The sequence below is a fragment of the Pantoea sp. RCC30.1 genome (assembly GCF_058148845.1).
Genome location: NZ_JBXUHX010000030.1, coordinates 1 through 48058, shown reverse-complemented (window position 1 = coordinate 48058; position 48058 = coordinate 1). Strand labels below are relative to the sequence as shown.

The following is a 48058-nucleotide window of genomic DNA, read 5'->3' as shown; positions in this document are numbered from 1 at the left end:
CAACGCCCTCGCCCCAACGATTCAGCACCTTCTGATAGTCGCCATTGCCGATTGTGCCGTTCAGCGCGGTGCTGATCGGTTCAGCCAGCCCGCTGCCTTTCTTCACCGTCACAGCAATGTGCGCCGCTTTTGGCCAGCCACCATCGACGCTGCCCACCAGTCGGGTTTTACCGGTCAGCGCCGCTTTCCAGGCACCGATCACGTTGGGACCGAAATAGGCATCGGCACGGCCTGCCTGCAGCGCCAGGGTCTGGGCTGCGTCATCTTTGGCGTAGATCGGCGTGAAGGCTTTGAGGCCCTTTGCCTGATTCTCTTTATCCCACGCCAGCAGAATGGCTTCCTGGTTGGTACCGGATCCCACAATGATCCGCAGCCCGGCGATATCTTCTGCTTTGGTCAGTGACTTTATCGGGCTGCTGGTTTTGACATAAAAGCCCAGGGAATCTTTGCGGTAGGTGGCAAAGTCGAACTTCTGTTTACGATCTTTGGTCACGGTGATGTTGGAGATTGCCGCATCATACTTGCCCGACGCCACGCCCAGCGGCCAGTCTTCCCACGACGTCGGCACCACGTTGAGTTTCAGTCCCAGGCTGTCGGCGACCAGCCGGGCGATATCCACTTCACTGCCGAGCAAAGTTTTATTGTCATCGGAAAAGACCGTTAACGGAGGCGAATTCAGTGCTGCGACCGCCACGGTAAACGAACCCGGCACCACAAAGTGATGACCGGCAGGCAGCTGCGCGATGGCGTCCGGATTTCTCACGGTATTAATCGGGGCTTTATTCGCTTCCAGGCTGACGCGCTGGCCGTTATAGGAGACGCTGGTCTCTTCAGCCAGCGCATGGCTGCTGGCCGCCAGAACAAGCAGGGCGAGAAGACGCGATGTTGTTTTCATGGCTTGTGCCCTTATTGTGAAGTGAACTGATTAACGGGTTGTTTCAGGGCGAAGCTATCGCGCAGGGTGCTGCCCGGATAGTCACGACGCGTCAGGCCGCGAGCCTGCAGAATCGGCACCACGCGGTCGACAAAACGTTCAAAGGTATCAGGCGTGCCGCCATTGATGATGAAGCCGTCAGCGGCCTGGGTCTCGAACCATTGCTGCAGGCCATCCGCCACCTCTTCCGGCGTGCCGTGGAACAGTGGACGTGGGGTTGCTGCTTCCAGCGCCGCCTGACGCAGGGTGTGTCCGTGCTGCTGCGCTTTGCGTTTGATCTCATCGGTGGTGCTGCGGAAGCTGTTCTGACCAATGTCGCCAATGTCCGGGAAAGGCTGATCCAGCGGGTACTGAGAGAAGTCATGATGGTCGAAGAAACGCCCAAGGTAGTTAAGCGCATCGGTAATTGATACCAGCGCCGCCGTGGTCTGATACTGGCGCTCCACGTCCTCCGCATCATCGCCAACAATCACACTGACACCCTGGAAGATGTGCAGATCCTCTGGCTGACGGCCGTTCGCCACCAGCTGCTGCTTCACATCCTGATAAAACGCCTGCGCTTCTTCGCGGGTTGGCTGATGGGTAAAGATGGCGTCAGCATGCCGCGCTGCCAGTTTTTTACCGTCATCCGACGCGCCTGCCTGGAAGATAATCGGACGTCCCTGTGGCGTGCGGGCGATATTCAAGGGTCCCTGTACCTGGAAGAAGTCACCATGATGATCGAGCGTGTGCAGCTTCGCCGGATCGAAGAACTGTCCGCTCTCTTTGTCGCGCACAAAGGCATCCTGCTCCCACGAGTCCCACAAGCCTTTCACCACCTGCAGATACTCATCGGCTATGCGATACCGCAACGCGTGCTCAGGGTGTTTCTGGCGGGAGAAGTTTTTCGCAGACCCTTCCAGTGGTGATGTAACCACGTTCCAGCCCGCGCGACCGCCGCTGAGGTGATCGAGGCTGGCAAACTGCCGCGCCACGGTGAACGGCTCGCTGTAAGACGTGGAAACGGTGCCGACCAGACCTAGGTGCTCCGTAACGCCCGCCAGTGCAGACAGCAGCGTCAGCGGCTCAAAGCGATTAAGAAAGTGCGGGATCGACTTTTCATTAATAAACAACCCATCGGCGACAAACAGAAAGTCGAGCTTGCCCTGCTCCGCCTTTCGGGCGATTTTTTTGGCGTAATCCAGGTTGATGCTGGCATCGGCCTGCGCTGCCGGATGACGCCAGGCGGACATATTTCCCGATGCGCCATGCAGAATAGTGCCCAGCCGAAGTTGTCTTGTGGTCATGATGCTCTCTCTTTTTTTAGTCGTAGCGATGCCCGACGGCGGTTATCAGAACCGTCGTGATTGAGCGGGCTGCAGATGAAATCAGTTCAGAATGGATTCCCGACATCGCGCATTAAGATGTTGCAGCGCCTGGCGGGCCAGTCGGGCGAAGTAGTCAGCGGCGGGGGCGATCAGCGCCTCATCCGGGGTAAAGCTGGCGTGGTGGAGACCAAAATCACTGGCGCTGCCAATGCTGACAAACGCACCCGGCACCTGTTGCAGATAGAAGGCAAAATCCTCACCCAGCAGATGCAAATCGGCGGCCTGCACCCGATAACCCGCCTGCTGCGCCACTTCAATGCTGAAGTTCGCCCAGTGCGCGTCGTTAATCAGCACCGGCGGGCCGGGATGCCAGCTCAGTGTCGCCTGCGCGCCATTGGCTGCGGCGAAGTGTTCAACCAGCGTGCGCACCCGCTGCTCGAGTTCCGCACGCAGCTGTAAATCGTGGGTACGTGCCGTGCCGCCAAACTCAACGCCGCCCGGCAACACGTTCCAGCTTTTGCCGCCATCGATGCGGGTAATGCTCAGCACCAGGCTGTCCAGCGCACTGAAGCTGCGGCTGGTGAGGCCCTGCAGTGCCTGAATGATCTGGCTGGCGGTGACAATGCTGTCGACGCCCTGTTCCGGATACGCGGCATGTGCGCCTTTGCCGCTAACGCGAATAATAAATTTGTCCGTATTGGCATAGAACGCTCCGCTGCGGGTAGCGAATGTGCCAACGGGCAGCGAAGGTTCATTGTGCATGCCGAAAATGGCCTGCACCTCATCCAGTACCCCGGCGTCGATAAACTGACGCGCCCCACGAGCAATCTCTTCGGCGGGCTGGAACAGGATACGCACCCGACCGGGCAACCGATCGGCCTGTGAATTAAGCTGCAACGCCGCACCCAGCATCACCGCGCTGTGCAGGTCGTGACCGCAGGCGTGCATCACGCCAGGATGACGGGAGTGAAAACGCACCCCGCTGGCTTCATGGATCGGCAACGCGTCGATGTCCGCGCGCAGTGCGATCACCGTATCCCCGCTGCCAATCTCCGCCACCAGGCCTGTCTCAAGCGGATAGTCCAGCAGCTGAATACCCGCAGCCTCTAACCAGCCCCGCAGTCGCGCGGTGGTCGCGAACTCCTGACCCGACAGTTCAGGCCAGGTGTGCAGTTCACGTCGCCATTCAATCAGTTGTGACTCATGGTTCATGATGACTCTCCACTGAGGTTCAGGCTGCGACCAGATGATGCGTGGCCAGCAGTTCGAGTGACTGCAGGCGGGCAACCGGCTCGGTAATTGGCGTGTCGATAACGAACTCGTCGATATCAAAATTATGATGCAGCGCGTCCAGCTGGGCATGAACCTGCGCTGCCGTGCCTTTCAGGAGTGATGGGGTGCGCGGCTCTATTTTGTAATCCCGATAACCGCCCTGACGCACATAGCGTTCGGCTTGCTCCAGACTGGCGACGTTGACGCCTGGGCCATCCTTCACTGCCACGTGATAATGACGCAGACCGGAAACCAGCAGGTCTGCTCCGGCGGGTGAATCGGCCACCACTACCTGCACAGCCACCAGTGCACGCTGTCCGTGGCTCAGACGGGAGAAAGTATTTAGCGCGTGCTCAAGCAACTGACGATCGCCATTAAGATGCGCCGCAAAGACAAACTGCCAGCCCAGCGAGGCGGCCAGCCGGGCGCTCTCTTCACTGGCACCCAGCAGAAAACGGTTAGCCGGGCGTGACGGCAGTGGCGTCGCGGCTAAGCCCTCATCGTCAGGATGCGCCTGCGCGGGCTTCAGCCAGCTGTCCAGCAGCTGAAGCTGTTCGGCAAAGGTGCCTTTTCTGGCGGCATCGACGCCCTGTTGCAGTGCATGGGTGGAGAGCGGTAAACCACCCGGCGCTTTACCCACACCGAGGTCGATGCGGCCCGGAGCCAGGGAGGCGAGCAGATTAAAGTTCTCTGCCACTTTATAGGGGCTGTAGTGCTGCAACATCACCCCGCCCGATCCGACACGAATATGTCGGGTCTGGGCAATGATCCAGGCAATCAACACTTCCGGTGAAGGGCTGGCGAGCTGCGCGGTGTTGTGATGTTCCGCCAGCCAGAAGCGGTGATAACCCCACTCTTCTGCCAGCTGGGCCAGTTGCAGCGTACGCTGTAGCGCCGCGGTGGGCGACTCGCCCTGCAGCACGGGCGCCTTATCTAAAAGACTTAATCGATATGCCATTCACCTGGTCCTTATTCAATCCGGTTGCTAACCAGTGTGCTGCGCAGTCGATTATTGGTAAAACATCATATTGTTTTATGATTTCCTGGATTCGTCATAATGGCGAGGCCTGAAAGAAAAAAGGAGGGTAACGGCGCTGAAATAGGGTGTGATAGCAAGATCTCGCGGATAACGCTGTTCATTGCCTGATGAAAATGCGATTAAAACCAGCGAACTGGAAAAGTTATGCAGAAAATCGTCTTAAGTATGGGGAGCTAACGGTTCCTGGTCGCGGCTGGTGGAGTTTCAGGCATCAGATGTTCGGCATTATTAATTTGATTCTTCAAAGGAAGGATAAGTGGACGAAAGCCAGTCAGGCAAAGCAGCATTTTGAAAATATTGATGGCGTCTGTGGCGACAATAACAACTGCCGGGTGAGCGCGGGGATATGTACCTTATCCTGCGATTAGAATCATCTGTTGTAATGAGAAGTTTAAATTCCTGTTTCTCATCGATTAAAACCTGCGCACAGGAATAACGATCCCCTGGGGGGATAAATAATTAAATCCCTAAGGCCGCCGCGAATTTTGTTTCAGAGGAAAATACCGCGTATTGATAATCGCCACATTGACTTCACAGGGCACACCGTCGTCGAGAAAAACGGTTTCATTAAGCTGAATGACCGCATCACCTTCCGCTAAATTAAGCAGAGTCAGTGATGGTGCATCCGTAAGATTGACGGCCGTTAAGTGCTGATCTCTCAGCTGGACCTTCTTACCTGTAACTTCTTCAATGTAGGCATATTTGGAGACTTCCAGCTTGCTGAATTCCATGCTGTTAAACATATTTACCGGCAGGTGAATATGTTCCAGCGCAACCGGAATATCATCGAAACACATCAGGCGTAAAATTTTATATATCTGATCGCTGTTCTTTATACGCAGTGCCTGGGCCATGTCCGCTGAAGGCACCCTGATGATGCTGACCGAAATGATTTTTCTGACACCTTTATGGCCATTTCTCTGAGCCTGGTAATCAAACGGTGAAAGTACATGATATCTGTGAGCCTGGCTACTCACCTCTGTAGAACCCACAAAAATACCCGATCCTTTAACCCGGTATATTCTCTGCTGCTCCACCAGAATGCGAGTGGCTTCACGCACCGTAGCCCGTGTGATGCCGATATTTTTGGCAATTGAAATTTCAGTATCCAGCTTTTCCCCAGGTCGAAGGCCATCATCCTTAATTTTATTGAGGATGTAATCAACAACCTCTTTTTGCTTTTCAGTAATGCCATCAACCATTGGCTTTCTTCCCATTTGAGTGAAGGACAGACTCCCTCTAATCCGTGTCAGTACAGTTCTGCCTGACATTGCCGGATGAGTACCACTTCCGCTAGCTGAATATGTGATCAACTTATCAAATTGGCACTGATGTTAAGTCTGATAAGCAATATTTTAACTTTACAGGTTGTGTCCGTACACGTCGAAGGACATCATCAGTATGACTAGACATCTTTGACATGTACAGATTTGGTGACAAGGGGTGAAATATAACCTTATCTGAAAAACGATAAAATGCTTTTTATTAACCAGATGAAATATATGAATTTTACGAATTCTATGCCCTTTAACTACATTCGGTTTTTGTGTCGCTCTGCTGACAGGAAGTTTATCTAAAAAAGTGATATCGGGAGTTATCTGGGAAACTGACTGTACATGCTCAGGAATTTATGAAAAATCGGAATGCATAACAGGCTCTGTTCCGGTTGAGAAAATTTTATATGAGATGAGGTATGCGCAACCGGGAGCAGGCAAACGCCACACGGTTTATGCGCTTAGTTAAATTCTATTGCGCATTTAAACAGGAGGAGTAAGACGATGTCACACCTGTCTAAGTGGTTAAACAACGAGAAAATCCAGTACGTCGAAAGCGTTGCTGGCTGGCAGGAAGCGTTAGTCATTGCGGGACGTCCTCTGCTCAGTGAGGGCGCAATATCGCAGGATTATATTGATGCGATTATTCAGCAAAAAGAGGAGATCGGTCCCTTTTTTGTAATTGCGCCGCAGATTGCCATGCCTCATGCGCGCCCGGAACAGGGCGCACACAAACTGGGGTTGTCGATTGTGCTGCTGGGCACACCCGTGAAGTTTGATTCCGATGAGAACGATCCGGTGAAAGCCATATTTATGTTTGCTGCGCCGGACAGTAATAGCCATATCGAAATGATTTCCGAACTGGCAGAGGTTCTGTCCGATGAAGAGATCATGGCTCAGCTCTTCAATGCCACCAGCAAAGAAGCGCTCACGACGATTTTATCGGGCGTCTGAACTGCCCGCTGAGACAAGACTTTTGATCAACAGATAATGAGGTTAGATATGAAAATTATGGCGGTATGTGGTTCGGGTCTGGGTAGCAGCTTCATGATGGAAATGAACATCAAGAAGGTGCTTAAAACAATTGGTGTTGAAGCCGAAGTCGAACATTCGGATCTTGGTTCAGTCACCCCCGATGTGGCGGATGTCTTTGTTATGGCGAAAGATATTGCCTACAGCGCCAATCTTCCGGAACAGAAAGTCATCATCATCAACAACATCATAGACCTGAAAGAAGTAGAGCAAAAAATACGCGAGTATTTTGAGAAGAACTGACGCTAATAATTAGATAAACACCTTACCCTCGAGGTTAATATGTTTACTCAAAATCTTTTGCAGTTCGTCGTCGACGTGCTGAAAGTGCCCTCTATATTAGTCGGACTGGTGGCATGTTTCGGACTGATTGCGCAGAAAAAGCCGTTTCCTGATGTCATCAAGGGTACGGTAAAAACCATTCTGGGCTTTCTGGTGCTGGCAGGCGGAGCGACCGTTCTGGTCGGTTCCCTGACGCCACTGGGCGACATTTTCAAACATGCGTTTGATGTTCAGGGCATCATTCCTAATAACGAAGCGATGGTCTCTATCGCCCTGGCAAAATATGGTGCGCCAACCACGATGATTATGGCCTTCGGCATGGTCGCCAATATCGTTGTCGCTCGCTTCACCCGACTCAAATATATCTACCTCTCAGGGCATGTTACGTTCTATATGGCCTGTATGATCGCAATTATTTTATCGGTTGCTGGCTTTGAAGGTATTCAGCTTATTTACACAGGGTCACTGCTGTTGGGAATTCTGATGGCCACCTTCCCGGCGATCGCTCAGCCCTATATGCGTAAAATCATCGGAGGTGACCAGGTCGCCCTGGCGCATACCGGCACCATTGGCTATGTCTTATCAGGCTGGATCGGATCGTTAGTGGGCAAAGGATCTAAATCCACCGAAGAGATGAACATGCCAAAAAACCTCAGTTTTTTGCGCGACAGTACCATCTCTATCTCTCTGACGATGATGATTATCTACTTAATCCTGTCGGTGTCTGCCGGTAAAGAATATGTAGAGGCTAATTTCAGCAATGGTCAGAACTACCTGGTTTACTCTTTTATCCAGGCCATCACCTTTGCGGCGGGTGTCTTTATCATTCTGCAGGGTGTGCGCTTAATTCTGGCTGAAATCGTCCCGGCCTTTACTGGCTTTTCAGAAAAACTGGTGCCGGATGCCAGACCTGCGCTGGATTGCCCGATCGTCTTCCCCTATGCCCCGAATGCGGTGCTGGTTGGCTTTATCTCCAGCTTTGTCGGTGGTCTGGTGGGACTGTTTGTTCTCGGTCAGCTGCATTGGGTACTGATTCTGCCGGGTGTGGTTCCCCACTTCTTCTGTGGTGCGACGGCGGGCGTATTTGGTAATGCGACGGGTGGCAAGCGCGGGGCGATTTGCGGTGCCTTTGCTCATGGCCTGTTAATTACGTTCCTGCCTGTCGCCCTGCTACCGGTACTCGGACAGATTGGACTGACCAACACCACTTTCTCGGATACCGACTTCGGCGTCACCGGCATCCTGCTGGGTAATATGGCTCACTTTATGAATAAGGGAACCATCACCATGATCATCACCGGTATTTTTGGCCTGTTAGTGATTTATAACTTCATGGCCAAAAAGAAGGTGCCTGCTGAAACGAACGCAGGGTAATCAGAACGTGTAATGCAACCCGGAAAGGGCAATGAGTCCTTTCCGGGTGTTTCTGTTAAATCGCTTAGCGGCTCCGCTTAAATCACGCCCTGGTCCCCTTTAGAATTAACTTCGCTTAGCGTTTACAAAATTCTCTATTCCGCTCTTTTTTGCCCACCACTGATTTGTAGTCACTTATCGCAACCTCCATTACCTGACCTTTACTGGCACTAACCCCCCCAAAAAAAGGACTATTCCGATCGCATAAAGTGATCTTCATCACATTTTTCACATTAGGTTCGCTAATAAATAAATTTTAACAACAAAACATTTGAATGATAATGATTAACATTTACACTCTCATCCGCATATAACAAAGCGTTAAACGCTGCCATATCCACAAATAGTATGCGGAATTTTCTCTTTTTAAGGTGAAAACCCTGGTCCACAGAATTGGCAGGGTTTTTATCTGGTTAGTTAGTTTTATGTTTACTGGAGTTGTTGAGCGGACATCCTACGCTGCTGACTTTATGTCGGCAGGGTTATCGGTATTAACGCACAGGAACTGAATATGCTTTTACGCTCATCCACTCAGGCAGCACTGGATCTGACGCCAGCCTCCAATGCCAGCGGTGCTGAAACGGCCATTTTTAACGATCAGCAACTGGCGGCCTGGTCGCAGCAGACTCAGGAGGTGCTGGCGCTGATGACCCGCACGGTAACCGGCGTAGAAAAACCCTTCAGTGGTATTCTGCCCCACGAACTGGCGGCGGAGTTCAGCGAAGTCGATCTCGATCGTCCGCTGGGCAACAACGATGATGCGCTTGCGGAGCTGAGCCAGCTCTATCTTCGTGACGCGGTCTGGTTCCACCATCCTAAATACCTGGCGCACCTGAACTGCCCGGTCGTCCTGCCCTCTCTGATGGCAGAGCAGATTATGGCAGCGGTGAACAGCTCGGTCGATACCTGGGATCAGAGCGCAGGCGGCACGCTGATTGAGCAGAAGGTGATCGACTGGACGCTTGGCCGCATCGGCCTGCCTGCCGGTTCCGATGGGATCTTCACCAGCGGCGGGACCCAATCCAACCTGATGGCTATGCTGCTAGCGCGTGACAGCTGGTGTTCGGCGCATCATCCGGGACACCTGATCAAACATCGCGGCCTGCCTGAGACCGCATCGAAATGGCGGGTGTTCACCTCGAAACTCAGCCACTTCAGCATCCAGAAGTCGATGGCGATTCTGGGACTGGGCTATGACGCGGTTATCGCTGTTGATCACGATGACCATTACCGCATGGACGCCGGGTGCCTGGCGCAGGAGATCGCGCGCTGCCGCAGTGAAGGGCTAATCCCGATTGCTGTGGTCGCCACCAGCGGCACCACCGACTTTGGCAGCATCGATCCGCTACCGGAAATCGCCCGTCTCTGTGACGATTATGGTTTGTGGATGCACGTTGACGCCGCTTATGGCTGTGGCCTGCTGGTCTCTGAGAACCATCGCTCACGCCTGAATGGCATTGAGCGCGCGGATTCCGTCACCGTCGATTATCACAAATCGTTCTTCCAGACCGTCAGCTGCGGCGCGTTCTTTGTGCGTGACAGCCATAACCTGAAGCATGTTACGCACCATGCGGATTACCTCAATCCACTCAGTGCACAGCAGGAAGGTACGCCGAATCTGGTCAACAAAAGCATTCAGACCACCCGCCGTTTTGATGCGCTGAAAATGTGGCTGACACTGCGCGTGATGGGTCCGGCGGCGCTGGGCGATGCCTTCGATACCCTGATAGATCTGACACAGGCCGCTCACCAGCTGTTAACGGCGCATCCGGCCATTGAAGTGCTGCATGCGCCTGAGCTGACTACTCAGATTTTCCGCTACGTTCCCGGCAAACATGCCAGCGACGCGCAGATCGATGAAATCAACGCTGCTATCCGTAAAGCGCTCTTCCGCTCCGGTAATGCGGTGATCGCCGGAACCAAAGTCGATGGACGTCAGTATCTGAAATTTACCCTGTTGAATCCCACCACCACCATTGCCGACATCGAAGATGTGTTGAGCCTGATTGCGCATTATGGCCGCGAGCAGGTTCGTGCCTCTGCGCTGAGCGCGGCGAATCAGGGAGCGATCTGAAATGAATAATCCTGTTTACGATTTTATTGGCATCGGCATCGGTCCTTTCAACCTGAGCCTGGCCTGTCTGAGTGAGCCGGTTGAGGGACTGAACGGTATTTTCCTGGATGAGAATCCAGGCTTTGACTGGCATACCGGCATGATGCTGGAAAGCGCCCATCTGCAGACACCGTTTATGGCCGATCTGGTAACGCTCGCCGATCCGACCAGCCCTTACAGCTTGCTTAACTATATGAAGGAAAAAGGGAAACTATATTCTTTTTATATTCGTGAAGATTTCTTCCTGATGCGGAAAGAGTATAACCAGTACTGTCAGTGGGCCAGCTCGCGCCTTTCCAACCTGCGCTGGAACAGCCACGTCGAGTATGTCAGCTACGATGAAGCGGCCGGCATCTATGACCTTCAGGTAACCGACACCCGAAGCGGAGAGAAGCAGCGCTATCAGGCGCGTCATCTGGTGCTCGGCACCGGGCCAAAAGCCTGGATGCCGGAGTGCAGCCAGCCGCACCGCCAGCGCCTGACGCATTCCAGCCACTATCTGGCCAACAAAGCGGAACTGCAGCAGAAGCGTTCGATTACCGTGCTGGGCAGCGGCCAGAGCGCGGCGGAAATCTACTACGACCTGCTGACCGATATCGACCGCTTTGGCTATCAGCTCAACTGGATTACCCGCGCGCCGCGCTTCTATCCGCTGGAGTACACCAAGCTGACGCTGGAGATGACCTCGCCGGAGTGGGTGGATTATTTCCACGCCCTGCCCGCCAGCACCCGAGACGAGCTGAATGCGCGTCACAAGAATCTCTACAAGGGGATTAACAGCAGCTTAATCAATGACATTTACGACCTGATGTATGTCAAACAGCTCGACGGCGATCTCAACGTCAACCTCTTCACTCATTCGGCGCTGACCGCCATGCGCTGGCTGCCACAGGGCGAGTTCGAGCTGACGCTGCATCAGGAGGAGCAGGATTGCACCTTCACCCGTCGCACCGAAGGACTGGTGATGGCGACCGGCTATCACTACCAGCCACCAATGTTTTTAGAGGGTATCCACGCCCGCCTGCGCTGGGATGAGAAAGGCCGCTATGACGTGCAGCGCAACTACAGCATCGACCATCACAATCAGATCTTCGTGCAGAACGCCGAGCTGCATACCCACGGCTTTGTCACGCCGGATCTCGGCATGGCCTGCTACCGCAACTCTGTGCTGCTGCGTGAACTGACAGGACGCGAGGTTTATCCCATCGAGCGTCAGATCGCCTTCCAGACCTTCCCGGCTAAATCGGAGCACTGAGATGAGTTTACAACCGCTGTTCAGTGCGGCCCGTCCCGCAGGCCAGTTTACCCTGAGGCCAATGCTCGGAAGTGATGCGCCGCTGATCCACAGCTGGGTCACCCGCGATTACGCTCGCTTCTGGGGAATGCAGCAGCAGAACCTGGAGCAGGTCGCGGAGTTTTATCAGACGCTGACCGCATCCGATCCCCATGCGGCGTTGATTGGCTGCTGCAATGACGAGCCTGTCTGTCTGATTGAGTGCTACCGCGCCGGTGATGATGAGGTCGGTAAATTCTACCCGGCCGCACCCGATGATTACGGCATGCACATTCTGATTGCCCCGGCCAGCCAGCCGATCAAAGCCTTTAGCTGGCAAGTTTTCACGCTGGTGATGGACTACATGTTCAGCCGCCCAGAGGTGAACCGTGTCGTGGTGGAGCCAGACGTGCGCAATGAAAAAATTCACGTGCTGAATAAACGCGCTGGATTCCGCTACCAGCACACCATCGACATGGGCCACAAAACCGCCTGGCTGGCCTTTTGCCAGCGGGAAGATTATCAACACGCGTTACAGCAGGAGTCGCAGACTATGAACACCCCCTCTTCACTGACCGACGGCACGCATCTGACGGGCGACAACTGGACGCAGGCAAACCGCATGCTGATCCGCAAAGCGATTGCCGAATTCGCGCATGAAAAAATCATTACCCCGCAGGAATCAGGTAACGGAAGTTATCAGCTGGCGGTGCCGGGCGGTGAAGCGACATACCATTTCCGCGCGGCGCGGCTGGCGCTGGATCACTGGGAAATCGACGCGGATTCTCTGCGCAAGCAGGAGAACGGACATGAGCTGCCACTGGATGCGCTGAAGTTTATCGTTGAATTCAACGGAGAGATCGGGATTCCGCAGGTACTGCTGGCGACCTATATGGAGGAGATCAGTAGCACCCTGTGCAGCAGCGTCTATAAGTTGCAGAAAAATAATCCCGACACTAAGGCGCTGGTCGCAGCCGACTTCCAGACGGTGGAAGCAGCGATGACCGAAGGCCATCCCTGCTTTGTTGCCAATAATGGGCGCATCGGCTTCGATGCGCAGGATTATCTGGCCTATGCGCCGGAAGCCGCCGCGCCCGTTCACCTCATCTGGGTCGCGGTTCATCGCCGCAACGCGCATTTCTCCAGCCTCAGCGAGTTGAGCTATGAGCAGCTGATGCGTGATGAGCTGGGCGACACCACCGTGGAACAGTTCAATGCTCAACTGGTGAAAAAAGGACTGGCGGTTGAAGACTATATCCTGATGCCGGTGCATCCGTGGCAGTGGCAGAACAAACTGCTGACCGTGTTTGCAGCGGACATTGCCAGTCACGATATTGTTTATCTGGGCACCGGGGACGATGCTTACCAGGCGCAGCAGTCTATCCGCACCTTCTTTAATCGCAGTCAGCCCGGGAAGCGCTACGTGAAAACCGCCCTGTCAGTGCTGAACATGGGCTTTATGCGCGGTCTGTCACCCTACTATATGGCAACGACACCTGCCATTAACGGCTGGCTGGAGCAGCTGGTGGCGAGCGATGCGTGGCTGAAACGCTGTGATTTCCGCATCCTGCGTGAAGTCGCGGCGGTCGGCTATCACAACCGCTATTATGAGCAGGCGATCAAAGGTGACTCCGCCTATAAAAAGATGTTCGCGGCGCTGTGGCGCGATAATCCTGCCGCCAGCCTGCAACCCGGTCAGCGTCTGATGACCATGGCCTCTTTCCTGCACGTCGATCACCACCAGCAGGCTCTGCTGCCCGCGCTGATTGCGGACTCCGGTTTGCCTGCGAAGCAGTGGATTGATCGCTATCTGACCTGCTATCTCAGCCCGCTGCTGCACTGCTTCTATCAGCATGACCTGGTATTTATGCCGCACGGTGAAAACCTCATCATGCTGCTGGAGAACAACGTGCCGGTCAGTGCTTACATGAAGGATATCGGCGAAGAGATCGCCGTGATGAACCCGGACGCGGTGCTGCCGGAGGGCGTGCAGCGTCTGGCGGTGGATGTGCCGGAGAACCTCAAATTACTGTCGATCTTCACCGATGTGTTTGACTGTATCTTCCGCTTTATCAGCGCGATCCTGCATCAGTCTGGCACGCTGCCGGAAGAGGCGTTCTGGCAGGCGGTGGCGCAGTGCGTCAAGGATTACCAGCAGGCGCACCCGGAGCATGCTACTAAGTTCGCGCACTATGACATGTTCGCGCCTGAGTTTACCCGCTCCTGTCTGAACCGCCTGCAGCTGGCGAATAACCAGCAGATGATTAACCTTTCTGATCCTGCCGAAAACCTCAAGTTCGCCGGCACGCTGGTCAACCCGATAGCCCGCTGGCGCTAAGCGTTACACTGTCACTCTGATACTATGCGGCTACCCTGGTGGCCGCTTTTTAATGGTTTTAATGCAGGTATTCGTAATGGCTTCTTTTCTACCGGTGTCACAACTGACCCGCCGGCATCTGATTTTTCCGCTGTCGCTGGTGTTATTTGAGTTCGCCACCTATATCGCCCATGACATGATTCAGCCCGGCATGCTGCTGGTGACGCAGGAATTTAAAGTCGGGCCGGAGTGGGTTTCTACTTCACTGACCGCCTATCTGGCCGGTGGCATACTGCTGCAATGGCTGCTTGGCCCGCTCTCTGATCGTATCGGGCGGCGTCCGGTGCTGCTCAGCGGCGTGGCCTTTTTTATGCTCTCGTGTGTGGCGACGCATTGGGTGCAAAGCATTGAGCAGTTTGTTCTGCTGCGATTTCTGCAGGGAATCAGCCTCTGCTTTATCGGTGCGGTGGGCTATGCGGCGGTGCAGGAAGCATTTACGGAATCGCTCAGCATCAAAATGATGGCGCTGATGGCCAACGTTGCCCTGCTGGCCCCGCTGGCTGGTCCACTGGCGGGCGCGGCTTTTCTTACCGTGGGTGAATGGCGCACCCTGTTCTGGCTGATTGGTGCTGTCGCGGCGCTGGCGCTGGCGGGGTTGTGGTATGCCATGCCTGAAACGGCGGGCGATCGGCAGAAACCGCTGTCGCTGCGATCGATTATCAACGGTTACGCGGAATTGCTGAAAGATCGTCAGGTGATGCGCGGTTCGCTGGCCATCGGACTGGTCACCGTGCCCTGCATCGCCTGGGTTGCGCTGTCGCCCGTGATTTTGATCCACGGCGCGCAACTCAGCCGCATCGACTATGCCCTGCTTCAGCTGCCAGTCTTTGCCGCCATGATTGCAGGCAACCTGACGCTGGGGCGCTTATCCAGCCGTCTGCCGATTGAACAGCCAATAAGACTCGGTGCCTGGCCGGTGGTCTGCGGGCTGGCAATCGCGATGACCGCCACTGTGCTGAACGCGCAAAGCTATCTGTGGCTCACTGCCGGAATGAGTCTCTACGGTTTTGGCACCGGGCTGGTTAACGCCGGACTCTATCGTATGACGCTGTTTTCCAGCAGTGGCGGAAAAGGCAGCGTGGCAGCGATGCTTGGGATGGTGAGTATTCTGATCATTGCGCTGGGCATTGAAGCCGCCAAAAGCGCGTATTTCAGCTACGGCACCGGTGGCTTCAGTCTGGTGAACCTGATTTGCGGTCTGCTTTGGCTGGTTCTGGTCAGCGCTTTTCTGCGTGCAGGCCAGCGGAAATTATGTGTGGAATAGCGGTTCCTGATTAACCCGCTGTGTATCTGGATAAAATATAACCCGGCAGGATGGCAGAAATTTATTTGCCATCCCTCAACTGAAATTAACAGATTAAATCCCGCCCCCATCCCGCATTTATTTTTTTCAGATAAGCTTTGACCAAATCGTTACTTTATCTGCGTGTTGCGTCATTCGATGATGATTCCGCCTGCTGAGGCAATTGATAACAAAGGAATTCACCATGAAGACGTTATTTTCCCTTAAACCACTCGCACAAACGCTGGTTTTTACATTACTTGCCGGGACTCTGAGCTTTAATGCGGTGGCCGCACCGGTCAAAGGCGGCACGCTGATTTATCTTGAACAGCAGGCACATACCAACCTCTATCCGCCTGCCGGTGGCTTTTACCCAAATGGCGGCATTCTCAATCAGATCACCGATAAATTAACCTGGCAGAATCCCGAAACGCTGCAGGTTGAACCCTGGATTGCGGAAAGCTGGACTACCAACGCCGATAAAACCGAATACACGTTTAAATTGCGGCCGGGCGTAACCTTTTCCGATGGTACACCTTTAGATGCAAACGCGGTGGCGAAAAACTTTGATACCTACGGCCTGGGAAATAAAGCGTTGCGCCTGCCGGTATCGGAAGTCATTAATAACTATGCACGCAGCGAAGTGATCGACCCGCTGACCGTGAAATTTTATTTCAAAAAGCCGTCACCCGGATTTTTGCAGGGCACCGCCACCATTGGTTCTGGCCTGGTCTCGCTGAGCACCCTTGCGCGCAGTTTCGATCAGCTGGGCGATGCGCGTCACATCATCGGCTCCGGGCCATTTGTGGTCAGTGATGAGAAGCTCGGTCGGGAAGTGGATCTGGTGGCGCGTAAAGAGTATCAGTGGGGACCGAAAAACGTTCAGCAGCAAGGTCCGGCCAATCTCGATGCGATAAAAGTCATCGTGACGCCGGAAGACAGCGTGCGCATCGGTGCACTGCTGGCGGGCCAGGCAGGCCTGATCCGTCAGGTTCAGGCATACGATGAGAAGCAGGCTAAAGATCAAAAATTCCCGGTTTATGCCGCGCCGACCCGAGGTGTAAACGACAGCCTCAGCTTCCGTCCGGATAATCCGCTGGTCAGTGATATCCGGGTGCGTCAGGCACTGCTGCACGCCACCAATGCGAAGCAGGTCGTTGAGACGCTCTTCTCACCAAACTATCCGCAGGCAACCTCGGTCGTGGCGACCACCGCCGCGGGATACATCAATCTCGCTGACAAACTCACTTTTGATCTGGCGAAAGCGAAGGCATTACTGGACCAGGCGGGCTGGAAACCGGGCGCAGATGGCATCCGCGAAAAGGCGGGCCAGCGACTGGCGTTAACCGTCTATGAATCGCTACCGCAGCCGCAAAACAAAGAGGTACTGCAACTGGTGGCGCAGCAGTGGCGCCAGGCAGGCGTCGCGCTTACCGTCAAAGCAGGCGATGCGGGCAGTAAAACGCTGGATAACCTCGATCCCCTTAAGACCCCGCTTAACGTCACCGAAGTCGGCCGCGCCGATCCCGACGTGATTAAAAGCAGCTTCTACCCGGCCAACCGCGACAACCTGCTGCAGAAAGGTGGCTCCAGCGACAAAGTGAAAAACTTCCGCGATGACAAACTGAACCAGCTGCTGGTTGCGATATCCGCTGAAGTTGACCCGACAAAACGGTTACAGCTAACCGGTGACGTTCAGCGTTATTTGCTGGACCAGGCCTATGTGATTCCGATCTTCGAAGAGCCGCAGGTCTATGCCGGTGCGCCCTGGCTGAAAGGGGTCAGTTTTGAAGCCGTGGGCCGTCCGGCGCTCTATGGCGCCTGGCTGGAAAAACAGTAACCGGAGGTGAGGATGCGTCATTATCTGCTGCAACGCGCTGGCCTGGGTGTACTGGTACTGTGGGCCGCGTTTACCCTGTCGTTTGTGCTGCTGCAGGTGTTGCCGGGCGATGCTGTTCTGATCAAGTTTCAGAATCCGGATCTCGGCCTGAGTCCGCAGCAGATTGCTGAGATGCGTCAGGCCTATGGCGCGGATAGCCCGCTGTGGCAGCAATATCTGCACACGCTGGCGGCGATGCTGCACGGTGACTTCGGCTATTCAGTGCAGGCGGGCGTGCCGGTCAGTGAACTGCTGACCAGCAATCTGCCCGGCACGCTGCGACTGGCCCTGTGCGGTTTTTTGCTGGCGACACTGCTGGCATTTGTGCTGGCGACACTGTCGCGGCTGCCTGTTCTGCGCGGTCTGCGCAATCTGCTGCAGTCACTACCCGCGCTTTTTATCTCAGTGCCGACCTTCTGGCTCGGCATAGCCCTGATTCAGCTCTTCTCGTTCCAGCTGCGCTGGATCCCGGTGATCAATCCCTCACCGTGGCAGGGACTGATTCTGCCTATCATTACGGTCGCCGTTCCAATATCTGCGCCACTGGCACAGATTCTGTTGCGTAGCATCGATGAGGTTTCAACCCGGCCTTTTGTGGCGGTGGCGCGCGCAAAAGGAGCCAGCGAGCACTATGTGCTGTGGCGGCACATCCTGCGCAACGCCATGCTGCCAGTGCTCACCGTGGCGGGCCTGCTGCTGGGAGAACTGATTGCCGGTGCGCTGATTACCGAAACGGTGTTTGGCCTGGGCGGTCTGGGCCAACTGACGCAGCAGGCGGTAAACAATCAGGACGTGGCGGTGTTGCAGGCGGTGGTGATGATCTCCGCGCTGGGATTTGTGGTGATCAACCTGCTGGTGGATCTGCTGATGCCGTTGTTTGACCCACGCTTACAGCTGTCACGAGGTGCAACATGAGTCTGGTTGATTACGCAACCGCGCGGCAACCCGTGGCGGCAAAGAGACGCATTTTACCGTTCTCGCCGGGCCTGTGGCTGGCCGTTTTAGTCATGCTGCTGGCCGTTCTGGCGGCACTGTTCCCGGCCCTCTTTACCCAGGCCAGCCCGATAGAAGGGACCGCGGGTGCACAGCGACTCGCTCCGCAGGCCGGGCACTGGCTCGGCACCGATCAGCTCGGCCGCGATCTCTTTGCCCGCATCGTATACGGTGCGTCACATTCGCTCTCCGCCGCCGTCATGGCGGTGACAATTGGACTGCTTGCAGGTACCGCGCTGGGTCTGGTGGCAGGGGCAATCGGCGGCAAAACTGAATCAACGGTCATGCGCGCCGTAGATGTCCTGCTGGCGATTCCGGCGCTGCTGCTCTCTCTGAGCGTGCTGATTTTACTCGGCTTTGGCACCCTGAATGCCGCGTTAGCGGTGGGCATCGCCTCTATCGCCAGCTTCGCCCGGCTCGCACGCGCCGAAGTGGTGCGCATCCGTCACAGTGAGTATGTCGAAGCGGCTTACGGCAGCGGCGGCCGCTTTTTCAGCGTGCTGTGGCGTCACATTCTGCCCAATGCGCTGACGCCGGTGATCGCCTATGCCGCCCTGCAATTTGGTCAGTCTATCCTGGCGCTGTCGACCCTGAGCTTCCTCGGCTACGGCACCCCGCCACCAATGCCGGAATGGGGTCTGTTAATCGCTGAAGGGCGTAATTATCTGGCTACCGCCTGGTGGCTGACCACTTTTCCTGGTGTGGTGGTGGTCGCTGTGGTGCTCGCAGCCAACCGCATCAGCCAGCAACTTTCAGGAGGACGCCGATGAGCGCTCAGCCGTTACTCGCGGTCAACAATCTGACGCTAAGCTATCGCAGCGGCAACCGTTGGCAGCCGGTGGTACATAACGTCAGCTTCGAGCTGCAGGCCGGTGAGATGGTGGCGCTGGTCGGGGAGTCCGGCTCAGGTAAAACCACCACCGCACAGGCGATAATGGGTCTGATGGCGGAAAATGGTCGCCGCGAAGGGGGCGAAATCCTGCTCAATGGCGTGGATATCAGTCAGTGGTCGCAAAAGCGTTTCGATACGCTGCGGGGTGCGCGCATCAGTCTGGTGCCGCAGGATCCCGGTAATTCCCTGAATCCGGTGAAAACGGTCGGCGAACAGGTGGAAGAGATCCTGCGACTGCACCTGAGATTACCGTCAGCGCAGCGTCATAAGCGGGTGATTGACCTGCTGACTCGTGTCGGCCTCAGTCATCCCGAACAGCGCGTTAAGCAATATCCGCATCAGTTGTCGGGCGGCATGAAGCAGCGGGTGTTGATCGCCATTGCCCTCGCCCTGCAACCGGAGATAATCATTGCGGATGAGCCGACCAGCGCACTGGATGTCACGGTGCAAAAGCGCATTCTTGATCTGCTGGACAATCTGCGGCATGAATCCCGCACCGCCGTGCTGTTCGTCACCCACGACCTGGCGCTGGCGGCGCAACGCGCAGACCGTATTATCGTATTTCGTCACTGTGAGATTCAGGAATCGGGACGCACTGCGCAGCTGATCAGCGCCCCGTCGCACCCTTACACCCGCCAGTTACTGAATGATGCGGCTCCTCAGCGCCCCGCCCGAGTTAAACCTGCAGCCTCCCGTTTCTCTGCTCCCGCTATCCGGGCAACCAGCGTGATGAAGAGTTTTTCGCTGGGCAAACTGCAGCGTCTGCAGGCGCTGAACCAGGTCAGCTTTCAGGTGGCGCGCGGTACCACGCATGCACTGGTAGGCGAATCCGGCTCAGGCAAAACCACGCTGGCGCGCATCGTTATGGGTTTTGACACCGCCGACAGCGGCGAGGTGACGCTGGATGGCATCGTGGTTAACGGATTACGCGGCGAGGCGCTGCGTCAGCTGCGGCGTAAGATCCAGTTTGTCTATCAGAACCCGTTTGCCTCACTCGATCCGCGTCAGACACTGTATACGATCATCGAAGAGCCACTGCGTAATTTTGAGCGGCTGAGCCGCAGCCAGCGCCGTGAGCGCGTTGAAGCGATGACCACACGGGTGGCGCTACCGCTCACTCTCCTGTCACGTCAGCCTCACGAACTTTCCGGCGGTCAGCGGCAGCGTGTGGCCCTGGCGCGGGCGCTAATCTGCAAGCCGGAGATTCTGGTACTGGATGAGGCGACTTCGGCGCTGGATGTCACGGTACAGGCGCAAATCCTTGACCTTTTGCAGCAGCTCCAGGCCGAACTGGGTCTGACCTATCTGTTTATCACGCACGACCTGGCGACGGTGCGACAGATTGCCGACAGCGTCACGGTGTTAAAAGCGGGCGAAGTCGCAGAGCAAGGTGACGTTGTCACGATTTTTAGCGCACCACAGCATCCTTATACCCGGGAATTAATTGCTGCCATTCCTCCGCTCGTTCCCTTAACCCACAAGGAGTCAGCATGAGCCGACGTCTCGGATTTTTTACCCGTCTGCTGGATAAGGTCCCGGCGAAACAGCGCTATCTGCTAGCCACAGAACAGATCCAGCATGCCGAACGCTGCGGATTTGATAATGCGTGGATTGCTCAGCACCACTTTCATCAGGATGAGGGTGGCCTGCCGTCACCGCTGGTCTTCCTGGCGCATGTCGCAGCGCAGACCCGCACCATCCGGCTCGGCACCGCCATCATCACCCTGCCGATGGAGAATGCGCTACGGGTGGCTGAAGATGCCGCCGTACTGGATTTGCTGGCAGATGGGCGGCTGGAGATCGGGCTGGGCTCAGGTGGCACGCCGGATTCGTTTTTGCCGTTTGGACTGACCTTTGCCGAGCGTGGTGACGTCTTTGCCGACCATCTGCATACGCTGCTCAGCGCCTGGCGCGGTGATTCACTGGGGCATCCTGATAATCATCTCTATCCCGCCGCGCCGCAGCTTGCCGGACGGGTATGGATCGCCACTTTCTCCATAGAGGGTGCGATCCGTGCCGCACAGGGCGGCCATGGCCTGATGCTGTCACGCACCCAGCCGCGCCCGGCGGGCCAGCCTGAATTGCCGCTGGATGCATTACAGAATCCGCTGATCGATGCCTATCTTGCGGCACTTCCTGCGGGAATCACTCCGCGCATCCTCGCCTCTCGTACCGCGTTCGTGGCCGCTTCTGATCGCTATGCCCGTCAGGTGGCTGAACCGGGAATTCGTCAGCAGGCTGCGCAGTACCGTGGCGAATTACGCGGTGAACGCTTTGATGATCTACTGGCCCAGTTTGATGCCCATGTTGGCAGCATCGATCAGGTGCAGCACTCACTGGCGCAGGACAGCGCACTGGCGCGCGTCACCGATATCTCATTCCAGGTGCATTCGGTTGAACCTTCGCATGCCGACACGCTGCGCTCGATTGAACTGATTGCCCAACATCTTGCGCCCGCGCTTCGTGCCGCGGGCGAACCTCACAGGAGAATTTCATGAATCAACCTGACGATTTGATCGCCACACTGGCGGATATCGATCCCGATTCCGAACTGGCCCGTGCGCGCCAGACACGTCACGCCGCCACACAACATGCTCAGGGTAGCTACACCGTGTTGTTTAGCCAGGGTGATGAGGATTTTCCACTGGCGGAGCGGCGTCAGCTGGCCGCAGAGGTTGCGGGCTGGCATGCACAATCCGGCCTGCAGGCGCACTACCAGCCACAGGAGAGTCTGGCCGGGAGTGAGCGGATCAACGCGGCACAGACATTTGCCCATCGCCTGACGTTTGAGCCGGTTGCCGCTGCCCCCGCGCATCTGGAGGCTTTGAAACAGGCGGGCTGGAGCCTGCGTGGCATTGTCACACTGGCACAGCTAGTAGCGTTTGTTAGTTTTCAGAGCCGGTTGCTGGCGGGTCTGCGCAGCTTACAGGGCGATGAGGCGTCGGGTGAGGTTGCCCCGGTAGTGGCTGGTCACTGGCACGAGGCATTACATACCGCTAGCGGCAAAACTGCCCTGACCGCGTTTACGCAACAGGAACTCGGCTGGGAGCCCTGGCTACCGGCAAAACCGCTGGCGGAATTCAGCGAGGAAGAGCAGGCGACGCTGACAAAATTTGGTCACACCGACTCCGACTATTTTCGCCTGCTGGCGCGCAATTTACCGTTGCTGGAGCAGCGAACCCTGACCGATAAAGGCATTTTTTATACCGCGGGCGGTCTGCCACGTGCCGAGCGCGAACTGGCTGCCACCGTAGTGAGTAAGGTCAACGGCTGCATCTACTGCGCCTCAGTCCATGCGCGTAAAGCCAGCCAGCTCTCAAAGCAGGATGAAGCGGTACAGAAGCTGCTGAACGTCGCCCCCGGTGCGGTGTTATCTCACGGTCACGCCGCCCGCTGGCAGGCGATTATCGCCTACTCAGCAGCGCTGTCACTGACCCCTGCACAGCCGACACAGTCGCAGCTCTCTGCCCTGCGCGAACAGGGTCTTGATACGCTCGCGCTGCTCGATCTGATTCAATCAACCGCCTTTTTTGCCTGGGCTAATCGCCTGATGCTGACGCTGGGCGAACCTTTTCTGCCGGAATAACAGGGATAACCATGACTTTGCCTTTAACCGACCAATTGGTGCAGTGGCGTCGCGAACTGCATCAGCACCCGGAACTTTCGAATCATGAATTTGCCACCACGGAACGCATTACCCGCTGGCTGGAGCAGGCTGGGGTCCGACTGTTGCCGCTGGGGCTGAAAACCGGCGTCGTGGCAGAAATCGGTCATGGCGCCCCCCTGATCGCCCTGCGCGCGGATATTGACGCGTTACCGATTGAAGAAACCACCGAACGCCCGTGGCGATCACAGCAGCCGGGCGTGATGCACGCCTGCGGTCACGACGTTCACAGCGCCGTGATGCTCGGCGTGGCGTTGCAACTTAAACAGCAGGAAAGCACGCTGTCAGGCCGGGTGCGGATACTGTTTCAGCCCGCCGAAGAGACTTTTAATGGCGCTCGTCAGCTGATTGATGCCGGTGCACTGGAAGGCGTTCAGGCGATATTCGGCCTGCACAACGCGCCCGACCTGCCGCTGGGCACACTGCGCAGCCGGGCGGGCGCGTTTTATGCCAACGTCGACCGCTTTGTGATCCGCATTGAGGGCAAAGGCGCGCATGCCGCACGACCGCAGGAGGGGATCGATTCGATTGTGATTGCCAGCCATATAGTGACGGCACTGCAGACCCTGCCGAGCCGGGTGTTCAGCTCACTGGAAACGGTGGTGCTTAGCGTGACACGCTTTACCGCCGGTAATACATGGAACGTGCTGCCGCAAAGCGTTGAGCTGGAGGGCACGGTACGCACCCACAACGGCGAGATTCGGGCGCAGATTCCGCACCGCATGCGATCCCTGATTCAGGGTATTGCCGCCGGGTTTGGCGCGACCGCGGAACTGGAGTGGACTGAAGGACCGCCGGCCCTCATTAACACGCCAGAGTGGGTGGATGTTGCTCTGGACGTTGCCCAACAGAGTGGCTATCTCGCGGAGCATGCTGAGTCGCCGCAGATGGGCGGAGAAGATTTTGCCTTTTATCTGCAACAGGTGCCGGGAGCGTTTGTCAGCATCGGCAGTGCCAGCGAATTTGGTCTGCATCACGCAGCCTTCGATCCGGATGAAACCCTGATCGGCCCGGCGGTAGAGTACTTCACCCAGTTGGTGCCGCGCGCGTTGCAGATTGTGGCGGCGCAATGACGAAAAAGAGGAATGCTGCTATGTCAGTTCAGGTTCCGCAACCGATTCTTGATCATGCTGTGATTAACGTGGCCGACCAGCTCGACAGTGCCAGCGCGCGCTTCCGAAGGCTGGGTTTTCAGCTCACAGAGCGTGGACATCACTCACTGGGTTCGAGTAATCATCTGGCGATTTTTGGAGAAAATTATCTGGAGTTGCTGGGCTATGAGCCAGGCAAAGCCAGCCAGCGCGCCGATCTCTGGCAGTCGCCGCTGGGATTGAGCGGTCTGGTATGGAAAAGCAGCGATGCAGAGAGTGAGTTTCAGCATCTGCAACGGCAGGATCTGGATGGCGATCCGCCAGCGGCTTTTCATCGTCCGGTCACCCTGCCCGACGGTTCGGTGAGTGAAGCGCACTTTCGAACCGTGCGGATTCGCCCTTCACTGGTGCCTAATGGCCGCAGCTTTTTTTGCCAGCATCTGACACCCGAAGCGGTATGGCAGCCTGCATGGCAGCGTCACCCCAATGGCGTGCGTAATATCAGTGAGTTTGTGATTGTCGCGAAGGATCCGGCGCTTTCAGCCCAGGTTTATAGCCGCCTGTTTGGGGCCGCTAAGGTGCTCGCCTGTCCCGAAGGTGCCTTTGTCCTGCGCGCCGGTGTCGCCACGGTACGGTTTGCTTCGGCAGACTATGCGCAGCGGCGGTTTGGACCGCTGCCGGAAGACTATGATGGCAGCGCCCGGATGGTCGCGCTGGGTTTTGAGACGGCGGATCTCGCCCTGGTGAAACGCGCGCTGGTGACCGGTGAAATCGCATTTCAGGAGCAGCCCGAGGCGATTGTGGTGGAGTCGGCAGAAGGTTTTAACCTGGCACTGCGTTTTACCTGAGTGCAGGCCTGGAATGTTGTGAAAAACGCCTCGGTTGAGGCGTTATTTTTATCGGGCAATTTTCGCGGGAAGTCAAAAATGAGCTGACTTCAAAATTTAATAACAGCGTCAATAGGCCTGTCTGGCAGGTTGACAAATCTTCAATAACGCACCAAAATTCAGGTTGACAAATCAGTCGTTTTGCAACGTTAAAGGATTAATGAAATGCACACACATCGGGTTCCATGGGACTTTTACCCTCAATTGAGTGATGAGCGTTTAACTGTCATCGCCGAAGAACTTTTACAGGTACTGGACAGAACTTACGAACAGCTCTCTTCTCCTTTTGATGACAATTACACGCGTGGCACCTGTACTTTTGGCAGGCAGCGACAAATGCTCATTGCACTATGTTTAAGCGGAAAGCATAGCTGGCTTCAGCTGACTCACCCCGGCATGGATGTCACTTTCAATATTGAGAATATCCCGGTGCGTTTTTTTGCTGATGATCCTGAGAATCCAAAGAAGCCAGGTTTCTTCCGGAGAAATGTCGTTGACCAGCTCTTTGAACCGCAGCTTACAACGCCTACCCTGCACCGCTTTGTGGTCGAAAAGCCTGAGTTTGAAGGTGAAGGTGCCCGTGTACATTTCATCGGTACTAATGCAATGGACGAGTTTGTATCGAAGTGGACATATGGCGAAGGCCGGGTCTCTGTTCCACATTTTATAGAAGAAGTACTACCGACTCCGGTTACTATCGAACTCGACCCGATCAAAGCATCCCGGCCTGAAAAGAAAACAAATGCAGATGAAGATTAACAGGTGAAAAGTGTTTAACGGTTCAAATCTGCGATTAGCTCGCCTGTATAACGAGTATTCGCTAGAGCATGTGGCTGAGCGGGTTGGTAAGACCCGCCAGTACATACAGCGGCTGGAGTCAGGAACAGCGGTTCCAACTTCTCAGTTGGCCATGGAATTAGCCGTCGTATTAGAGGTCGAGCCAGAGTTCTTTACTCTTCTGGCGCAGCCCAGAGTGAATGAAGATGAGGTGCATTTTCGCAAACTCAGCAGCACGCGCCTTTCCACTAAGCTTTCGACGCTGGCAAGAGCTGAACTTTACGTGCGTCTGGTTGATCTCTTTGAACAGTATCTTGATTTGCCCCCGGTGCGTTTTCCGGAACTGACAGTACAGACCCAGGAAGATATTGAAAAGGCAGCAGAGCAATGTCGAAAAGAGTGGGCACTAGGTTCCGGACCGATTGAAAACATGACGCGTCTGGCTGAAAAACTGGGCGCTTTCGTCACCGTATTCGATTCTGTCTCAGATGAGGTGGACGCTCTTTCTGTTCCGCTTGAAAGACCTTTTATCGTCAGAAATCGAGCCAAAAAATCGCCATGCAGGCAGCGATTTGATATCGCCCATGAAGTCGCTCATTTAATCCTGCACGGCGGAATGACAACCGGAGACAGAGTCACTGAGTCCCAGGCGAATCGTTTTGCCTCTGCTCTCCTGCTTCCACGGGATTCCATGGTCAGGCACTTTCCACGCCCGGTTGGTGGCCGTATTGACTGGCAGGGACTGAGCGCGTTTAAGCTGACATGGAAAGTGAGTAAAGCGGCGATCATCTATCGGGCACACCAACTTTCGCTTTTAACTGATGCTCAGTATAAAACTGCATTTACTGGTCTTAAGCGTAAAGGAGAAGCGATCGATGAAAAAGAGGATTGTCTGATCTCGCATGAAGAACCGAAGTTCTTCAAAAATGCATTGCATTTTCTCAGTAATGAATTGGGTATGGATAGAAAATGCCTTGCCCATCTCTTGCATATCACGCCGTCTGCATTTGAGAAATTAGCGGGTAACGCTATTCCTCAGGCCGCCTGTTTGCCCGGTGAAGAAACTAACGTTGTTTCTTTACTGGCTTACGGACAGAAACTTCTCTGAGTGACGATTTTGCTCTCAGACAAATAAAAAAACGCCTCAACTGAGGCGTTTTTCACAGGCTATACAACGACACAAATCAGAAGGTATAGCTGGCGGTCACCGAAAAATTACGAGGTTCGCCGTAGACCACAGAACTGGCCACATTGGTGTCATACTCTTTGTCGAACAGGTTATTGAGGTTGCCCTGCAGCGACAGATTTTTGTTCACCTGGTAGCGGGCGAAGAGATCAACCAGCGCATAGCTGCCCTGACGGGCGCGCCAGGTGCCATTGCCTTCCGGGCCGCCGACATCGTTCCAGACGTGGGTCTGCCAGTTCACGCCGCCCCCCACCGTCAGCTGCTGCAGCGTCGGCAGGCGATAGCTACTGAACAGGTTAAAGCTGGTCTGCGGCAGTTGCGGGTTGAAGGTGCTGCCATCGCGGTTTTCCGCTATATAGCGCGTGCCGCCAAAGGTCATCTGCCAGTTGTCGGTTAATGCGCCGTTGACCTCGAACTCTACGCCCCGACTCACCACGCCTTTCCGGCCAATGTAAGCAACATCACCTGAACCCTGCACTGTCTGCGTGGTTGCCTCACCTACATTATCCAGCTCGGTGCGAAACACTGAAATCGAGGTGGTTAAGCGACTGTCCATCCAGTCCGATTTCAGTCCTGCTTCGTAGTTTTTGCCGATGACCGGCGACAGGTAAGCGCCACTGACATCGCGATAATCCTGTGGCTGGAACACCGAGGTATAGCTGGCGTAAGCCGACCAGTTTTCGGCGAAGTCATAAATCAGCCCGCCATAGGGAGTGATGTTATTTTCTTCCGCTTCGCCACTTAACGTTTCGCGGTTCCAGTTGGTGTAGCGAGCACCGATAATCAGGTGCAGCGGATCGGCGAGTGACAGGCGAGTCGCCATGTAGGTCGATTTTTGACGGACCAGCTGGGTATCGCTGGCAGGCAGACGCGGTGTCCAGGCGGATTCAGGATACTGGCCATTAAAGTCGTTATAGTTACCCAGCGACGCTGAAGAGATGTTCTCAAAGGTGCTGAAGTACTTATTATCCTGACGGGTGTAATTGACGCCCACCATCAGCTCATGCTGACGCCCCAGCAGTTCGTACGGGCCGCTGGCGAAAGCATCCACCGCATCCACTTTGCGTTTGCCGGTGTTATAACCGGTTCCGCCCACCACCGGATAATCGGCATAGGAAGAGACGCCCGCGCCGGTATTACGATCGAAATAACCATCCAGATAGATTTGCTTACTGTCCAGACGCATCTCGTTGTGCGCGCCGTTCAGCGTGATGTTCCAGCCGTTGTCGAAATCCTGCTTCAGGTTCACAAAGAGTTTACGGTTCTCTTTATCGTTGTAAGCCCAGTCAGGCGCAGTGTTATAGCCGCGTCGGGTATGAATCTGTGTGCCGTCGGTGTACCAGCGCGGTGCGCCGCCCCACATGGTGGAGTCGGTATTGACCTGGCTGAACTCGTAGCCGACAGAGAGCGTGGCAGAGTCGGTCAGGTCAGCATCGACAACACCGTAGATGAACTGTTTTTTAGCGCCGTAACGCTCGATGAAGCTGTTGTTATCCTGCCAGCCCGCGATCAGCCGGCCACGCACATTGCCGGACTCACTGAGCGGAGCAGAGAGATCGGCTACATAACGCTGTTTGTTCCAGCTGCCGTAGCTGGCGGAGAGGGTGCCGCCGAACTCTTTGCTGTCTGCATGTTTGCGAACCATATTGATGGCGGCTGACGGATTGCCAGGGCCGGTCAACAGGCCAGTTGCCCCACGTACCACTTCAACGCGCTCATACAGTGCCATATCGGTCTGCGCATCGCCCAGGTTCCAGCGAGCAGCAAAGGCCGTAGGAATACCATCGACCATGTAGTTGTCGATCATAAAGCCGCGCGCATAGTAGTTGGTGCGGTCCATGTCCCCACTGATGCCGCGGATGCCGGTGGTGTTTGCCAACACATCATTCAGCGACTGAAGTTGCTGATCAGCCATTCGCTGCTTGCTTACAATGCTGACTGACTGCGGCACATCACGCACGGTGCCCAGCATTTTCGTGCCCGCACGGGTAACCGGAACGCTGTAATCGGATGCGGGTGACGTTGTCACGGCATCATCGCCTGAAGCCGTGACGGTCAGAGTCTGATCATCGCGGGTAGCAGGTGTCTGAGTCTCAGCGGCATAAGCAACGTTATGCATTAGCGATGAGGCGACGAAAACAGCCAGTAAGGAGAAACGGAACGGACTCTGGAGAGCAGACGCGCTCTTAACCCTGGGGTACTGAAGATCGAAAGCGTTCATTAATTCCTCAATTATCTTTATGTTTTTATGCTGCCACTGTCACGACCCTGCGTCCTGCGAGCATCGCTACCCTGCTTAAGGTTTGAGGAATCAAAACCTTTCCGTTAGCGCCTTAGCGCGGGTGTGATTAACATTTAAAGCAAATGAGAAATATACTCATTGCGATTATCAATGCAAGATTTTGTTAATGAACAATGCGAAATTTTTCACGGAAATGTCTGGCTGAAAGAGGGTTTTAGCAGGCGATATGCAGAGTGAGGCTTTTTACTGTTCAGAATGCCAGCTTAATAAGCAAGATTGAGCGAATTCGGCTCCCTTTTGATAATTATAAAATCCTGTAATGGCCGTTCATTGACCTGATATTTCTCTTCCTGATGCAACAATACCCGCCTTAATTCATTTTTTTCCTTATTTAACACCAGATATTGCAGGAATTAACACATGCGCAAAACTCTACCTCTTAAAGCGCTGATGATGACGTCTGTATTCAGTCTGTTTTCAGCCCACTCTGCCACGCTTATTCAGAACGTAGGGGCGGGCTGGGAAAATTTCAGCAATAAAGTTGCCATTACCTGGGAGCAGCCAGAAGGCATCGACTTTTATCTGCCCGCGATTACCTGGCACAACCGTGCCACTTACGACAGGGAACACATTAATAAGTATAATGAAAGGCCGTGGGGCGCAGGTGGTGGTATCTCCCGCTACGATGAAAAAGGAAACTGGAATGGCCTCTACCTGATGGCGTTTAAGGACTCCTTCAATAAATGGGAACCCTTTGGTGGCTATGGCTGGGTGGCAACCTGGCGTCCACTAGCCGATCAGAATTTTCACTGGGGCGCAGGTTACACAGCGGGCGTCACCGCGCGGCATAACTGGGACTATATTCCGGTGCCTGCGCTTCTGCCGCTGGCCTCAATCGGCTATGGCGCTCTCGATTTCCAGATGACCTATGTTCCCGGCACCCACAACAACGGGAACGTCTATTTTGCCTGGTTGCGTTACCACTTCTGACCGCTATTTAGCGTGACATCGCCATGATAGAGAGATCGTTCAGGGAAAGAGTCTCGCCATCATAGCGATGCCGTAGCAGATGATAACTTTCGCATTCAATAATCTGCTCAACTGCATCTGAGAAGGTGATCATCGCGCTGCGCATCTGGTTCAGATAGTCATGGGTGTCATAAACCCGGTCGATGCCTTCCAGCGCATGGTTCATGATTTTTCGGGCGACATCATTCGGCGTGTCGAGCGCAGAAAGTTTGGATCGCGCGGTTCGGCGCAGGTCGCGTGGTGTAAATGGCTCCAGCCCCAGCCCACGCGGGGCGCGGAGCATCCGGCGCAGTGCCTGATTCAGCGCGCCTTTTGACAACGGCTGCTGGGGATCGCGGGGTGCGGGCACCAGCCAGGGGGAATCCGGTTCGGCGGCGCGCAGCAATGCTTCGATGCACTGACGCATCAGCGGCGAAATGGGCAGCACATGTTCCCGCTGCGATTTATTGCGCGTGCCCTGCATCCACAATCCTAACTGCAAATCGAACTCGGCTTTCTGCGCCTGCACAATCTCATCCGGCCGTCGGGCGCTCACCAGGCATAAACGCAGCGCCCATCGTGCCTGCTCCGACAAAGCCCAGTTATCCAGTCCGTGCCAGAAAACCCAGATTTCAGCATCGGTAAGTTGCCGACTACGCGGCGGTGTAGCGCGGCCCGCGACATCGCGTTTTTTCATTGAAGCGATGGGTGAATGATCGAGGTAGCCCTGCATCTCGGCCCAGGCGAGGAACTGTTTGGTCAGCGCAAATACCCGACGCGCCTCCTCTTTTTTGCCGTCGGCGATCAGGATGTTGTAGAGCCGGTTGAGGCGTAACCGGTTCAGCGCTTTAAGTGGTTGCGATCCGATGTTGGGCAGCACATGTTTCAGCAGCGAAGAGATGGCGATCTCAGGACGCCGACGACTGATTAGCAACGACAGTTTTACCCAGACCTTCATTACCTGCTCGACCGTACCTTCATCGCCAAAATTATCCAGCTCACTAAGTGAAGCCGTTTTCACCTGCGCCAGCCAGATCAGTACATGGCGGCCAACATGGGCTGAACGGTCGGTGGTCTGAGTCAGATCTGTTGTCACATCGATACCTGTTTGTCACTGCAAAGCGGGTCATTCTAACGACACTTTAACTGTGACTCCAGACCTAATAAGTCTGGAGTCATAAAGACGCGTTCTGGTCAGTTCTGAGAGGGTTTTCGATGTCTGAATGCAGGTCTTTTAATAGCGGTTTTATCGGGGAATCGCCCGGGTTTTACTCCGGGGTTTTACTCCGGGGTTTTACTCCGGGGTTATCCTGGCGCTGACTATTTAAAATCAACGGCCATCAGTTCGGCGATCGTTGAATCTCGCGTCGTCATTACGCAGCGATCCAGATAATCGGTGAACCTGGAAGGCTTGTTCATACCCAGCTGCAGCAGCCTGGAATTATCAAATACCACATTCAGGTTTGAAAAATGACCGTACAGGTTCATTGCGCGCAGCATGATCCGCTCGTTGCAGGGTCCGAACAAATCCTTAAACGTTCTTCGGCTATCAGAGAGCTGTTTATAGGAAACCTTCTGGTAATTAACGCCGAGTGCCCTGCCTCCTGATGCTTTGGCCATCGCCACATCAATTTCGGCGAACGTCACACTGCTTTGTGTTCCGGCAGAAATGTGAATCACTTCATTAATCACATCTTTTGCGTCAAGCAGCAGAACCAGCGCATCCGCGCAGTAATCAACCGGAACCACGTCAATACGATCGTCAAGGTCACAGGTGAATTTCCCTAATGCCAGCGCCATACGGAATACCCAGAAAATACTGGCAGAGGGCAGACAACCCTGATCGGAGTGACCCACTACGATCGACGGCCGGGCAATGACCAGTGGCAGACCCGGCAGTTTTTCGGTCATCAGCTTTTCAATCGAGGCCTTACTCCAGGTGTACTCGACTATATGCTGATCCCGGCTGGAGTCCAGTGCGCCCTCAATGACAAGCGAGCCTGGTTTCGGCGCACATGACATGGCAGTGCCAACGTGAATAAATTTCTTTAACCCTTCGACATGACTCATCCGTTCCGCGAACTGGAATGTGCCTTCGACATTCACTTTCCAGATAGTGGGGTTATTACCAAAAGAGGCAACGGCAGCACAGTTAATGACGTGGGTAACGTCGTTAAGCCGTGAGTCATTAATAAAGTTATCCGTTAACGCCAGATCACCCAGAATAATATTTTCAGGTGCTATCGTGTTGATAATTGAGTCATTTAAACCAAAGTTCTTCAGGTTCGCTTTGAGCCTGGTTAACCCTTGCTCAACAGTTTCGCCTCTGACCAGCAGCAGCAGTCGATCTTTAACGCTGTTCAGTAATAAATTTGCTACAACAGCCCCGCCTAAAAAACCTGTAGAACCGGTAATAAGGATTTTTTTCATCATAATGCCATTCAGCTTGGTTGGTTAAAAGAAAGCATTAACAGAACGCTTCCCGAACAGGAAAAAATTATTGTGATTACATTATTTATGATGAGACTAAAGTTAAATTAAGGTTTGCCGCTAAATCCCATACTTGCGACTTAATCACTGATCAGGTTGTAAACCAGAGCAGTATAAAGCTAATAAGTATCGCCAGGCTCAACAACACTATAGATATTTCATTAAACTTATTCATTTAGATTCTGTTTATATTTAACGCACAGAGAAAACTCATAAATACCTTCAGCCTCTGCTGAACGTACGATCTGATTTGAACAAGTTTCGCCATTTGGGATCAAGTCTTATTTTAATTATTTTTGCTGAACTTTATAAAGAGTTTATAAATGTGGGTTATTAATGATTTATTAAAATGTAAAACCCTGAGTACAATATCTGCAGGTTAAACAAAAATGATTTAGATTATTAATCAGAACTTTTGTTTAACCCGCGTTTAATTATTATCAGTTTATCTCTGTCCATCAGTGAATAACGGCCACCAGAAATCTAAGGCGCGCAGTGATCTTTGGCTCAACTAATGCTTACCTTGCTGGAGTGTTCACCTGGCTATTCCGCTCAAGTCACTGGCATAACTTTCATCGAATGTGATACTGATGGCTTCCAGGAGCTAAAGCCTGTCCCCCTGGCTGATGGCATAGAGAATCTGCCTGAAATGTCATCTGAGAGTGCTGAGGGGTTAATTTTCTGATTAAAAATGCGCCAACTGTTCTGTTTATTCTGTGAAAAGCGTAACCACAGGTAACTAACTTCGTGATTCGTGTATCCCTGCAAGCCAAACGCCCCGGAGTCTGGCTATGCTCTGATGAATTCAACGTGCAACTATGACTACCAGGATATTAAATGATGAAAAAGTTATCAATTATCGTTATTGCTACCGGCCTGTTTTTATCGGTGAATTTACAGGCTAATGCCGAAGGATGTCTAAAAGGCGCCGCAGTAGGAGGCGTGGCAGGTCATGTTGCGCATCATGGTGTTGCCGGGGCAGCAGCAGGCTGTGCCGTCGGTCATCATATGGCGAAGAAAAAACATAAAGAAGCTGAGAAAAACCAGCAGGCTCAACCAGCACAGAATTAAGCCGGCCGCGAGTGCCGATATAAGATAGCCAACTACCGGACAGTTTATTGTCCGGTAGTTGCTGAGTGCTAATCTTTTTTTTAATTAAAGATACCATGACGGTTTAATAGCGGAGCTATTCAGGCATGACCCTGAACTGATCGTTGATGGTATCGAGTTAAAAAAGCTAACCCTATATTATTTAAGCGTCATGGCTATTTCGCCACTCATCGACCATTTCTTTTGAGACCTCTTTTTTATAACAGACCGGTGCATAACCGCCCTGCTTGCTCCAGGCACTCCGCCCGCCGCAACTGCTGCCATTTCGTGCAGCGTTAAAAGGACAGGCACACACGCCAGGATAGGATGCGATTGAGTCTTCGATGATTAGCTGACGGATTTTATCATCGGTTTGCTTTGTTGTTTTAGCTTCAGTTGCGCCAGCCCAAAAAAGAGTCACGGCCATAGCCAGAGCAACGACCAATTTACTGTTATTCATGATTCCCTCCAGAATTGAGAAGGATAATTTAACGGAGGACGTTCTGGTTTAATCCTCTGAATAAAAGACTATGGCGTGTCTATTTCGACGGTTTTTCTTCGCTCAGGATGGAGGTGACTGTTTTTAATGAAACAGGCAGCAAAACAGAGGTGTTTGTGTGAAAACCTGGATAAAGCATAATTTTCATCACATAACCTCTTCAAAGCAGAGCCTTATGACTCTTTTAAGTCAGGGACCAGAAGTCTGTATAAGGCACGCAGACCTTTAATTCAGCCAGCGGAAAACGTCTCTTAAAAAAACCTTTTTTATCGACCCAGCCGCATAACACCATGCCCTCTGCGTATTCAAGCACAATCATTGTTCTTCTTCTTTTTCGCCGCCGAACAATGGTGCCCACCTCGATCATGTGGATACCTTGACCGCTGAATTGCCGGCTCCGCTGTAGTTATCTACAAGTACAGACCTGACAATGAAGTCATTACTTTTCCTGAGATCGTCGATCTCTGGCTGAAGTTTTCCATATATCCTCATACCTTCCAGCATCATGAAAATGCTTTGTGCCATTACTCCCGCATTTTCATCCTGACGAAAGATCTGCTGTTGCTGGCCTTTTATCAGGATGCTCTCTAATTGATTAATAATACGATTGAATTTAAAAGAAACTTTCGATCTGACCTCTTCGTCACCCGGTAAAAGCTCACTGGCTGCCGCAATAGTAAAGCAGCCTCTCTCTCCGGCAGCAGCAGAGGATAACTGAGCGACAAACTCGAGCATTTCCCGCAAAGCAGCGTCTGGTGACATTTCTGCATTTCGCTTAGCTGTTCTTGAAATGCCCTCATCCATGTAGCGCTGCAAAGCTGCGAGGTAGATAGCGCGCTTATCCGGATAGAGTTTATAGATGCTGGCACTTGCCAGACCCGATGCCTTTTTAAGGTCTGCCATGGATGTTGCCTGATATCCATTTTGCCAGAAACAATCGAGCGCAGTGTCGAGAAACGCCTCGGGATCGAACTCTCTGGGTCTGCCTGCTGCTGCTTTCATAAGATTCTCCAGTGTTGAAGATTTATTGTAGATCGATCAATCTACAATTAAAAGTCTTTCTAGCCACAAGGATAAAAGCCTTGAATTTTATGAATTTTTTAGAACAGCTGGCAGGCTAAGGGCCGCCTTTATGCAGCGGCGGGCACATCTCTATAATGGCGTGACAGTCTGGACGTGGTGATGAAAAACGTATGGGTCTGATAGCAGGTCAAATTGCTCGTCATCCGGATAGGTCACGGCTATCTGAAACTGTTCTCCAGCAAACGCTTTTATTGCTTCTAAATCCTCCCAGTATGTCGCCAGGAAAAAATGCTCCCATTCCCCCTGCGTTTCTCTGCGGACATAAGCTCCCAGATTCCCAGGCGTTCCTTGTGAATGTTCAACACCCGTTTTATGCAGATGGTTTGCAAAGCCTTCTGAATGCCTGACCGGTACGCATCCGTGCCATGTTCTGACAATCATGTTGCTATCCTCATGTTGTAGATGGGTTTTAACCATAACATGGCAATGAATAAGCAGAGATTTATTATCGGGGATATTGATAAATTGCGTACTGGCCAGATGCTGGTCTCTGGTGACAAAAAAGGCCGGAGTTCATCGACAACATCTCCGGCCACCGCTTCGCCATAACGACAGGCGTAATACGCCTGATAAGCTCTCAGAACTCCACATCCTCCAGACTGAAGATCTCAGTCTGGTCATTGTAGGAAAATATCTCAGCGTATCGTCCCCAGTTAATCACGCTGTTCAATGTCTCTTCAACGGCACTGTCGGACAGGAAATCTTCCAGCTCCTGCTCAAAGCGCAGACGTGGCGCACGGTGTCCGGGACGTTCATCAAGGACATTTTTTATCAGCGCCGCAAGGGGGACATAACGCAACAGGTGAGATGCGAACATCACTTTACGCGGTTGTGTATCTGATCCGGCAAAGATCCGTGCAGGTGGTGTCAGGATGATATCCCCTTCGCTGACATCGGCAAATCCCAGGGCCTGAAGCACCTCTGCAATCGGAAATAATTCATCCACTTCGAGATGCAGTGAACGCGCCACTTCCGGCATATCCGCCCTGCCGTGATACGGTTCCGCCGCAAGCGTTTCAATCAGACCGGCTATGATGTTGGTCGATACCTGAGGCAGTCGGGTGCCTAATGTCAGGCTCTTTTTCACAGGATCATTAACCGATTTGGCCGTCATCCGCGTATAGACCTCATCGACCAGACGGCGGAAGGCCGGATCCAATCGATTACGAGGGTGCTTAAACGGCACCGTGATCTCGGCCATGACGCGGCCAGGGTTGGAGGACAACACCAGAATCCTGTCACACATCAATACGGCTTCTTCAATGTTATGCGTGACGATGAGCACCGACTTCATCGGCATCTGGCCCTCATTCCACAAATCGAGTAAGTCAGTACGCAGCGTTTCAGCCGTCAGTACATCAAGGGCCGAAAAAGGCTCATCCATTAGCAACAGCAACGGGTCAACCACCAGCGCGCGCGCAAAACCCACACGCTGACGCATGCCTCCGGACAATTCCCGAGGGTACGCGTTTTCATACCCATCCAGACCGATTAAATCTATGGCAGCCAGGGCGCGTTTTCTGCGGTCCGGTGCGTTAACACCCAACGCCTCCAGTCCGGCCTCCACATTCTGCAAAACGGTCAGCCAGGGAAACAGCGCAAAGGTCTGGAATACCATTGCCACCCCTTTGGCCGGACCGTTAAGCGGCTTGCCGAGATAGTCAACTGCCCCTGCACCCGGACTGATCAGACCCGAGATGATACGCAGTAAGGTCGATTTACCTGAGCCTGACCGCCCGAGCAAACCCACGATCTCGCCTTCCTTCAGGGTAAGATTGACATCATCCAGGATGAGCATCTCTTCATGATTGGTCGCGTAGCCGTGTTTAATTCCTTTTACAGAGAGGACAGCAGTGCTTCCTTCTGTTTTTGTTTTTGGCTCGTCTGCGTTCTGTAATACGTGGCTGTTTGTCATCATAAACCCCCTTAGTTCACGCGATATTTTGATTCAGCAAATCTGTACAAAGGCCGCCACAGCAGACGATTGAACAGCGTGACAAACAGCGACATGACGGCGATGCCCAGGATAATTTTTGGAAAATCCCCGGCGACCGTCATCTGCGCGATATAGGCGCCCAGGCCGTGAGCTTTAACCTGGGTGCTTCCCCACTGCACGAATTCCGATACGATACTGGCGTTCCACGCCCCGCCCGACGCTGTGATGGCGCCTGTTATGTAGTAAGGAAAAATGGCCGGCAGCATCACCTGGCGCCACCATTGCCAGCCACGGATGTGGAAGTTAGCCGCGGCTTCTTTATAGTCGTTAGGAAAAGCCGTGGTGCCCGCGATAACGTTGAACAGGATGTACCATTGCGTACCCAGTATGATCAGCGGTGAGAGCCAGATGTCCGGATTAAGATCAAAATGGACAATCACGATCACGAAGACCGGGAACATCAGATTTGCCGGGAACGCCGCCAGGAACTGGGCAACGGGCTGGATTTTTGCTGCCAGCGCAGGCCGCAGACCGATCATCACGCCCAGGGGCACCCATATCAGTGATGAAATGATAATCAGCAGGGTCACGCGTAATAGCGTAATCAGTCCCGCGATAAAGACATGACTGATGTCGTACAGGGTGATCCCGCCATGCATATAGGCGAGCACCCGGTAGCCGACGTAGAGGGTGACGCTAATGACCAGGACGCCCCAGAAAAGGTCTGCCGGGCGTGAGGCAGCTTTGATGTTATTTTTCAGCGGAGTCGTCCTGCCGACAGGCCAGCGCCAGGAGATACGCGCAACCGTTGAAAACAGCAGACGGAGCGGTTTGATTACCTGTTGAATCAGCCGGGTCCGGCGGATCAGGTCGCGTACCCAGGATGTCGGCGCGCGATCGGAACGGGTATTTTCCATCCGGAACCTGTCAGCCCACGCCACCAGTGGCCTGAAGAGCAATTGATCATACGCCAGAATCACAATCACCATAGTGAGCAACACCCACCCTACGGCGTGAATATCTTTATGCAGAATAGCCTGAGCCAGATAGCCGCCCACGCCGGGCAGCGTATAGGCATTATTGCCCACCGTTATCGCTTCGGAGGCCACGATGAAGAACCAGCCACCTGACATCGACATCATCATGTTCCAGATCAGCCCCGGAACGGCGAAAGGCACTTCCAGCTTCCAGAAGCGTTGCCAGGCAGTCAGATGAAAACTACGGGAAACCTCCACCAAATCCTCAGGTACGGTGCGTAACGACTGATAGAAGCTAAAGGTCATGTTCCAGGCCTGGCTGGTGAACAGGGCGAAGATCGCTGCAAGCTCAACGCCCAGCACCTGCCCCGGAAACAGCGCAATAAAGAACGTCACGGTAAAAGAGATATAACCCAGCACCGGAACGGATTGCAGGATATCGAGAATGGGTACCAGGATTTTTTCAGCACGACGGCTTTTGGCGGCCAGCGTGCCGTAAATCAGGCTGAATACCAGTGAGGCCAGCATGGCCACCAGCATACGCAACGTGGTTCTCAGAGCATAGTCGGGTAAATGTTCGGGATTGAGCGAAATGACGTGGGTTTTTAAACTTTCAATCGGCAACAACGTTTGATCAAAACCAACCGCCGCCATCGCTATCAGGCCGATGATCAGCGGGAATGCCACAACATCCCAGGCGTTGGGCATTAAACGCCGGTTGGCAGCAAGCATCGTAAACCTGAAGTTCATAGGCTCTCTCTTTTACTCATCGCGGGAGTGAAAAAATTAATGCAAGACTGGGATTATCAGGCAGGCTCATTAAACGCATCGTTGACCAAAACGCTTTTAATATTAATTTTTTGTTACTGCAAGTTAGTACCGGACTTTTTAAGAGGGGATATCAGGAATAGTGACAGGAAAATAAATTTCATTAACGCCGATCACCTTAAGTAACCGGCGTTAATGTTGCCCTTGCTTTATCGAAAATTTCATCTGGCAAAGCGGTTTTATTTGTAAAGCTCAGCCGTCATGTGCACGCGATTGTTGGTACTCGCTTCCAGGATTTTATACTGCTCATTCTGAGCATGGGCCTGAGCAGCAATTTTTGCCTGTGCGCCATCCATGGTTAACGAGGTAGCAGAAATAGTCTGAGCTACGCTGCCAAAAGAGATCAGAGAGAGAGCGGCGACAGCAGCAAGTGAAAATTTATTTACAGTTTTCATAGTCATAATCCTTCACATGTTGGGTTAGAAAACGTCTTACCTGTGACGAGAAAATAATAATCAAGCTCACCACAACCCTGTAAACGAAATGTGCTGCGCCTGTTAACCCCTTGAATATTTTGTGCGCGTCATGGCAAATCCTTTGGATTATCAGCAACATCGCATGTCGTCCGGGCGCAAGGGCAACGATTACGGGTAATCATGATAATCCCTGTCCCGCGTGAAATAATTGTCAGCCTATGAATACGGACACACACAATGCAGCTTAGGATTTCGCAAAAAATATGAGCGGTACATTAACTGTAATGAAACATCAATTTTTTTTACATCCTTATGGGTGTTAAGAAAAAAAGTTCATGGTATGAATCTAATTCACCCATGTAATAACTGATTGCAGGCTCATCATGAAAACAGTGAAGGCTTATACCCTCAATGATGCACGTCTTAAGTTAACCAGCGGGAATTATAAAGGCGTACTAATCGATTTTGATATCAGTGCTGATGAGTTTTTTGTGCTTTTCAATGAGTGGAAAGGAAAAAATACGATAATAGAGAAGATAGGCAGCCGTTTTTTGATAAAAAATAAGAGCCCGGATGAAACATTGATATAATTGCTAAATTAATTTTTTCTTACGTGATGTTGTTATCAGTCGTTTTGAACTGAGTGATTTAGCAGCATGAAACGAGAACGTTAGCTCTCATGCGATAAAAAATGCCGGAGTTCAGCTGTAACTTTTTCCGGGGCCTCTTCAGCCATATGGTGGCCGCTGGCTATCGCATTACCCCGAACATTCAGATCAACAAATCAGCACCACTCACCCAGCGTCCTGTCCGCTATTTCAGCTGCGCCCTGGCATTATAAAAGCGCCGATAGGATAAGTAGACCGTGATGATCGTTGACAGACTAGCGGTGCCAATCAGCATAAACGTGACCATAATCTGATACTTAATCGCTTTGAGCGGATCGATTCCTGCGAAGATCAGTCCTGACATCATGCCCGGCAGGCTGACCAGCCCGACGGTTTTGGCGGCATCCACGGTCGGGATCATCGCGGTACGAATACTGTCGGCGATAATACGTGCCGACGACAGCTTCACCGAAGCACCCAGGCTGAGCATCTCCATAATTCTCTGCTGATTATCACTGAAGCGCTGGTTCAGATTGCTGTAACAGAGCCCCACCGCGACCATGGCATTACCGGCGATCATGCCTGAGATGGGAATGACCTGCATTGGCACGAACGCTATGGCACCGCTCAGCACCAGAATAGTCAGCGTGATGACGGTGCCACTGAAGATAGCGACAAACGATATCGCAAAGGCGTTATCTATATTCCGGCCGCGCTTGCGTGCGTTGATGGCGGCATTCACGCAGATAAACAGCACCATCAACACCGTCAGCCAGCTGTTATTGACGTCGAAAATCGACTTCAGCACAAAGCCAACGAAGACCAGCTGAATAATCGCCCGACAGACACTCCAGATAATATCTTTGCCCATACCGAGCTTTTCTTTCTGGCTGATAAGCAGCGCGATAACGACCAGCGTCAGCGACAGCATCAGAGAAGTGTCACTGATATTATGCTGATTCACGCGCATGCTCCTTTTCCGGTGGCTCAAGGCGAAGCACCTGCTCTGCCTGCTGAATATCGTTCACATCATGGCTGATCCGCACCACGGCTACCTTCTCTTCAGCTGAGATCCGGTTAATCAATGACAGTACGGCCAGCCGGTTCTCTTCATCCAGGGCGCTGGTGACTTCATCCAGTAACAGGACTTCAGGCATAAACTGCAGGTTGCGGAGCAGTCCGACACGCTGCTTTTCCCCGCCTGAAAGTTGGTCTACCGATTTATTCAGCATGTCCGAAGAGAGGTTTACGCTTTCCAGCGCAGCCACCAGTTTATCCTGCTGAGGTTTCTGACGGCGAATCTGCCAGGGCAGCGCCAGATTGTCATAAACCGTCTGACCAAACAGCTGCGGCGTCTGAAAGCAGTACGACACCTGCTGGCGATACGCCTCTGATTTCAACGTGGTGATATTACTGTTCCTGAAAAAGAGTTGCCCGGAAGTCGGTGTAATGAGTGAAGCAAGGATTTTCAGGAATGTGCTTTTTCCGCTGCCGGATGGGCCAGTCAGTAAGACGCAATCGCCCTGATGTAACTGCAGAGATACCGGTCGCAGTAGCTGACGGTTCCCGACTGAAAAAGCGACATCCTGCACATCCAGCAGGGGCAAAGCATTGTCCATATATACGCCTCAGGCCCTTTGAAGAGTGATGGGGGTTTTATTAAGCAGGCAGAACCAGGCACTGCGAGACATACGATAAGGCATATTAGTGAGGCTATTCATCTTCTGAGTCAAAAAATGATTGAATTAGCTCAGCCATGCGCGAAAAGCGGGAGGGTTAAACCAGGGCGGCAGACCCGCTGCCACCCGACAATTATTTGTTTTTCCAGTGGGTGGCAACCGGATTGATGACGGTGTTTTTTTCCTGAGTATAGGTGCCGTTCTGCTGCGCGATGGCTTCGCCGGTATCAACAATGGCGTTCTGAATAAAGACGTTCTGCTTTTCATTTTTGATAAAGGTTAGCTGGTGAAAGGCCGTTTTATTGCCCCAGTCAGCAGAAGGCAGAGAGATAAAACGTACGGTGAAGGTTTCATCATCAAACTTGCCCTGCATGACGTAAACGCCGTAGTGGTTTTCGCCCTGAGAAATGATCTTGTAGGTACCGTTGTCGTAATAATAAATCTCAGCATCCGGGAACGGCTTTTTGTCATACATTTTTCGGTAGTGCAGCACCTGTTTGATGGTGGGCTGGCCGAAACTGACGTTGAGATTTTTACCATCTGCCGATGTCGTCAGACCTTCAGCATGAACACTGCTCATCAGCATTAACAGGCTGGTCGTGACCATTGCGGTTGTTTTCACTCTCTTTCTCCTAATCGGATTATGGGGACAACAAGCGTAAGACACTTAGGAACTTACACGGCAACAAGTGTCTGTTGAAGAGGTTGATAACACCTTATTACACATTGTTATAATCACGAAAGGTGACAAGATTGTTGCGCGAGGTCATGCCGTTAAAATGAAGCTCGTCTGTCGATTTATAAAACAACTCAGTTAAGCAACCCTGCCCCAACATTTACTGATAACCCAAGAATAGCCAGATTAAAAATGAAAGAGATGACAGACTGCAGCAGCGCCAGTTTACGCATCTCTGTGGTGCCGGTGGCGACATCCGCCGTTTGCGAGGCAACCGCGATGGTGAAGGAGAAGTAGAGGAAATCCCAGTAGCCGGGATTCTTCGTTTTATCCGGGAAGATCAGCGGACTTACCTCGTTATTACGGTAAAGATAGTGCTGATGGGCATAATGCATCGCAAACGCGCTGGGCAGCATGGCCCATGAGGCAATCAACGTCATTGCTGTCAGCAGCAAATGCAGCAATCGTGGCGTGTCTGATAGCCCTTTGAGGGTGGGAAGTTCACTCATAATGGCGACAATGCTGACCATACAGGCGACGATCACAATGCCGAGTACCAGAGCGGCACTCTGATCCTGTTGCTGAGCAATCCGCTTGATCCCCGCCGCATCGGTACGCAGCATGCGAAACCAGAGAATACAGAGATAGAGCCAGGCCCAGACGTTCCAGCTGAGCAATAAACGCTGCATCTGCCCAAGATGCGCTGAGAGCAAAAAATAGCAAATGAGTCCGGCTGTAATAGAAAGCAACAGACGCAATCGCGCATAAAGCGTGGAGGTTAATGATGTCGGCATCGTAAAACCATTGTGGTTTGGTTGTGTGATATCAACTGTAGCTAAAAACGGCACGGCCAGAAGAAGAGTGAGTATCTGGTTACTGGCAGCCAGAACCTACTTTCCTCTGGCAGCCAGAACATCACGCTCAGGGTTGTTAAACGCGCGGTTACGGCATCATTCTGCGCAGCGTGTCGTCTTTCATAAAATAGTGATGGAATAAAGCCGCTACCGCGTGCAGACCAATTAACCAGTATCCCAGCGGTGCCAGGGTTTCGTGCCAGTCAATCAGCATGCTTGCCGTGGCAGGATCCGGAATCGTCGCGACAGGCATGTTTATGCCGAACAGCGCCCACTCTTTGCCACGCAGGTAACGCGAGCTCAGCCCAAGAATCGGTAAGACCACAAAGAGCGCATAAAGCAGTGTGTGCACCAGATGCGAAATACCCGTCTGCCAGCGCGCCACTGGAGGCGTGATCGGTGGGGTTTTTGTCCGGGTGCGCAGGAAAAGACGGGCCAGCATTAAAATCATCACGCAGAAGCCTGCGGAGAAGTGGGTGATCATCACCACATTTCGCTGCCAGGTTCCCTTTTCTGCCATCCACCGCAGCTCAATCGTAGCGTAGGCCATGATAATCAGCAGAACCGTAAGCCAGTGAAAAAGGATTTGCGAACCTTTATATTTCTTCAACATCGATAAACTCCAGTGACTATTTTTTTGTGTCACTATACCAGTAAATAATTAGATATTTGTTAGGAGTTTATTCATTGCTGATGAGAGTTTCGGCTGCTTTTGAAACCGCAATCGGCTAAGGATTTATCGGAAGGTGCCAGATATTAATCCCGGATCTCCTGGCGAGACAGGCTAAAAGGCACCACGATAATCGCCATAGTTGGTAGAGGTAAACGACCAGATGTCAGCACCTGATTCGATTTTAGCTGTGTAGTTTAAACCTGACCAACAGAGTAAATGGCTGGTTATTTAAGACAGCGATAAATCTTAAACTTAATCTGATAGTCATTCTGTTAAAGGACAAAAGCATGTAGCTAACGCGCTGCGTGCATCTATAAATACATTCCTCACTGGAACGATTAGCCTGCCCTGGGAGGCATTTTTTTTAAGTCAAATCCGCGCCCCATCGCCAGGGTCTGTTCACGCCTCGCTTATTAACAGTACCAGCGTAAACTGGAGTTAAAATAACGCGCGTTATCGTAACCTTAGAACTCTATATTTCTCATTCAAAAACAGTAACTTCTCCTCTGATTACAGTTCGCCTATGCTGCTAATCAATACGTTTTTTGCCAGAGGGATTTGCTATGTTTAATGTGCCCCCAACCTACAGTGCAGAGGCTGTTGAGTGCCTTTATGAAGTCATCGACATTCTCAACCTGAAAGGCGCACGCTGCCATGTAATCTTTGACAGTCAGGCATCCCGCGCCGCGATCATTGAGGCCGATACGACAGAAGAACTCGGCGAAATGCGCCACCCTGTACTGGCCGTGCTGGAGATGGAACGCGTTACCAGTATCAACACCATCCTGCGCATTAAATCATTCTGGACGGATTCAGAGGGGCCTCATCCTGAGATAGAACCTGCCAGTCTGGCTAAAGCACTCTATAAAGCGCTGACCATCAAGAAACAGATTACGCTGGTGGGTTTGTAAGGCATGAAAAGCGCGTGTAGTGCGGGTTTTAACTATCCGATGATTAATGCAGAAGCGCAAAACCGGCATTCGCTAAATCATTATGTACTGTGCTATCGCCTCTTTTTTTAGAACTTTGTTGTGTTCTGAACAAAAAAATATCGCCTTTGTTCTTCATCATTAGCACCAGAGAGGTATGCCCTCAGGGAGCGCTGAGCCTGTCGAATGAAATTATAATGAATATATCAATAGATTTTAAAATGAATTTCATTGGGGTCTTAGTCATCCTTGTCCTTTTTACCGGGACTCGCCGTGAAATCGGTCGAGCGTGATTACCCTCGCAGGTGCCTTTCAGCTTTACGTTTTTTGCTTTATTAGAGCAACAGGTCTTCGCCGATGGCAGCCAGAGAATCCTTAACTGACCGGCGGAAAGCATCGGCTGAAGGCGGAACTTTGAGTTAATGAACGGCGCACTTTTCAACTTTCATTTATATTCCCCGGCTGTTTGCAATCGATTCCCGAACGTGGGAGACCTGACCCGGTAATAACTCTTCCTGCTCATTACGCTACTGGCGCTCTTTAAGCGTTTCCTGGCCTGTGAAGAATAAAACTACGTGTTTCAAATCAGGTGTCTTGTGGCGTCCATAAGCCGGGCTGATGCCCGGTATCTGATTGACTTGAAACCTTAATAAAAATGGGCCTGACAACGCGGGTTAATCTTATCCGGCCCGACCGGGAAGCCTGCGCCCCCAGAATGATCGCGTAAGGCGCAATAGCCATAAGCAAAGGGGAAGCAACATTGACGCCATGCAGGAAGGAATCGCCTTTAAACGTGCAGTTCATAGTATTTACCTGAGATACCTTAATTGAGCCTGCGGACGAGTCCCGGGAGGCTGTATTTCTGAAAAGCCTGAGGCCAGCAGGCTGTCTGATATCTTCACGCACTTCGCTTCTTTTAGCTGCTCAGCGGCCTGTCGCGTTATTCAGACGATGCCTGTCCATTATTTCAGTGCTCGCCGCCCTGCATAAGCGCTTATAGAGCTGGCACACCCATCAGGGTGCCACCACCAGCAAAGATTCGTATGTCGGTAAAAGATCTTTTGCAAAAGTTAAAGATCCATTGTGAGCACCATACGAAACTTCACATCACCGGATCGCATGCGCTGGTAAGCTTTTTCAGCCTCAGCCAGCGGCGCGGTTTCAATTTGTGCGCGTACGCTAGTCAACAGACTGAATTTAAGGGCACGTTCCGTTTCGTAAGGCGTACCGGTAAGAGAGCCCTCCAGCTTTAACTCGTTTCCGACCATAGCGCTGGGCATGATTAAAAGTGGGGAACTGCCTGCGCCCACGACCAAAAATTTACCCTGTGGCACGAGTGCTTTCACTAGTCCGGAAGCCGCTTCACTGTTAGTGATGGTGGTCAGGATAACCTGTGCGCCACCCGTTTTTTTGATTTCTGCCACGGCGTCTGACTGTAACGTATCAATATACTGATGTGCCCCTAAGTTCAGGGCATCCTGCCGGATGTCACTTCCGCGTCCAACAGCAATGACCCGGTAGCCCATTTTTTGTGCATACTGTATGGCCAGATGACCCAGACCACCGATACCCTGAATAACAATCGTATCGCCGGGCCGAGCTCCTGACCTGGTCAGCGCGTTGAAAGTGGCAATCCCTGCACAAAGCAGCGGAGCCGCCTCTGCTGCTTGCAGCTCGTCGGGAATGATAACCAGACCCGTGGCACGTGCCAGCATCATTTCCGCATAGCAACCATCACAGGAGCTGCCGGTGACGGGCTGGTCAGTACACAGAACAAACTTACCCTGCCGGCACTGTTCGCACTCGCCGCAGTATCCTCCCAGGCGCCCGACACCGACCCGCTGCCCTTCAGAAAGGTATGAGGGCACGCCCGGTCCCAGAGAGAGAATGCGCCCCACCACTTCATGGCCGGGAATGCGAGGATACGTTGTGTTTTTTTCAAAACCTTCAATTGCACTTGCATCCGCGCCGCAGATACCACAGGCCTCCACTTTCAGCAGAACCTCGCCGTGACCGGGCTCCGGCACAGGACGCTTTACCATCTCCATCCTGCCAGGTTCGGTAATCTGCATTGCCTTGAATGTATTCATTTTTTTACCCCACTGTCTGACACAAAGAAGTATTTAGCCGCGTTGGTGCAGTGATGCTTCGAGAGGCGGAAATTCGATCACGGATTGGGCAGAGCCAGCACCGGCTGCTATTTATCCACTCAGCCTTTCATCGTGACGAATTCTTCAGCTGCTGTAGGATGAATTGCCACGGTATTGTCCAGATCCCGCTTAGTAGCGCCCATTTTGAGTGCCACCGCAAAGCCTTGAAGGATTTCGTCCATACCTTCTCCAATGCCGTGAATACCTACAACCTTCTCATCGGGCCCGGCGCATACCAGCTTCATCTTTGTCGCCTGCCGGTGGGACGTTACAGCCGTGAACATGGCGGTAAATGACGCACTGTAAATTTTAATGTTCTGATCGCCGAATTTTTCACGGGCCTGTGGCTCGGTGAGTCCGACAGTGCCCACAGGTGGATGACTGAATACCACCGTGGGGACATGCTGGTAATCAAGATGCTCATCCGGCCTATTGTTGAACAGGCGCTCAGCCAGGCGCCGACCAGCTGCAACGGCAACCGGCGTAAGTTCAAGCTGACCGGTAATATCGCCAACGGCATAGATGCCTTTCGCGGAGGTATTCTGATATTTATCTACAGTGACGTAACCTTCGTCACTGAGCGCCACCCCTGCTGCTTCAATGTTTAAGCCGGATGTGTTGGGTTTGCGACCGGTTGCCCAAATCACGACATCCACAACAATTTTTTCTCCCGAAGCCGTGACCACCGCGACAGAGCCATCCGGTTCTTCTGAAAGTGACGTGGTAACGGTATGCCGGTGGAGGCGAGGCCCTGATTCATTCATCATGGCAGCCAGGGTATCCCCGAGCAGGGGATCAAAATGGCGCAAAGGCTTATCACCGCGAACAAAAAGATGTGTTTCCGTACCGAGAGAATGCAGCACGCCCGCGAGCTCAACGGCAATGTAGCCCGCGCCGATGATGGCTGCCCTGCAGGGCAGTGCGCTCAGTTCAAAGAAACTATCGGAATCAATT

Annotated in this window: 43 protein-coding genes; 21 read left to right on the top strand and 22 right to left on the bottom strand. The window is 53.1% G+C overall.

Annotated elements, in window-relative coordinates; translation table 11 throughout:
* The 5 genes from AC2LB6_RS20340 to AC2LB6_RS20320 all read right to left on the bottom strand — a co-directional run.
* The coding region (locus AC2LB6_RS20340) for an ABC transporter substrate-binding protein (protein ID WP_490094898.1) at positions 1–895 on the bottom strand (895 nt) is incomplete at its 3' end.
* Positions 896–906: 11 nt separating this feature from the next.
* A complete protein-coding gene (locus tag AC2LB6_RS20335) occupies positions 907–2220 on the bottom strand; it encodes an LLM class flavin-dependent oxidoreductase (RefSeq protein ID WP_490094897.1) in 1314 nt (437 codons plus the stop codon).
* Positions 2221–2301: 81 nt separating this feature from the next.
* The gene (locus AC2LB6_RS20330) at positions 2302–3453 is read right to left on the bottom strand and encodes an amidohydrolase (RefSeq protein ID WP_490094896.1); all 1152 of its coding nucleotides are present in this window, start codon (positions 3451–3453) and stop codon (positions 2302–2304) included.
* Positions 3454–3472: 19 nt separating this feature from the next.
* On the bottom strand, positions 3473–4471 hold the full coding sequence (locus AC2LB6_RS20325; protein ID WP_490094895.1) for an MsnO8 family LLM class oxidoreductase: 999 nt from the start codon (positions 4469–4471) through the stop codon (positions 3473–3475).
* Between the two features lie 548 nt (positions 4472–5019).
* The gene (locus AC2LB6_RS20320; protein WP_490094894.1) at positions 5020–5754 is read right to left on the bottom strand and encodes a GntR family transcriptional regulator; all 735 of its coding nucleotides are present in this window, start codon (positions 5752–5754) and stop codon (positions 5020–5022) included.
* A gap of 576 nt (positions 5755–6330) precedes the next feature.
* Between AC2LB6_RS20320 and AC2LB6_RS20315 the strand changes: the two genes are divergently transcribed.
* The 17 genes from AC2LB6_RS20315 (at position 6331) to AC2LB6_RS20235 (ending at position 26889) form a co-directional block, all read left to right on the top strand.
* Positions 6331–6780 carry a PTS sugar transporter subunit IIA gene (locus AC2LB6_RS20315; RefSeq protein ID WP_490094893.1) on the top strand — a complete coding sequence of 150 codons (450 nt, stop codon included), beginning with the start codon at positions 6331–6333 and terminating at the stop codon, positions 6778–6780.
* Positions 6781–6828: 48 nt separating this feature from the next.
* Positions 6829–7101 (top strand): PTS sugar transporter subunit IIB, encoded by a 273-nt coding sequence (locus AC2LB6_RS20310; protein WP_003855084.1) that lies wholly within the window; start codon positions 6829–6831, stop codon positions 7099–7101.
* A gap of 39 nt (positions 7102–7140) precedes the next feature.
* The gene (gene ulaA / locus AC2LB6_RS20305) at positions 7141–8514 is read left to right on the top strand and encodes a PTS ascorbate transporter subunit IIC (protein WP_490094892.1); all 1374 of its coding nucleotides are present in this window, start codon (positions 7141–7143) and stop codon (positions 8512–8514) included.
* A gap of 550 nt (positions 8515–9064) precedes the next feature.
* Positions 9065–10627 (top strand): pyridoxal phosphate-dependent decarboxylase family protein, encoded by a 1563-nt coding sequence (locus AC2LB6_RS20300; protein ID WP_490094891.1) that lies wholly within the window; start codon positions 9065–9067, stop codon positions 10625–10627.
* A 1-nt stretch (position 10628) separates the two neighbouring features.
* On the top strand, positions 10629–11921 hold the full coding sequence (locus AC2LB6_RS20295) for a lysine N(6)-hydroxylase/L-ornithine N(5)-oxygenase family protein (RefSeq protein ID WP_490094890.1): 1293 nt from the start codon (positions 10629–10631) through the stop codon (positions 11919–11921).
* A gap of 1 nt (position 11922) precedes the next feature.
* A complete protein-coding gene (locus AC2LB6_RS20290) occupies positions 11923–14277 on the top strand; it encodes a GNAT family N-acetyltransferase (protein WP_490094889.1) in 2355 nt (784 codons plus the stop codon).
* 76 nt (positions 14278–14353) lie between these two features.
* A complete protein-coding gene (locus AC2LB6_RS20285) occupies positions 14354–15580 on the top strand; it encodes an MFS transporter (RefSeq protein ID WP_490094888.1) in 1227 nt (408 codons plus the stop codon).
* Positions 15581–15803: 223 nt separating this feature from the next.
* Complete coding sequence (locus tag AC2LB6_RS20280) at positions 15804–17438, top strand: TIGR04028 family ABC transporter substrate-binding protein (protein ID WP_490094887.1); 1635 nt, start codon at positions 15804–15806, stop codon at positions 17436–17438.
* Positions 17439–17450: 12 nt separating this feature from the next.
* Positions 17451–18392 (top strand): ABC transporter permease, encoded by a 942-nt coding sequence (locus tag AC2LB6_RS20275; protein ID WP_490094886.1) that lies wholly within the window; start codon positions 17451–17453, stop codon positions 18390–18392.
* Entirely contained in the window at positions 18389–19240 is an 852-nt protein-coding gene (locus AC2LB6_RS20270; RefSeq protein ID WP_490094885.1) for an ABC transporter permease, read from the top strand. Before AC2LB6_RS20275 ends, AC2LB6_RS20270 begins: the two co-directional genes overlap by 4 nt.
* Positions 19237–20856: a dipeptide ABC transporter ATP-binding protein gene (locus AC2LB6_RS20265; RefSeq protein ID WP_490094884.1), complete on the top strand. Its 1620-nt coding sequence runs from the start codon at positions 19237–19239 to the stop codon at positions 20854–20856. Before AC2LB6_RS20270 ends, AC2LB6_RS20265 begins: the two co-directional genes overlap by 4 nt.
* Positions 20853–21860, top strand: coding sequence for a putative FMN-dependent luciferase-like monooxygenase (locus tag AC2LB6_RS20260; protein ID WP_490094883.1), 1008 nt, complete (start codon positions 20853–20855; stop codon positions 21858–21860). Before AC2LB6_RS20265 ends, AC2LB6_RS20260 begins: the two co-directional genes overlap by 4 nt.
* The gene (locus AC2LB6_RS20255; protein WP_490094882.1) at positions 21857–22948 is read left to right on the top strand and encodes an alkylhydroperoxidase domain protein; all 1092 of its coding nucleotides are present in this window, start codon (positions 21857–21859) and stop codon (positions 22946–22948) included. The genes AC2LB6_RS20260 and AC2LB6_RS20255 overlap by 4 nt, the downstream gene beginning before the upstream one ends.
* 11 nt (positions 22949–22959) lie before the next feature.
* Complete coding sequence (locus tag AC2LB6_RS20250) at positions 22960–24099, top strand: amidohydrolase (protein ID WP_490094881.1); 1140 nt, start codon at positions 22960–22962, stop codon at positions 24097–24099.
* A gap of 20 nt (positions 24100–24119) precedes the next feature.
* On the top strand, positions 24120–24965 hold the full coding sequence (locus AC2LB6_RS20245; RefSeq protein ID WP_490094880.1) for a VOC family protein: 846 nt from the start codon (positions 24120–24122) through the stop codon (positions 24963–24965).
* A 204-nt stretch (positions 24966–25169) separates the two neighbouring features.
* Positions 25170–25763 (top strand): hypothetical protein, encoded by a 594-nt coding sequence (locus AC2LB6_RS20240; protein WP_490094879.1) that lies wholly within the window; start codon positions 25170–25172, stop codon positions 25761–25763.
* Between the two features lie 10 nt (positions 25764–25773).
* Complete coding sequence (locus AC2LB6_RS20235; RefSeq protein WP_490094878.1) at positions 25774–26889, top strand: helix-turn-helix domain-containing protein; 1116 nt, start codon at positions 25774–25776, stop codon at positions 26887–26889.
* A 76-nt stretch (positions 26890–26965) separates the two neighbouring features.
* On the opposite strand, the gene fhuE is transcribed toward AC2LB6_RS20235, so the two are convergent.
* Positions 26966–29188, bottom strand: a complete 2223-nt coding sequence (gene fhuE / locus AC2LB6_RS20230; protein WP_490094877.1) for a ferric-rhodotorulic acid/ferric-coprogen receptor FhuE — start codon at positions 29186–29188, stop codon at positions 26966–26968.
* A 441-nt stretch (positions 29189–29629) separates the two neighbouring features.
* On the opposite strand from fhuE, the gene pagP reads away from it, so the two are divergent.
* A complete protein-coding gene (gene pagP, locus AC2LB6_RS20225) occupies positions 29630–30199 on the top strand; it encodes a lipid IV(A) palmitoyltransferase PagP (protein WP_490094876.1) in 570 nt (189 codons plus the stop codon).
* A gap of 7 nt (positions 30200–30206) precedes the next feature.
* Here the strand turns inward: pagP and AC2LB6_RS20220 are convergent, their stop codons facing one another.
* Together AC2LB6_RS20220 and AC2LB6_RS20215 are read right to left on the bottom strand one after the other, a co-directional pair.
* On the bottom strand, positions 30207–31313 hold the full coding sequence (locus AC2LB6_RS20220; RefSeq protein WP_490094875.1) for a tyrosine-type recombinase/integrase: 1107 nt from the start codon (positions 31311–31313) through the stop codon (positions 30207–30209).
* A gap of 224 nt (positions 31314–31537) precedes the next feature.
* On the bottom strand, positions 31538–32647 hold the full coding sequence (locus AC2LB6_RS20215; RefSeq protein WP_490094903.1) for an SDR family oxidoreductase: 1110 nt from the start codon (positions 32645–32647) through the stop codon (positions 31538–31540).
* 900 nt (positions 32648–33547) lie between these two features.
* Between AC2LB6_RS20215 and AC2LB6_RS20210 the strand changes: the two genes are divergently transcribed.
* Positions 33548–33778, top strand: coding sequence for a hypothetical protein (locus tag AC2LB6_RS20210; RefSeq protein WP_490094902.1), 231 nt, complete (start codon positions 33548–33550; stop codon positions 33776–33778).
* A 181-nt stretch (positions 33779–33959) separates the two neighbouring features.
* On the opposite strand, the gene AC2LB6_RS20205 is transcribed toward AC2LB6_RS20210, so the two are convergent.
* The 7 genes from AC2LB6_RS20205 to AC2LB6_RS20175 all read right to left on the bottom strand — a co-directional run bounded on the left by AC2LB6_RS20205 (position 33960) and on the right by AC2LB6_RS20175 (position 39514).
* Complete coding sequence (locus tag AC2LB6_RS20205) at positions 33960–34223, bottom strand: hypothetical protein (protein ID WP_490094901.1); 264 nt, start codon at positions 34221–34223, stop codon at positions 33960–33962.
* A 256-nt stretch (positions 34224–34479) separates the two neighbouring features.
* Positions 34480–34662, bottom strand: coding sequence for a hypothetical protein (locus tag AC2LB6_RS20200; protein ID WP_490094874.1), 183 nt, complete (start codon positions 34660–34662; stop codon positions 34480–34482).
* Positions 34659–35297: a TetR/AcrR family transcriptional regulator gene (locus tag AC2LB6_RS20195; RefSeq protein ID WP_490094873.1), complete on the bottom strand. Its 639-nt coding sequence runs from the start codon at positions 35295–35297 to the stop codon at positions 34659–34661. The genes AC2LB6_RS20200 and AC2LB6_RS20195 overlap by 4 nt, the downstream gene beginning before the upstream one ends.
* A gap of 150 nt (positions 35298–35447) precedes the next feature.
* Positions 35448–35759, bottom strand: coding sequence for an antibiotic biosynthesis monooxygenase (locus AC2LB6_RS20190; RefSeq protein ID WP_490094872.1), 312 nt, complete (start codon positions 35757–35759; stop codon positions 35448–35450).
* A gap of 196 nt (positions 35760–35955) precedes the next feature.
* The gene (locus tag AC2LB6_RS20185; RefSeq protein ID WP_490094900.1) at positions 35956–37293 is read right to left on the bottom strand and encodes an ABC transporter ATP-binding protein; all 1338 of its coding nucleotides are present in this window, start codon (positions 37291–37293) and stop codon (positions 35956–35958) included.
* A gap of 11 nt (positions 37294–37304) precedes the next feature.
* Positions 37305–39041, bottom strand: coding sequence for an ABC transporter permease (locus tag AC2LB6_RS20180; protein ID WP_490094871.1), 1737 nt, complete (start codon positions 39039–39041; stop codon positions 37305–37307).
* 257 nt (positions 39042–39298) lie between these two features.
* Positions 39299–39514, bottom strand: coding sequence for a YdgH/BhsA/McbA-like domain containing protein (locus AC2LB6_RS20175; protein WP_490094870.1), 216 nt, complete (start codon positions 39512–39514; stop codon positions 39299–39301).
* A gap of 404 nt (positions 39515–39918) precedes the next feature.
* Here AC2LB6_RS20175 and AC2LB6_RS20170 point away from each other — a divergent pair, with 404 nt between their 5' ends.
* Positions 39919–40125: a hypothetical protein gene (locus tag AC2LB6_RS20170; RefSeq protein ID WP_490094869.1), complete on the top strand. Its 207-nt coding sequence runs from the start codon at positions 39919–39921 to the stop codon at positions 40123–40125.
* Positions 40126–40348: 223 nt separating this feature from the next.
* Here AC2LB6_RS20170 and fetB read toward each other — a convergent pair whose 3' ends face one another.
* The 5 genes from fetB to cybB form a co-directional block, all read right to left on the bottom strand.
* Entirely contained in the window at positions 40349–41107 is a 759-nt protein-coding gene (fetB, locus tag AC2LB6_RS20165; RefSeq protein WP_490094868.1) for an iron efflux ABC transporter permease subunit FetB, read from the bottom strand.
* A complete protein-coding gene (gene fetA, locus AC2LB6_RS20160) occupies positions 41094–41762 on the bottom strand; it encodes an iron efflux ABC transporter ATP-binding subunit FetA (protein WP_490094867.1) in 669 nt (222 codons plus the stop codon). The genes fetB and fetA overlap by 14 nt, the downstream gene beginning before the upstream one ends.
* 193 nt (positions 41763–41955) lie before the next feature.
* Positions 41956–42429, bottom strand: a complete 474-nt coding sequence (locus AC2LB6_RS20155) for a hypothetical protein (protein ID WP_490094899.1) — start codon at positions 42427–42429, stop codon at positions 41956–41958.
* A 203-nt stretch (positions 42430–42632) separates the two neighbouring features.
* The gene (locus AC2LB6_RS20150; protein WP_490094866.1) at positions 42633–43292 is read right to left on the bottom strand and encodes a DUF1345 domain-containing protein; all 660 of its coding nucleotides are present in this window, start codon (positions 43290–43292) and stop codon (positions 42633–42635) included.
* Positions 43293–43440: 148 nt separating this feature from the next.
* Positions 43441–43965: a cytochrome b561 gene (gene cybB / locus AC2LB6_RS20145; RefSeq protein WP_490094865.1), complete on the bottom strand. Its 525-nt coding sequence runs from the start codon at positions 43963–43965 to the stop codon at positions 43441–43443.
* 623 nt (positions 43966–44588) lie between these two features.
* On the opposite strand from cybB, the gene AC2LB6_RS20140 reads away from it, so the two are divergent.
* Positions 44589–44936: a hypothetical protein gene (locus AC2LB6_RS20140; protein WP_490094864.1), complete on the top strand. Its 348-nt coding sequence runs from the start codon at positions 44589–44591 to the stop codon at positions 44934–44936.
* A gap of 1088 nt (positions 44937–46024) precedes the next feature.
* Here AC2LB6_RS20140 and AC2LB6_RS20135 read toward each other — a convergent pair.
* A complete protein-coding gene (locus AC2LB6_RS20135; RefSeq protein WP_490094863.1) occupies positions 46025–47044 on the bottom strand; it encodes an alcohol dehydrogenase catalytic domain-containing protein in 1020 nt (339 codons plus the stop codon).
* Between the two features lie 119 nt (positions 47045–47163).
* A partial coding sequence (locus tag AC2LB6_RS20130; RefSeq protein ID WP_490094862.1) for an FAD-dependent oxidoreductase occupies positions 47164–48058 on the bottom strand: 895 nt, incomplete at its 5' end.

Bases quoted from the DNA above. Each gene is read 5' to 3' on its own strand.
- AC2LB6_RS20335 (WP_490094897.1), bottom strand. From the start codon at position 2,220: ATGACCACAAGACAACTTCGGCTGGGCACTATTCTGCATGGCGCATCG.
- AC2LB6_RS20330 (WP_490094896.1), bottom strand. From the start codon at position 3,453: ATGAACCATGAGTCACAACTGATTGAATGGCGACGTGAACTGCACACC.
- AC2LB6_RS20325 (WP_490094895.1), bottom strand. From the start codon at position 4,471: ATGGCATATCGATTAAGTCTTTTAGATAAGGCGCCCGTGCTGCAGGGC.
- AC2LB6_RS20320 (WP_490094894.1), bottom strand. From the start codon at position 5,754: ATGGTTGATGGCATTACTGAAAAGCAAAAAGAGGTTGTTGATTACATC.
- AC2LB6_RS20315 (WP_490094893.1), top strand. From the start codon at position 6,331: ATGTCACACCTGTCTAAGTGGTTAAACAACGAGAAAATCCAGTACGTC.
- AC2LB6_RS20310 (WP_003855084.1), top strand. From the start codon at position 6,829: ATGAAAATTATGGCGGTATGTGGTTCGGGTCTGGGTAGCAGCTTCATG.
- ulaA (WP_490094892.1), top strand. From the start codon at position 7,141: ATGTTTACTCAAAATCTTTTGCAGTTCGTCGTCGACGTGCTGAAAGTG.
- AC2LB6_RS20300 (WP_490094891.1), top strand. From the start codon at position 9,065: ATGCTTTTACGCTCATCCACTCAGGCAGCACTGGATCTGACGCCAGCC.
- AC2LB6_RS20295 (WP_490094890.1), top strand. From the start codon at position 10,629: ATGAATAATCCTGTTTACGATTTTATTGGCATCGGCATCGGTCCTTTC.
- AC2LB6_RS20290 (WP_490094889.1), top strand. From the start codon at position 11,923: ATGAGTTTACAACCGCTGTTCAGTGCGGCCCGTCCCGCAGGCCAGTTT.
- AC2LB6_RS20285 (WP_490094888.1), top strand. From the start codon at position 14,354: ATGGCTTCTTTTCTACCGGTGTCACAACTGACCCGCCGGCATCTGATT.
- AC2LB6_RS20280 (WP_490094887.1), top strand. From the start codon at position 15,804: ATGAAGACGTTATTTTCCCTTAAACCACTCGCACAAACGCTGGTTTTT.
- AC2LB6_RS20275 (WP_490094886.1), top strand. From the start codon at position 17,451: ATGCGTCATTATCTGCTGCAACGCGCTGGCCTGGGTGTACTGGTACTG.
- AC2LB6_RS20270 (WP_490094885.1), top strand. From the start codon at position 18,389: ATGAGTCTGGTTGATTACGCAACCGCGCGGCAACCCGTGGCGGCAAAG.
- AC2LB6_RS20265 (WP_490094884.1), top strand. From the start codon at position 19,237: ATGAGCGCTCAGCCGTTACTCGCGGTCAACAATCTGACGCTAAGCTAT.
- AC2LB6_RS20260 (WP_490094883.1), top strand. From the start codon at position 20,853: ATGAGCCGACGTCTCGGATTTTTTACCCGTCTGCTGGATAAGGTCCCG.
- AC2LB6_RS20255 (WP_490094882.1), top strand. From the start codon at position 21,857: ATGAATCAACCTGACGATTTGATCGCCACACTGGCGGATATCGATCCC.
- AC2LB6_RS20250 (WP_490094881.1), top strand. From the start codon at position 22,960: ATGACTTTGCCTTTAACCGACCAATTGGTGCAGTGGCGTCGCGAACTG.
- AC2LB6_RS20245 (WP_490094880.1), top strand. From the start codon at position 24,120: ATGTCAGTTCAGGTTCCGCAACCGATTCTTGATCATGCTGTGATTAAC.
- AC2LB6_RS20240 (WP_490094879.1), top strand. From the start codon at position 25,170: ATGCACACACATCGGGTTCCATGGGACTTTTACCCTCAATTGAGTGAT.
- fhuE (WP_490094877.1), bottom strand. From the start codon at position 29,188: ATGAACGCTTTCGATCTTCAGTACCCCAGGGTTAAGAGCGCGTCTGCT.
- pagP (WP_490094876.1), top strand. From the start codon at position 29,630: ATGCGCAAAACTCTACCTCTTAAAGCGCTGATGATGACGTCTGTATTC.
- AC2LB6_RS20215 (WP_490094903.1), bottom strand. From the start codon at position 32,647: ATGAAAAAAATCCTTATTACCGGTTCTACAGGTTTTTTAGGCGGGGCT.
- AC2LB6_RS20210 (WP_490094902.1), top strand. From the start codon at position 33,548: ATGAAAAAGTTATCAATTATCGTTATTGCTACCGGCCTGTTTTTATCG.
- AC2LB6_RS20205 (WP_490094901.1), bottom strand. From the start codon at position 34,223: ATGGCCGTGACTCTTTTTTGGGCTGGCGCAACTGAAGCTAAAACAACA.
- AC2LB6_RS20200 (WP_490094874.1), bottom strand. From the start codon at position 34,662: ATGATCGAGGTGGGCACCATTGTTCGGCGGCGAAAAAGAAGAAGAACA.
- AC2LB6_RS20195 (WP_490094873.1), bottom strand. From the start codon at position 35,297: ATGAAAGCAGCAGCAGGCAGACCCAGAGAGTTCGATCCCGAGGCGTTT.
- AC2LB6_RS20190 (WP_490094872.1), bottom strand. From the start codon at position 35,759: ATGATTGTCAGAACATGGCACGGATGCGTACCGGTCAGGCATTCAGAA.
- AC2LB6_RS20185 (WP_490094900.1), bottom strand. From the start codon at position 37,293: ATGACAAACAGCCACGTATTACAGAACGCAGACGAGCCAAAAACAAAA.
- AC2LB6_RS20180 (WP_490094871.1), bottom strand. From the start codon at position 39,041: ATGAACTTCAGGTTTACGATGCTTGCTGCCAACCGGCGTTTAATGCCC.
- AC2LB6_RS20175 (WP_490094870.1), bottom strand. From the start codon at position 39,514: ATGAAAACTGTAAATAAATTTTCACTTGCTGCTGTCGCCGCTCTCTCT.
- AC2LB6_RS20170 (WP_490094869.1), top strand. From the start codon at position 39,919: ATGAAAACAGTGAAGGCTTATACCCTCAATGATGCACGTCTTAAGTTA.
- fetA (WP_490094867.1), bottom strand. From the start codon at position 41,762: ATGGACAATGCTTTGCCCCTGCTGGATGTGCAGGATGTCGCTTTTTCA.
- AC2LB6_RS20155 (WP_490094899.1), bottom strand. From the start codon at position 42,429: ATGGTCACGACCAGCCTGTTAATGCTGATGAGCAGTGTTCATGCTGAA.
- AC2LB6_RS20150 (WP_490094866.1), bottom strand. From the start codon at position 43,292: ATGCCGACATCATTAACCTCCACGCTTTATGCGCGATTGCGTCTGTTG.
- cybB (WP_490094865.1), bottom strand. From the start codon at position 43,965: ATGTTGAAGAAATATAAAGGTTCGCAAATCCTTTTTCACTGGCTTACG.
- AC2LB6_RS20140 (WP_490094864.1), top strand. From the start codon at position 44,589: ATGTTTAATGTGCCCCCAACCTACAGTGCAGAGGCTGTTGAGTGCCTT.
- AC2LB6_RS20135 (WP_490094863.1), bottom strand. From the start codon at position 47,044: ATGAATACATTCAAGGCAATGCAGATTACCGAACCTGGCAGGATGGAG.